Origin of the sequence: Streptomyces sp. NPDC020742 (genome assembly GCF_040641675.1) — a bacterium.
Taxonomy (GTDB): domain Bacteria; phylum Actinomycetota; class Actinomycetes; order Streptomycetales; family Streptomycetaceae; genus Streptomyces.
The window spans coordinates 81,856-137,471 of the sequence record NZ_JBFAEA010000017.1 but is presented as its reverse complement, the minus strand read 5'-3'; the positions used below and the strand labels follow the sequence as shown (position 1 = coordinate 137,471).

51 protein-coding genes (1 of these 51 running past the window's edge) are annotated in these 55,616 nt (G+C 72.4%); 27 read left to right on the top strand and 24 right to left on the bottom strand.

The genetic code is table 11. The features are described 5' to 3' along the window. On the bottom strand, positions 1 to 876 hold the 5' portion of the coding sequence (locus tag AB0G84_RS26005; protein WP_361325381.1) for an ATP-dependent 6-phosphofructokinase. It extends 150 nt beyond the left edge of the window; 876 of the gene's 1,026 nt are visible here — the first part of the coding sequence; it begins with the start codon at positions 874 to 876; the stop codon falls past the left edge of the window. A gap of 228 nt (positions 877 to 1,104) precedes the next feature. On the opposite strand from AB0G84_RS26005, the gene pta reads away from it, so the two are divergent. The 3 genes from pta to pyk all read left to right on the top strand — a co-directional run bounded on the left by pta (position 1,105) and on the right by pyk (position 6,020). Next, on the top strand, positions 1,105 to 3,198 hold the full coding sequence (gene pta, locus AB0G84_RS26000; protein WP_361325378.1) for a phosphate acetyltransferase: 2,094 nt from the start codon (positions 1,105 to 1,107) through the stop codon (positions 3,196 to 3,198). Between the two features lie 65 nt (positions 3,199 to 3,263). Then, positions 3,264 to 4,475, top strand: a complete 1,212-nt coding sequence (locus tag AB0G84_RS25995; RefSeq protein WP_361325375.1) for an acetate kinase — start codon at positions 3,264 to 3,266, stop codon at positions 4,473 to 4,475. 117 nt (positions 4,476 to 4,592) lie between these two features. Beyond that, positions 4,593 to 6,020 carry a pyruvate kinase gene (gene pyk / locus AB0G84_RS25990; protein ID WP_361325372.1) on the top strand — a complete coding sequence of 476 codons (1,428 nt, stop codon included), beginning with the start codon at positions 4,593 to 4,595 and terminating at the stop codon, positions 6,018 to 6,020. 105 nt (positions 6,021 to 6,125) lie between these two features. On the opposite strand, the gene AB0G84_RS25985 is transcribed toward pyk, so the two are convergent. The 4 genes from AB0G84_RS25985 to AB0G84_RS25970 form a co-directional block, all read right to left on the bottom strand. After that, positions 6,126 to 7,400, bottom strand: coding sequence for a hypothetical protein (locus tag AB0G84_RS25985; protein ID WP_361325369.1), 1,275 nt, complete (start codon positions 7,398 to 7,400; stop codon positions 6,126 to 6,128). Further along, entirely contained in the window at positions 7,390 to 7,953 is a 564-nt protein-coding gene (locus AB0G84_RS25980; protein WP_361325367.1) for a DUF6114 domain-containing protein, read from the bottom strand. Before AB0G84_RS25980 ends, AB0G84_RS25985 begins: the two co-directional genes overlap by 11 nt. A 141-nt stretch (positions 7,954 to 8,094) precedes the next feature. Then, on the bottom strand, positions 8,095 to 8,712 hold the full coding sequence (locus AB0G84_RS25975; protein ID WP_361325364.1) for a DUF6230 family protein: 618 nt from the start codon (positions 8,710 to 8,712) through the stop codon (positions 8,095 to 8,097). A 610-nt stretch (positions 8,713 to 9,322) separates the two neighbouring features. Next, positions 9,323 to 10,297, bottom strand: a complete 975-nt coding sequence (locus tag AB0G84_RS25970) for a tetratricopeptide repeat protein (protein WP_361325361.1) — start codon at positions 10,295 to 10,297, stop codon at positions 9,323 to 9,325. A 318-nt stretch (positions 10,298 to 10,615) separates the two neighbouring features. Here AB0G84_RS25970 and AB0G84_RS25965 point away from each other — a divergent pair, with 318 nt between their 5' ends. Beyond that, on the top strand, positions 10,616 to 11,266 hold the full coding sequence (locus AB0G84_RS25965; protein ID WP_361325358.1) for a TetR/AcrR family transcriptional regulator: 651 nt from the start codon (positions 10,616 to 10,618) through the stop codon (positions 11,264 to 11,266). 58 nt (positions 11,267 to 11,324) lie between these two features. Here AB0G84_RS25965 and AB0G84_RS25960 read toward each other — a convergent pair whose 3' ends face one another. Together AB0G84_RS25960 and AB0G84_RS25955 are read right to left on the bottom strand one after the other, a co-directional pair. Next, a complete protein-coding gene (locus AB0G84_RS25960) occupies positions 11,325 to 12,329 on the bottom strand; it encodes a GDP-mannose 4,6-dehydratase (RefSeq protein ID WP_361325356.1) in 1,005 nt (334 codons plus the stop codon). After that, entirely contained in the window at positions 12,326 to 13,492 is a 1,167-nt protein-coding gene (locus AB0G84_RS25955) for a UDP-N-acetylglucosamine--N-acetylmuramyl-(pentapeptide) pyrophosphoryl-undecaprenol N-acetylglucosamine transferase (protein ID WP_361325353.1), read from the bottom strand. The genes AB0G84_RS25960 and AB0G84_RS25955 overlap by 4 nt, the downstream gene beginning before the upstream one ends. 63 nt (positions 13,493 to 13,555) lie before the next feature. On the opposite strand from AB0G84_RS25955, the gene AB0G84_RS25950 reads away from it, so the two are divergent. The 3 genes from AB0G84_RS25950 to AB0G84_RS25940 all read left to right on the top strand — a co-directional run bounded on the left by AB0G84_RS25950 (position 13,556) and on the right by AB0G84_RS25940 (position 16,544). Next, positions 13,556 to 14,284 carry a response regulator transcription factor gene (locus AB0G84_RS25950; protein WP_361325350.1) on the top strand — a complete coding sequence of 243 codons (729 nt, stop codon included), beginning with the start codon at positions 13,556 to 13,558 and terminating at the stop codon, positions 14,282 to 14,284. Next, the gene (locus AB0G84_RS25945; protein WP_361325347.1) at positions 14,281 to 15,687 is read left to right on the top strand and encodes a HAMP domain-containing sensor histidine kinase; all 1,407 of its coding nucleotides are present in this window, start codon (positions 14,281 to 14,283) and stop codon (positions 15,685 to 15,687) included. Before AB0G84_RS25950 ends, AB0G84_RS25945 begins: the two co-directional genes overlap by 4 nt. A gap of 239 nt (positions 15,688 to 15,926) precedes the next feature. Continuing rightward, the gene (locus AB0G84_RS25940; protein WP_361325344.1) at positions 15,927 to 16,544 is read left to right on the top strand and encodes a hypothetical protein; all 618 of its coding nucleotides are present in this window, start codon (positions 15,927 to 15,929) and stop codon (positions 16,542 to 16,544) included. Between the two features lie 153 nt (positions 16,545 to 16,697). Here the strand turns inward: AB0G84_RS25940 and AB0G84_RS25935 are convergent, their stop codons facing one another. The 4 genes from AB0G84_RS25935 to AB0G84_RS25920 all read right to left on the bottom strand — a co-directional run bounded on the left by AB0G84_RS25935 (position 16,698) and on the right by AB0G84_RS25920 (position 20,858). Then, entirely contained in the window at positions 16,698 to 18,398 is a 1,701-nt protein-coding gene (locus tag AB0G84_RS25935; RefSeq protein ID WP_361325341.1) for a methylmalonyl-CoA mutase family protein, read from the bottom strand. A 161-nt stretch (positions 18,399 to 18,559) separates the two neighbouring features. Continuing rightward, entirely contained in the window at positions 18,560 to 18,892 is a 333-nt protein-coding gene (locus AB0G84_RS25930) for a DUF3817 domain-containing protein (RefSeq protein WP_361325338.1), read from the bottom strand. An 86-nt stretch (positions 18,893 to 18,978) separates the two neighbouring features. Then, entirely contained in the window at positions 18,979 to 19,488 is a 510-nt protein-coding gene (locus AB0G84_RS25925) for a MarR family transcriptional regulator (protein ID WP_361325336.1), read from the bottom strand. Between the two features lie 65 nt (positions 19,489 to 19,553). Next, positions 19,554 to 20,858 carry an MFS transporter gene (locus AB0G84_RS25920; protein WP_361325333.1) on the bottom strand — a complete coding sequence of 435 codons (1,305 nt, stop codon included), beginning with the start codon at positions 20,856 to 20,858 and terminating at the stop codon, positions 19,554 to 19,556. Positions 20,859 to 20,977: 119 nt separating this feature from the next. Here AB0G84_RS25920 and AB0G84_RS25915 point away from each other — a divergent pair, with 119 nt between their 5' ends. After that, positions 20,978 to 21,958, top strand: a complete 981-nt coding sequence (locus AB0G84_RS25915) for a DUF5937 family protein (RefSeq protein ID WP_361325330.1) — start codon at positions 20,978 to 20,980, stop codon at positions 21,956 to 21,958. An 88-nt stretch (positions 21,959 to 22,046) separates the two neighbouring features. Here the strand turns inward: AB0G84_RS25915 and AB0G84_RS25910 are convergent, their stop codons facing one another. Next, on the bottom strand, positions 22,047 to 22,352 hold the full coding sequence (locus AB0G84_RS25910; RefSeq protein WP_361325328.1) for an MTH1187 family thiamine-binding protein: 306 nt from the start codon (positions 22,350 to 22,352) through the stop codon (positions 22,047 to 22,049). Continuing rightward, complete coding sequence (locus AB0G84_RS25905) at positions 22,349 to 22,699, bottom strand: DUF3817 domain-containing protein (protein ID WP_361325324.1); 351 nt, start codon at positions 22,697 to 22,699, stop codon at positions 22,349 to 22,351. Before AB0G84_RS25905 ends, AB0G84_RS25910 begins: the two co-directional genes overlap by 4 nt. A 305-nt stretch (positions 22,700 to 23,004) precedes the next feature. Here AB0G84_RS25905 and AB0G84_RS25900 point away from each other — a divergent pair, with 305 nt between their 5' ends. From AB0G84_RS25900 to AB0G84_RS25885, 4 genes are all read left to right on the top strand, one after another. After that, positions 23,005 to 23,643 (top strand): AIM24 family protein, encoded by a 639-nt coding sequence (locus AB0G84_RS25900; protein ID WP_361325321.1) that lies wholly within the window; start codon positions 23,005 to 23,007, stop codon positions 23,641 to 23,643. Then, positions 23,643 to 24,293 carry an AIM24 family protein gene (locus tag AB0G84_RS25895; protein ID WP_361325318.1) on the top strand — a complete coding sequence of 217 codons (651 nt, stop codon included), beginning with the start codon at positions 23,643 to 23,645 and terminating at the stop codon, positions 24,291 to 24,293. The genes AB0G84_RS25900 and AB0G84_RS25895 overlap by 1 nt, the downstream gene beginning before the upstream one ends. Beyond that, positions 24,290 to 25,063, top strand: a complete 774-nt coding sequence (locus tag AB0G84_RS25890; protein WP_361325315.1) for an AIM24 family protein — start codon at positions 24,290 to 24,292, stop codon at positions 25,061 to 25,063. The genes AB0G84_RS25895 and AB0G84_RS25890 overlap by 4 nt, the downstream gene beginning before the upstream one ends. Before the next feature lie 120 nt (positions 25,064 to 25,183). Beyond that, on the top strand, positions 25,184 to 25,660 hold the full coding sequence (locus tag AB0G84_RS25885; RefSeq protein ID WP_361325312.1) for a MarR family transcriptional regulator: 477 nt from the start codon (positions 25,184 to 25,186) through the stop codon (positions 25,658 to 25,660). A 51-nt stretch (positions 25,661 to 25,711) separates the two neighbouring features. Here AB0G84_RS25885 and AB0G84_RS25880 read toward each other — a convergent pair whose 3' ends face one another. Together AB0G84_RS25880 and AB0G84_RS25875 are read right to left on the bottom strand one after the other, a co-directional pair. Further along, positions 25,712 to 27,148, bottom strand: a complete 1,437-nt coding sequence (locus AB0G84_RS25880; RefSeq protein ID WP_361325309.1) for a HAMP domain-containing sensor histidine kinase — start codon at positions 27,146 to 27,148, stop codon at positions 25,712 to 25,714. Further along, entirely contained in the window at positions 27,141 to 27,875 is a 735-nt protein-coding gene (locus tag AB0G84_RS25875; RefSeq protein WP_361325306.1) for a response regulator transcription factor, read from the bottom strand. The genes AB0G84_RS25880 and AB0G84_RS25875 overlap by 8 nt, the downstream gene beginning before the upstream one ends. A 129-nt stretch (positions 27,876 to 28,004) precedes the next feature. Between AB0G84_RS25875 and AB0G84_RS25870 the strand changes: the two genes are divergently transcribed. Then, positions 28,005 to 28,670 carry a PepSY domain-containing protein gene (locus AB0G84_RS25870; RefSeq protein WP_361325303.1) on the top strand — a complete coding sequence of 222 codons (666 nt, stop codon included), beginning with the start codon at positions 28,005 to 28,007 and terminating at the stop codon, positions 28,668 to 28,670. 36 nt (positions 28,671 to 28,706) lie between these two features. Here AB0G84_RS25870 and meaB read toward each other — a convergent pair whose 3' ends face one another. After that, complete coding sequence (meaB, locus tag AB0G84_RS25865) at positions 28,707 to 29,666, bottom strand: methylmalonyl Co-A mutase-associated GTPase MeaB (RefSeq protein ID WP_361325300.1); 960 nt, start codon at positions 29,664 to 29,666, stop codon at positions 28,707 to 28,709. A gap of 52 nt (positions 29,667 to 29,718) precedes the next feature. Continuing rightward, on the bottom strand, positions 29,719 to 30,930 hold the full coding sequence (locus tag AB0G84_RS25860; RefSeq protein ID WP_361325297.1) for an acetyl-CoA C-acetyltransferase: 1,212 nt from the start codon (positions 30,928 to 30,930) through the stop codon (positions 29,719 to 29,721). 137 nt (positions 30,931 to 31,067) lie between these two features. Between AB0G84_RS25860 and mce the strand changes: the two genes are divergently transcribed. The 7 genes from mce to AB0G84_RS25825 all read left to right on the top strand — a co-directional run bounded on the left by mce (position 31,068) and on the right by AB0G84_RS25825 (position 41,997). Continuing rightward, entirely contained in the window at positions 31,068 to 31,508 is a 441-nt protein-coding gene (gene mce, locus AB0G84_RS25855) for a methylmalonyl-CoA epimerase (protein ID WP_361325294.1), read from the top strand. A gap of 209 nt (positions 31,509 to 31,717) precedes the next feature. Then, on the top strand, positions 31,718 to 35,992 hold the full coding sequence (gene scy / locus AB0G84_RS25850; protein ID WP_361325291.1) for a polarized growth protein Scy: 4,275 nt from the start codon (positions 31,718 to 31,720) through the stop codon (positions 35,990 to 35,992). 113 nt (positions 35,993 to 36,105) lie between these two features. Then, positions 36,106 to 37,044 carry a cellulose-binding protein gene (locus AB0G84_RS25845; RefSeq protein WP_361325288.1) on the top strand — a complete coding sequence of 313 codons (939 nt, stop codon included), beginning with the start codon at positions 36,106 to 36,108 and terminating at the stop codon, positions 37,042 to 37,044. Positions 37,045 to 37,186: 142 nt separating this feature from the next. Continuing rightward, complete coding sequence (locus AB0G84_RS25840) at positions 37,187 to 38,200, top strand: ATP-binding cassette domain-containing protein (RefSeq protein WP_361325285.1); 1,014 nt, start codon at positions 37,187 to 37,189, stop codon at positions 38,198 to 38,200. Between the two features lie 3 nt (positions 38,201 to 38,203). Continuing rightward, positions 38,204 to 38,977: an ABC transporter permease gene (locus AB0G84_RS25835; protein ID WP_361325282.1), complete on the top strand. Its 774-nt coding sequence runs from the start codon at positions 38,204 to 38,206 to the stop codon at positions 38,975 to 38,977. A 222-nt stretch (positions 38,978 to 39,199) separates the two neighbouring features. Further along, complete coding sequence (locus tag AB0G84_RS25830; protein WP_361325279.1) at positions 39,200 to 40,507, top strand: ATP-binding cassette domain-containing protein; 1,308 nt, start codon at positions 39,200 to 39,202, stop codon at positions 40,505 to 40,507. A gap of 500 nt (positions 40,508 to 41,007) precedes the next feature. Beyond that, positions 41,008 to 41,997, top strand: a complete 990-nt coding sequence (locus AB0G84_RS25825) for an ABC transporter permease subunit (RefSeq protein WP_361325458.1) — start codon at positions 41,008 to 41,010, stop codon at positions 41,995 to 41,997. A gap of 29 nt (positions 41,998 to 42,026) precedes the next feature. Here AB0G84_RS25825 and AB0G84_RS25820 read toward each other — a convergent pair whose 3' ends face one another. After that, the gene (locus AB0G84_RS25820) at positions 42,027 to 42,344 is read right to left on the bottom strand and encodes an ATP/GTP-binding protein (RefSeq protein WP_361325276.1); all 318 of its coding nucleotides are present in this window, start codon (positions 42,342 to 42,344) and stop codon (positions 42,027 to 42,029) included. A 185-nt stretch (positions 42,345 to 42,529) separates the two neighbouring features. On the opposite strand from AB0G84_RS25820, the gene AB0G84_RS25815 reads away from it, so the two are divergent. Continuing rightward, the gene (locus AB0G84_RS25815) at positions 42,530 to 43,582 is read left to right on the top strand and encodes an LLM class flavin-dependent oxidoreductase (protein WP_361325273.1); all 1,053 of its coding nucleotides are present in this window, start codon (positions 42,530 to 42,532) and stop codon (positions 43,580 to 43,582) included. Between the two features lie 137 nt (positions 43,583 to 43,719). Here the strand turns inward: AB0G84_RS25815 and AB0G84_RS25810 are convergent, their stop codons facing one another. Beyond that, positions 43,720 to 44,112 (bottom strand): SCO5389 family protein, encoded by a 393-nt coding sequence (locus AB0G84_RS25810; RefSeq protein ID WP_046925967.1) that lies wholly within the window; start codon positions 44,110 to 44,112, stop codon positions 43,720 to 43,722. A gap of 249 nt (positions 44,113 to 44,361) precedes the next feature. Here AB0G84_RS25810 and nucS point away from each other — a divergent pair, with 249 nt between their 5' ends. Further along, entirely contained in the window at positions 44,362 to 45,021 is a 660-nt protein-coding gene (nucS, locus tag AB0G84_RS25805) for an endonuclease NucS (protein WP_361325269.1), read from the top strand. Between the two features lie 80 nt (positions 45,022 to 45,101). Here the strand turns inward: nucS and AB0G84_RS25800 are convergent, their stop codons facing one another. The 4 genes from AB0G84_RS25800 to AB0G84_RS25785 all read right to left on the bottom strand — a co-directional run bounded on the left by AB0G84_RS25800 (position 45,102) and on the right by AB0G84_RS25785 (position 50,155). Beyond that, positions 45,102 to 47,675, bottom strand: a complete 2,574-nt coding sequence (locus AB0G84_RS25800; RefSeq protein ID WP_361325266.1) for an ATP-binding protein — start codon at positions 47,673 to 47,675, stop codon at positions 45,102 to 45,104. Positions 47,676 to 48,042: 367 nt separating this feature from the next. After that, complete coding sequence (locus AB0G84_RS25795; RefSeq protein ID WP_361325263.1) at positions 48,043 to 48,366, bottom strand: STAS domain-containing protein; 324 nt, start codon at positions 48,364 to 48,366, stop codon at positions 48,043 to 48,045. A 145-nt stretch (positions 48,367 to 48,511) separates the two neighbouring features. Beyond that, positions 48,512 to 49,360, bottom strand: coding sequence for a 3-hydroxyacyl-CoA dehydrogenase family protein (locus AB0G84_RS25790; protein ID WP_361325260.1), 849 nt, complete (start codon positions 49,358 to 49,360; stop codon positions 48,512 to 48,514). A 153-nt stretch (positions 49,361 to 49,513) separates the two neighbouring features. Beyond that, on the bottom strand, positions 49,514 to 50,155 hold the full coding sequence (locus AB0G84_RS25785; protein WP_361325257.1) for a TetR/AcrR family transcriptional regulator: 642 nt from the start codon (positions 50,153 to 50,155) through the stop codon (positions 49,514 to 49,516). A gap of 80 nt (positions 50,156 to 50,235) precedes the next feature. On the opposite strand from AB0G84_RS25785, the gene AB0G84_RS25780 reads away from it, so the two are divergent. From AB0G84_RS25780 to AB0G84_RS25770, 3 genes are read left to right on the top strand one after another with little or no spacing between them, the layout of a single operon-like run. Continuing rightward, a complete protein-coding gene (locus AB0G84_RS25780) occupies positions 50,236 to 51,057 on the top strand; it encodes an ATP-binding cassette domain-containing protein (protein WP_361325254.1) in 822 nt (273 codons plus the stop codon). A gap of 7 nt (positions 51,058 to 51,064) precedes the next feature. Continuing rightward, complete coding sequence (locus tag AB0G84_RS25775) at positions 51,065 to 51,820, top strand: ABC transporter permease (protein WP_361325251.1); 756 nt, start codon at positions 51,065 to 51,067, stop codon at positions 51,818 to 51,820. Positions 51,821 to 51,830: 10 nt separating this feature from the next. Beyond that, on the top strand, positions 51,831 to 52,403 hold the full coding sequence (locus AB0G84_RS25770) for a cob(I)yrinic acid a,c-diamide adenosyltransferase (RefSeq protein ID WP_361325248.1): 573 nt from the start codon (positions 51,831 to 51,833) through the stop codon (positions 52,401 to 52,403). 9 nt (positions 52,404 to 52,412) lie between these two features. Here AB0G84_RS25770 and AB0G84_RS25765 read toward each other — a convergent pair whose 3' ends face one another. Beyond that, on the bottom strand, positions 52,413 to 53,003 hold the full coding sequence (locus tag AB0G84_RS25765) for a hypothetical protein (RefSeq protein WP_361325245.1): 591 nt from the start codon (positions 53,001 to 53,003) through the stop codon (positions 52,413 to 52,415). Positions 53,004 to 53,174: 171 nt separating this feature from the next. Here AB0G84_RS25765 and AB0G84_RS25760 point away from each other — a divergent pair, with 171 nt between their 5' ends. Both AB0G84_RS25760 and AB0G84_RS25755 read left to right on the top strand, forming a co-directional pair. Next, positions 53,175 to 54,410: a histidine kinase gene (locus AB0G84_RS25760; RefSeq protein WP_361325243.1), complete on the top strand. Its 1,236-nt coding sequence runs from the start codon at positions 53,175 to 53,177 to the stop codon at positions 54,408 to 54,410. Then, positions 54,407 to 55,096, top strand: a complete 690-nt coding sequence (locus AB0G84_RS25755; protein WP_361325240.1) for a response regulator transcription factor — start codon at positions 54,407 to 54,409, stop codon at positions 55,094 to 55,096. The genes AB0G84_RS25760 and AB0G84_RS25755 overlap by 4 nt, the downstream gene beginning before the upstream one ends. The last annotated feature ends 520 nt before the right edge of the window (positions 55,097 to 55,616 follow it).

The following is a 55,616-nucleotide window of genomic DNA, read 5'->3' as shown; positions in this document are numbered from 1 at the left end:
CCAGCCGAAGCGGGTGGCGAGCACCCGGTCGTAGGCGGTGGGGGTGCCGCCGCGCTGGACGTGGCCGAGGATGACCGGGCGGGCCTCCTTGCCGAGGCGGTTTTCGAGTTCGACGGCGAGCGCGGTGCCGATGCCGGAGAACCGCTCGTGGCCGTACTGGTCGATGGCGCCCTTCTTGTAGTCCATGGTGCCGGGGGCCGGGTGGGCCCCCTCGGCGACGCAGACCACGGCGAACTTCTTGCCCCGCGCGAACCGCTCCTCGACCATGGTGACCAGGTCGCCCACGTCGAACTCGCGCTCCGGCAGGCAGATGCCGTGGGCACCGCCGGCCATCCCGGACTCCAGGGCGATCCAGCCCGCGTGCCGGCCCATCACCTCGACGACCATCACGCGCTGGTGGGACTCCGCGGTGGTCTTGAGGCGGTCGATGGCCTCGGTCGCCACGCCGACCGCGGTGTCGAAGCCGAAGGTGCGGTCGGTGGAGGAGATGTCGTTGTCGATGGTCTTGGGGACGCCGACGACCGGCAGCCCGGCGTCCGACAGCATCCGCGCGGCGGTGAGGGTGCCCTCGCCGCCGATCGGGATCAGCACGTCGATGCCGTAGTCCTTGGAGTGGTCCTTGGCGTTCTCGCAGGCCTCCTGGAGCCGGGCGCGCTCCAGCCGGGAGGAGCCGAGGATGGTGCCGCCGCGGGCGAGGATGCCGCTGACGGCCTCCAGGTCGAGCTTGCGGAAACGGCCGTCGAGGAGCCCCTTGAAGCCGTCCTCGAAGCCGATGACCTCGTCGCCGTGGCCCGTGAGCGCGCGGTGGACCACGGACCGGATCACAGCATTCAGGCCGGGGCAGTCGCCGCCTGCGGTGAGGACTCCGATACGCATCGTGCTGTGTCTCCTGTGCTCGCTGTGGGTTCTGAGCCGGTCCGATTGTTTCACGGGCCGCCGGGCCCCGGCCTCGCCACGGACCCGCCCCCTACTGTCCTTGCCCAGACTGGGCAGGAGAAACTGGAAGAGCGACTTAGCCAGACGCGCAGGTATTGTCAAGAGGGGCGAGCTCACAATAATGGCTGATTTTGACCTTGCGACCAACGGACTGGATGGAGAACACGCGTGACCCGCAGCGTGTACGTGACCGGTATCGACCGCGGCGACGGCCGCCAGGTCGTCGAGCTGGGAGTCATGGAACTCCTGACCCGCCACGTCGACCGGGTGGGGGTCTTCCGCCCTCTTGTGCACGACGGGCCGGACCGGCTCTTCGAGCTGCTGCGGGCCCGCTACCGGCTGACCCAGTCCGCCGAGACCGTCTATGGCATGGCGTACGAGGAGGCCGCCGCCCTCCAGGCCGAGCGCGGCACCGACGAGCTGGCCTCCCGGCTGGTCGAGCGCTTCCACGCGGTGGCCAGGGACTACGAGTACGTCCTGGTCCTCGGCTCGGACTACGCCGACACCAGCCTCCCGGACGAGCTGAGCCTCAACGCCCGGCTCGCCAATGAATTCGGCGCCTCGCTGATCGCCGTCGTCGGCGGCCAGGGCCAAGAGGCCGAGTCGGTGCGCGCCGAGGCCCGCAACGCCCACCGGGCGTTCGAGTCGCTGGGCTGCGACGTCGTCGCCGTGGTCGTCAACCGGGTGGCCCCCGAGCTGCGCGAGGCGGTCGTGGAGCGGCTCGCCGCCCGCCTGCCGGTGCCCTGCTACGCGCTCCCCGAGGACGGGTCGCTCTCCGCGCCGACCGTCGCCCAGGTCGTGCACACGCTGGGCGCCGAGGTGCTGCTCGGCGATGACTCCGGGCTGGCCCGGGACGCGAGGGACTTCGTCTTCGGCGGCGCCATGCTGCCCACCTTCCTCAAGGCGCTCACCCCCGGCTGCCTGGTGGTGACCCCCGGGGACCGCGCCGACCTGGTCATCGGCTCGCTCGCCGCGCACAGCGCCGGCGCCCCGCCGATCGCCGGTGTGCTGCTCACCCTCGACGAGAAGCCCGGCCCGGACATCATGGCGCTGGCCGGCCGGCTCGCCCCCGGCACCCCGGTCATCTCCGTACCGGGCGGCTCCTTCCCGACCGCCGGCGAGCTGTTCGCGATCGAGGGCAAGCTGAACGCCGCCTCCCCGCGCAAGGCGGAGACCGCGCTCGGCCTCTTCGAGCGCCATGTGGACACCGTGGAGCTGACGAACCGGATCTCGGTCGGTCGCTCCGTCCGGGTCACCCCGATGATGTTCGAGCACGAGCTGATCGAGCGCTCCCGCGCCGGGCGCCGCCGGGTGGTCCTCCCCGAGGGCTCCGAGGAGCGGGTGCTGCGCGCCGCCGACGTCCTGCTGCGCCGGGACGTCTGCGACCTGACGCTGCTGGGCGAGGAGGAGGCGATCCGCAAGCGCGCCGCCGACCTGGCCATCGACCTGGCGGACGCGCAGATCATCGACCCGCAGACCTCCGAACTGCGCGAGCGGTTCGCCGAGCTGTACGCGCGGCTGCGCGCCCACAGGGGCGTCAGCTACGAACTCGCCCACGACGTGGTCGCCGACGTCTCCTACTTCGGCACCCTGATGGTCCAGGAGGGCCTGGCCGACGGCATGGTCTCCGGCGCGGTGCACTCCACGGCGGCCACCATCCGACCCGCCTTCGAGATCATCAAGACCAAGCCGGACGCCCAGATCGTCTCCTCGGTCTTCTTCATGTGCCTGGCCGACCGGGTGCTGGTCTACGGCGACTGCGCGGTCAACCCCGACCCCAACGCCGAGCAGCTGGCCGATATCGCCATCCAGTCGGCCGCCACCGCCGCCCAGTTCGGCGTGGAGCCGCGGATCGCGCTGCTGTCGTACTCCACCGGCACCTCCGGCTCCGGCGCGGACGTGGACAAGGTCCGCAAGGCCACCGAGATCGTCCGCGAGCTCCGCCCCGACCTGCTGGTCGAGGGGCCGATCCAGTACGACGCGGCGGTGGACGCGGCGGTCGCGCAGACCAAGCTCCCCGACTCCGACGTGGCCGGCCGGGCGACCGTGCTGATCTTCCCGGACCTCAACACCGGCAACAACACCTACAAGGCCGTGCAGCGGTCGGCCGGCGCGGTGGCCGTCGGCCCGGTCCTGCAGGGGCTGCGCAAGCCGGTCAACGACCTCTCGCGCGGCGCGCTGGTCCAGGACATCGTCACCACCGTGGCCATCACGGCCATCCAGGCACAGGGCGCCCAGCCCGGCTCCGGGCCCACCGCCTGACGGCCCGCCCCGTCCCCCCTCCTCCCTCCCCGTCCCCACCCTCAACCCTCACCGGAAAGCGCTCCATGACTGCCAACGCCACCCGCGTCCTCGTCCTCAACTCCGGCTCCTCATCGGTGAAGTACCAGTTGCTCGACATGGCCGACGGCTCGCGGCTCGCGGTCGGCCTGGTCGAGCGGATAGGTGAAGAGACCTCGCGCCTGGCGCACACCCCGTTGGCCACCGGCGGCGCGAAGCGGGAGACCGAGGGCGCGATAGCCGACCACGAGGCCGCGCTGAAGGCCGTCGCGGCGGAGCTGGCCGCCGACGACCTCGGGCTGGACTCCCCCGAGCTCGCCGCGATCGGGCACCGGGTGGTGCACGGCGGGCTGAAGTTCAGCGCGCCGACCGTGATCGACGACGCGGTGCTCAAGGAGATCGAGCGGCTGGTGCCGGTCGCCCCGCTGCACAACCCGGCGAACATCACCGGCATCCGCACCGCGCAGGCGCTCCGCCCCGACCTCCCGCAGGTCGCGGTCTTCGACACCGCCTTCCACACCACGATGCCGGAGCACGCGGCCCGGTACGCCATCGACGTGGAGACCGCCGACGCACACCGCATCCGCCGCTACGGCTTCCACGGCACCTCGCACGCCTACGTCTCCCGCAAGACCGCCGAGCTGCTGGGCAAGGACCCCTCCGAGGTCAATGTCATCGTGCTGCACCTGGGCAACGGCGCCTCGGCCTCGGCGGTGGCCGGCGGCCGCTGTGTGGACACCTCGATGGGCCTGACCCCGCTGGAGGGCCTGGTCATGGGCACCCGCTCCGGTGACATCGACCCGGCGGTGACCTTCCACCTCAAGCGGGTGGCGGGGATGTCGGAGGACGAGGTCGACGTCCTGCTCAACAAGAAGAGCGGGCTGATCGGGCTCTGCGGGGACAACGACATGCGGGAGATCCGACGCCGGATCGACGAGGGCGACCAGCGCGCCGCGCTCGCCTTCGACATCTACATCCACCGGCTGAAGAAGTACATCGGCGCGTACACCGCGGTGCTCGGCCGGGTGGATGCGGTGGCCTTCACCGCGGGCGTCGGCGAGAACGCCGCCCCGGTGCGCGAGGCCGCGATCGCCGGCCTGGAGGAGCTGGGCATGGCCGTGGACGCCTCGCTCAACGCCGTACGGTCCGACGAGCCCCGGCTGATCTCGCCCGACTACGCCCGGGTCGCGGTCGCCGTGGTGCCGACGGACGAGGAACTGGAGATCGCCCAGCAGACATACGCCCTGGTCAAGGAGTAGTCCCCACGGCTCCCGCCGGCTTCACCCACTGCGTTCGCCCCGGCTCGATGCGGCATGGGCCGTCGGATGCAGGGCTGGAATATTCCGCTCGTAAACAAAACCGATAGGATTCTGCCCATGCGCCGTTCCAAAATCGTCTGCACCCTGGGCCCCGCCGTCGACTCCTACGACCAGCTGAAGACGCTGATCGAGGCCGGCATGAACGTGGCCCGATTCAACATGAGCCACGGGACCCAGCCGGAGCACGAGGAGCGGTACCACCGCCTCCGCAAGGCCTCCGAGGAGACCGGCCGCGCCGTCGGTGTGCTGGCCGACCTCCAGGGCCCCAAGATCCGCCTGGAGACCTTCGCCGACGGCCCGGTGGAGCTGGTGCGCGGCGACGAGTTCGTCATCACCACCGAGGACGTGCCCGGCGACAAGCAGATCTGCGGGACGACCTACAAGGGCCTGCCCGGCGACGTCTCCAAGGGCGACCCGGTCCTGATCAACGACGGCAACGTCGCCCTCCAGGTCGTCGAGGTCGAGGGCTCCCGAGTGCGCACCATCGTCATCGAGGGCGGTGTGATCTCCGACCACAAGGGCATCAACCTGCCCGGTGCGGCGGTCAACGTCCCGGCGCTGTCCGAGAAGGACGTCGAGGACCTGAAGTTCGCCCTGCGGATGGGCTGCGACATGGTCGCGCTGTCCTTCGTCCGGGACGCCAAGGACGTCCAGGACGTGCACCGGGTGATGGACGAGGTGGGCCGGCGGGTCCCGGTGATCGCCAAGGTGGAGAAGCCGCAGGCGGTGGCCAACATGGAGGAGGTCGTGCTGGCCTTCGATGCCATCATGGTCGCCCGTGGTGACCTGGCGGTGGAGTACCCGCTGGAGAAGGTCCCGATGGTGCAGAAGCGGCTGATCGAGCTGTGCCGCCGGAACGCCAAGCCGGTGATCGTGGCGACCCAGATGATGGAGTCGATGATCACCAACTCCCGGCCGACCCGCGCCGAGGCCTCGGACGTCGCCAACGCGATCCTGGACGGCGCGGACGCGGTGATGCTCTCCGCGGAGTCCTCGGTCGGCCAGTACCCGATCGAGACCGTCAAGACGATGTCGAAGATCGTCGAGGCGGCCGAGGAGGAGCTGCTCGCCAAGGGCCTGCAGCCGCTGGTGCCCGGCAAGAAGCCGCGGACGCAGGGCGGCGCGGTGGCCCGGGCGGCCTGCGAGATGGCCGACTTCCTCGACGGCAAGGCGCTGGTGGCCTTCACCAAGTCCGGTGACACCGCCCGCCGGCTCTCCCGTTACCGCGCGGCCCAGCCGATCCTCGCCTTCACCACCGATACCTCCACCCGCAACCAGCTCACGCTGAGCTGGGGCGTGGACAGCTTCGTGGTGGAGCACGTCGACAACACCGACGCGATGGTCGACCTGGTGGACGCCGAGCTGCTCAAGCTCAAGCGCTACAGCAAGGGCGACACCATGCTGATCACGGCCGGTTCGCCCCCCGGCGTCCCCGGCACCACCAACATGGTCCGGGTGCACCACCTGGGCGGCGAGCGCGCCTGACGCCGCGTACGCACAACGAAACGGCGGTGGGCCGCCCCTCTCCGGAGGGGCGGCCCACCGCCGTTTCTGCGGCTCCCGAACGGGTCGGTGGCCCGGGGGCGTTCGTCAGTCGCTGATCGACTGGTGCAGCCCGGGGATGTGCAGGTTGCCGCCGAACTGGCCCGCCTGGTTGATCTTCACCTTGGTGAAGTAGGCGAACGGGACGTTCAGGGGCGGCGGGTGCTCGGGGTCGAAGACGATCGGGATCAACCCGAAGAGGTTGCCCTGCAGCCGCTCGGTGTACATGGTCACCTTGCCGCCGCGGATCGTGGACGTGGAGCCCGGGGCGCCCTGGACGTGGTACTTCTTCCCGGACGACGGGTCGTCGACGATCTGGTGCAGATCGCCGATGTCGACGCTGTCGGCGGTGAACTTCAGGGCCTGCTTGGTGTGGCCGCTCTGGGTGGTGACGTTGACGACGCCCTCGTAGTTCAGCCCGCGCAGGGTGAGCGCGCTGGACTCCAGGTGCCAGGGGTCGTCGGGCAGGGTGACGGGGGTCTGCTCGTCCTTGCCCTTCTGCTTGTTCTCGACGACGCAGGGGAACGCCTTCTTGCCGTCGGCGTCCTTGCCGTCCAGCCCGCCGCCGGGCAGTGCGTTATCCGCCGTGCCGACCGCGCCGTGGACGGTGTCGTTGACCGTCTTGGACCCGTCCTTGACGGTGTCACCGGCCTTGCCGGCGCCGTCGGTGACCTTGTCGACGGTGTCCTTGACCGGCTTGGTGACCTTGTCGACGGCGGATCCGGAGTCCGTGGACTGCGCACCCGCGTCCTTGGTGGCGGACTCCGACGGCGAGGGGCTCGGCGAGGCGGACGACTCCGATGAGCTGTCCTTGTCGCCGCCGAAGAGGCCGCCGAGCGCATCGCCGATGCCGCCCAGCAGGCCGCCGTCGTCCTTCTTGTCGTCGGAGGCCGAGGGCGACGGGGTCGCCGAGCCGGCGGGCTCCTCGGTCTTCTGCGACGCCGACGGCGACGGTTCGGGCTGCTTGGCGCCGTCCTTGCCCCCGGACGGCGAGGGCGAGGCGGAGGGCTTGGCGGACGACGAAGCGTCCGATGCGCCCTTCTTGTCCTTGGACTTGGCGTCCTTGCCGTCCACCTTGTCGGGGGCGGTGACGCAGGGGCCGTCCTTGAAGGGGCTCTTGGGCGGCGCCGGCTTGGCGATCGCCATCTGGGGCGTCAGCCCCATGCCCATCAGCACGGCGGACGGCATGGCGGCGATGGCTATCGCCTTGCCCGCGGGCACGTGCAGCCGAGTGAGCAGCGGCTTCTTGGGCGCCGCGTGTCTCGGCCCGGTTGTTCTCGCCCCGGCGGCTGCAGTCTCCTCGTGCAGCTCGTCACCCGGCACGGTGCCTCCCGTTCGTTCCGTTGGTCGGGCTCGTTCCTGACAGGTCGTCCAGTCCGCTGCCCAACCCGGGCCCAGCCGGCGCGGGGTTGGTCGCCACCACCGGCCCGGCGACGTTGCGGGCCGCCGGCCCTTCGGCGTCGCTCCCGCCCTCCGGAGCCCGGCCCGGCGCCCAGGACACCCCGAGCGCACCGCCGATCAGCCCCAGCAGGAAACCGATCAGGAAGGCGCCGAAGTTCGAGACGACCAGGGAGACCAGGGAGAGCAGGATCGCCGCCACACCGGCGAACACCCGCGAGGCCGGCTGGAACCACATGGTCAGGCCGAGCACGACCAGCAGTACGCCGATGATCAGCGAGCCGGCGCCGGCGGTGGTCGCCATGCGGACGGTCAGGGAACCGATCGTGAGGTTCGCGTAAGGGATGTACATGATCGGGATGCCGGCCAGCACGGTCAGCAAACCGCCCCAGAACGGGCGGTGTCCGCGCCACTCCCGGAACGAACTCCGCTTCCGGCCGATGGTCTCGATCAGCCGTGGTCGCGTATCGGCGCTCATGTCGTACAGCTCCTCGGGACTGGCAAATCGGTGGTTCTGAGCTGAGATGTGCTACCTGGCTACCCGGCGTACGGGCACGGGGAAACGGCATCGGCCGCCGCGCGGCTCCGCCCCGCGCCCGTACGCTCAGTACTCAGTGCGTCAGTAGCACTCGTTCTTGCCCTTGGCGACGCTCATCTTGAGGCCGCTGAGCTTGAACGTGCCGGCCGTGGTGGCCCATGCCGTCTGCTTGACGTGGGTGAGCGTGGCCGAGTCGGCCTGCTGGGCGAACGAGCCGGGGTCGGCCTTGTCGCCCTTGTGCATGCCCGGACCCTTGGTCGTCGAGCCCGCAGCAACACCGATGTCGATGTTGTTGAAGGTCGCGTCCGCGTCCAGCTGGTCGAGGTCGATGTAGAGGTTCTTCGCCTCGACGGGCGTGCCACCGCCACCGGCCGACAGCTTCATCGACACATCGCCGAAGACCGGGACCGGCACAACCACCGACTGGCACAGGTTCCGGATCTTGGCGTTCGAGAACCCCGAGACCGCCACCGGGACCTGCTTGCCGCCCTTCTGGGCGTCAATGGCTCCGTACTGAACAAATCCGGTGCCGTCCAGCCGGTCGGTAGCGACCTTGAACTGCTGGCCGGACACGCTGAACGATGCCGCGAGCGCACCCTGCGAGAGCGCGACGCCGATCGCGGCGGTCGCCGCGACGCTCGGCACCATGACGACGGCGAACCGCTTCCATCTGGTCCCGCCACGAGCCAGGGACTCCATGACTTTCCTCCTTCTCGGACGTACATCTCCGGTACCGGCGGCCCCCGTTGGGGAAGCGGTACCTGGGATGGGAGAAGTGCTACGTCCTCGGGAAGGAGAGCGCCCGTCCTCGGAGGCACATCGTGTTCCGAATACCGGCGATCACCCCCGAGCGACAACCACTGGCCACGCTCTCGCGCAACCTCCTGGACAGGCCCTGCCGGGTGGGGCAGAGACCCCCCTGTCCACGGCCGGCGACGCCTGCCGCCGACCACTCGGTGGGGACCCAATGACCGTCGCACCGACCGGATGTCGGGCTGCGGAATGGACCGAGCCTGGCCGATCGTGGTCCATTCACGCCCTGGACACAAGAGGCTCGTTACTTGCGGGTAACGGGCTGATAACCTCGCCGCGACGGTCCGGAACCGGGTGGACACGCATTGTCGTTGCTCACCACAGCAAGACATACGGCAATTGCGGACAGAGAACCGCAAGGGGGTCGCTCGGACTTACTCCAAGTAACAGCGGCCACGTTTACCAAGTTTTGGCAAAACGTGGCCGCTGCTCTGTTTGTTTGCTCAACTCGCGGTGGGCGTACAGGTCAGAAGCGGACGCCCGGCACTACAGCGGGTCAGAACAGCACCCTGGCAAGGGCGGTGCGGGCCGCCGTCACCCGCGGGTCGTCCGCGCCGATGACGTCGAACAGCTCCAGCAGCCGCACCCGCGCGGCCTCCCGGTCGTCCCCCGCGGTGCGCTTCACCGCGTCGACCAGCCGACCGAACGCGTCCTCGACATGACCGCCGACCAGGTCGAGGTCCGCGGCGCGGATCTGCGCCGGCACATCGGCCGGGTTGTCCGCGGCCTCCTTGCGCACCACCTGCGGGTCCAGGTCCTGCACCCGGCGGAGGAGTTCGGCCTGCGCGAGGCCGAGCTTGGCCTCCGGGTTGGTCGGGTCGTCGGCGAGCACGTTCCGGTACGCCTGGACGGCGCCGTCCAGATCGCCGGAGTCCAGCGCCTGGCTGGCGGCCTCCAGCAGGGCGTCGTACGGGCCGGCCGGCACCGGCGCCTCGTCGACCTCGGCCGGCTCACCCGCGGCGGCCGGGTCGACCGGCGCGCCCACGATGCCGAACTGCTGCTCGGCGGCCTGCACCAGTTGGTCGAGCACCTGGCGGATCTGCCCCTCGGGGGCCGCGCCCTGGAACAGCGGGATCGGCTGGCCGGCGACCACCGCGAACACCGCCGGGATGCCCTGCACCCCGAACTGCTGGAACAGCATCTGGTTGGCGTCGACGTCGATCTTGGCGAGCACGAACTTGCCGGCGTACTCCGCCGCGAGCCGCTCCAACAGCGGGCCCAACTGCTTGCACGGCTCGCACCACTCGGCCCAGAAGTCGATGACGACCGGGACCTCGGTCGAGCGCTGCAGGACGTCCTGCTGGAAACCCGCCTCGTCGACGTCGAACACCAGGCGGGCCCCGCCCGCCGGCGCCCGGCCGGTACGGGCGGCCTCGGCCCGCGCCTGCTCCGCCTTCTGCTTCGCTTCGCCGGCCGCCTTGACCGCTGCGAGGTCGACGACTCCACTCATGGACATATTGCGTGGCTGCATGGGTCCATCCTCCCCCCTGGGCGGTCCGTTCCGAAAAGCGATCCGGAAAGCGATGCGGCGGTGGTGCGATCGGCACTGCGGTCGTCGCGGTGAGCGGTCCTGCGAGCGGCCCGCACGGGGCCGTACTGCATGGCCACATGGGCCCGTACTACATGGCCATGGGTCCCCACCCACGGCCGGTGGCTGTCACTCTTACGCTACGGGTCGTAGCGTAACTCGCCGTCGCCCCAGCGCAACAACCGGTTCCGGCCCCGTAGTGAGTGATCTCGCTCACGGGCCGCGCCTCCGGGGCGCCTACCGGCCGGTATGGTCGCCCGCATGCACCACTCAGCCAGCCCCCGGAAGGGCCGCACGGGACGTCCGCGCAGCGCCGAGACCGACCATGCGATCCTCTGCGCCACCCGCGCCGCGCTCGTCGACCTGGGCTGGGGACGGCTGACCATGAGCGAGGTGGCGGCCCGGGCCGGGGTCGCCAAGACCACGCTCTACCGCCGCTGGGCCAACAAGAACGAGCTCGTGGTGGACGCCGTGGCGGTCCTCTTCGACGAGCTGGAACTCCCCGACCGGGGCTCGTTGCGAGCCGACATCGAGGGCGTGGTGCTGCAGTTCGGCGCGCTGCTCGCCCGGCCGGAGACCAAGACCGCGCTAATGGCCGTGGTCGCCGAGTCCACCACCGACGCGGCGTTGCGCGAGCGGATCCGCTCGGCGATCGTCGACCGCCAGAAGCGGCTGGTGCTGCTGGGCCGTTCGCGGGCGCAGGACCGGGGCGAGCTGCCCGCGGACACCCCCGGTGAGGACGGTGACCGGGCGGCCACCCGCAACATGGACCTGATCTTCGATGTGATCGCCGGGGCGATCGTGCACCGGACGCTGGTCAGCGGCGAGCCGGTGGACGCCGAGTGGGGGCAGGACTTCACCGCGCTCTTCCTCACCGGTCTGGCCGGACTGGGAGACCGCGAGCAGGCCTGAGAGGACCGCGAGCGGGCCTGCGGGCCCGGACGCCGTACGCGCCCGGGCCCCGGGACGGTCAGACCTGGTAGCGGTCGGCCGCGAACAGGTGGAGGTGCTCCGCGACCCAGGCCGAGGTCCGCCGCAGGCCCTCCTCCAGGGAGACCTCCGGATGCCAGGAAGCCCACTCGCGGGCCCGGGAGTTGTCCGAGAGCAGCCGCTCGACCTCGCTGCCCGAGGGCCGCAGCCGCGCCGGGTCGACGACGACCTCGGCGTCCCGGCCGGAGGCGGTGATCAGCGCCTCGGCGAGCGCCCCGATGGCGATCTCCCGCCCGGTGCCGAGGTTGATGACGTGGCCCAGCGCCCGGTCGCAGTCGGCCACCGCCAGGAACCCGGCCGCGGTGTCGGTGACATAGGTGAAGTCACGGGTCGGGGTGAGCGAGCCGAGCCTGATCTGCCGGGCGCCGGCGTGCAGTTGGGCCAGGATCGTGGGGATCACCGCACGGGCGGACTGCCGGGGGCCGTAGGTGTTGAACGGGCGCACCACCGTCACCGGCAGCTCGAAGGCGTGCCAGTGCGAGAGCGCCGTCATGTCCGCGCCGATCTTCGAGGCGGAGTACGGCGACTGCGGCTGCAGCGGGTGGTCCTCGCCGATCGGCGCGGTCCGGGCGGTCCCGTAGACCTCGCTGGTGGAGGTGTGCACCAACCGCCGCACGGCGTGCCGGCGGCAGGCCTCCGCGACGTTCTCGGTGCCCACCACATTGGTCTGCACATAGGCGCCGGGCGCGTCGTAGCTGTACGGGATCCCGATCAGCGCGGCCAGGTGGAAGACGGTGTCGCAGCCGGCGACCGCGTCCGACACCCGGCCCGCGTCCCGGACGTCGCCCGCGATCATCTCCACCGGGCTGCCCGGCCCCACATAGTGCGCCAGATTTCCCTTTTCCGCGTACGGCTTGTAATGGACGAAGGCGCGTACCTCGGCGCCGGCCTCGACCAGAAGGTCGACCAGGGCCGAGCCGATGAAGCCCTCGGCCCCGGTGACCAGGACCCGGCGGCCGGACCACTGGGTGGTGCTGCTGTTCATGCTGACTCCTTCAGGTGGGTTCCCAGGGGGGTGGCAAGGGGGTGGCCGGCCAGTGCCAGTGCCTTGGCGGCCAGCAGGTCGGCGGCCCGGGCGTGGGTGCCCGGGTCGGCGGCCTGGCCCATGGCGGCGAGCCGGCCGGGGTCGGCGAGGAGCGGGGTGACCAGCTCGTCCAGCCGCTCGGCCGAGGCCTCCGCGTCGGGCAGCAGCAGCGCCGCGCCGGCGTCGGAGAGCACCCGCGCGTTGTGCGTCTGGTGGTCACCGGGCGCGTGCGGATACGGGACGAGGACGGCCGGCATGCCGATGGTGGCCAGCTCGGCGACGGTCGCCGAGCCGGCCCGGCACACCACGAGGTCGGCGGCGGCGTACGCCAGGTCCATCCGGTGCAGGTAGGAAACCGCCTCGGCGACGGCCGACCCGCCATGGGCGGCCAGCAGGGCTCTGGTCTCCTCCAGGGCCGCCGGACCGGTCTTGATCAGCAGCCGCAGGTCGGTCCGCGACCGGTACCGGCCGGCCAGCCCCACCGCCGCCGCGGTCAGCCGGGCCGCGCCCAGGCTGCCGCCGTTGACCAGCAGCAGCCGCGCGGTGTCCGGGACGCCCAGCGCCCGCCGGGCGGCCGGCCGCAGTGCGTCGCGGTCCAGCTGGGCCAACGGCCCGACCAGCGGCATCCCCACCGTCTCGGCGCGCTCCCCGCCGGCCAGGTGGGCGGCGCTGCGGTCGAAGGCCAGGGCGAGGTGCGGGGTGAGCCGGGCGGCGAATCTGTTGGCCCGCCCGGGCACCGCGTTGGACTCGTGGATCAGGCTCGGCAGCCCGGCCAGCCGCGCCCCGACGATCACCGGGGCGCTGGGGTAACCGCCCATCCCGACCGCGACCTGGGCGCCCTGCTCCTTGAGGATCGTCCGGCACTGGGCGCCCGAGCGCAGCAGCGCGGCCGGCAGCAGATAGCGTCGGGCGCCGAGCGAGGGGTCGAAGGGGATCATGTCGACGGTGTGCAGCCGGTATCCGGCCTGGGGTATCAGCCGTGTCTCCAGTCCGCGTTCGGTCCCCACGAAGGAGATCACCGCGTCCGGCACGGCCCTGCGGAGTGCGTCGGCGAGGGCGAGTCCGGGGTAGATGTGGCCGCCGGTACCGCCCGCACCGATCACGACCGAGAGTGGTGTGCTCATGGCCGCCACGCTCGCGATACGCCCTAAGAACGTTCTAAGAGAGGTGTTTGGCAGCCTATGTCCATGCCATCGTCCCTGCCGCAGCCGCCGCACAGCCCCCCGGCCGCCAAGATCCTGGTCGTCGACGACGAACCGGAGGTTCGCGCCGCCGTCGAGGACGGCCTGGCCGTGGAGGGGTATGCGGTGCGGGGCGCGGCCGACGGGCTGGCCGCCCTCTCCGAGGTCGCCGCCTGGCAGCCGGACGTCCTGGTGCTGGACGTGATGATGCCCGTCCTGGACGGGCTGGCCGTCTGCCGCCGGCTGCGCGCGCTGGACGACCGCACCCCCATCCTCGTCCTGACCGCGCTCGACTCGGTCAGCGAACGGGTCGACGGCCTGGACGCCGGCGCCGACGACTACCTGGTCAAGCCGTTCGCGCTGGACGAGCTGGTGGCCCGCGTCCGGGCCCTGCTGCGCCGCGCCTTCGCCGCCACCGCCGAGGACAGCCGGCTGTCCTTCGGCGACCTGGTGGTGGACCCGTTGACCCGCAGCGGCCACCGGGCGGGCCGTCCGCTGGAGTTCAGCCGCACCGAGTGGGCGCTGCTGGAGCTGCTGCTGCAGCACCCGGGGCAGGTGCTGCCGCGCGAGACGATCCTGGAGCGGGTCTGGGGCCGGGACTTCGGACCCGACTCCAACTCCCTGGCGGTCTACATCGGTTACCTCCGCCGGAAGCTGGAGGCGGGCGGCGAGCCCCGGCTCGTCCATACCGTGCACGGCATCGGCTACCGCCTGGGCCACCCGGAGGACCGGTGACCGGCACCCGCGGCCTGGGCGCGCGCTGGCGGCGCCGGCGTCCGCTGCGCACCCGGCTGGCGCTCGCCACCTCCGTCGCGGTGGCCGTGGTGGCCCTCGGGGTCTGCGCCGCCGCCTTCGTCATCATCCGGCACCAGATGACCCGCCAGCTCGACCTGTCGCTGGCTCAGACGGCCACCCAGACCGCCCAGCGCACCCACAACTGGGGGCCGACCGCGGGCGACGCCTCGTGCCAGTTCCCGGCCACCCCCTGCATCCAGATCGTCCCCGCCGACCCCGCGAAGGACCCCCGCGGCGGCTACCGCACCCTGCCGGTCGACGCCGGCACCCGCGCGGTCGCCGACGGCCGGTCCCCCGCGTACTACCGAGAACTCACCATCGCCGGCCGGCCGGTGCGGATGTACACCTCCCGGCTTCCGCACCGCGACGAGGCGCTCCAGGTGGCGCTGCGTTCCGACACCGTCGAGCGCGGGGTGGGGCAGGCCGCACGGGCGCTGTCCGCGGTCGGCGCGGCCGGCGTCCTGGTGGCCGCCGGGCTCGGCTACTGGGTCTCCCGTACGGGCCTGGCGCCGGTCGCCCGGCTCACCGCCACCGCGGAGCGGATCGCCGCCACCCGCGACGCCCGGCACCGCATCGAGCTGCCGCCCGGGCCGCCGGCCCGCGAGGACGAGATCACCCGCCTCGCCGCCAGTTTCAACACCATGCTCGGCGAGCTGGAGCAGTCCGTCTCCGCCCAGCGCCGGCTGGTCGCCGACGCCTCCCACGAGCTGCGCACCCCGCTGACCGCACTGCGCACCAACGCCGAACTCCTCGCCCGCGGGGACCGCCTGACCGAGGCCCAGCGCGACCGCGCGTCCGCCGCGCTGGGCCGCCAGCTGCGCGAGGTGACCACCCTCGTCAACGACCTGATCGAACTCGCCCGCGACGAGGAGCCGCAGCCGCTGGTGGAACAGGTGCGCCCGGCCGCGCTGTTGGCGCACGTGGTGACCACCGCCCGCGAGCACTGGCCGGAGATCGCCTTCACCGTCTCCGTCGCCCCGGGCGCCGCCGAGGTCACCCGCCCCGGTGTCCCCGCCCGCCTGAGCCGGCTGCTGTCCAACCTCCTCGACAACGCCGCGAAGTTCTCGCCGCCCGGCGGCCCCGTGGAGGCCGCCCTGGACGCCGGCCCGGACGCTCTCGACCTGACCGTCCGCGACCACGGCCCCGGCATCGCCCCCGGGGACCTCCCCCATGTCTTCGACCGCTTCTACCGCGCCAAGGCCGCCCGCGCCCTCCCCGGCTCGGGCCTCGGCCTGGCCATGGCCCGCCAGATCGCCCACGCCCACGGCGCGGAGCTGACCGCGGAACAGGCGCCGGGCGGCGGGGCGCTGTTCCGACTGCGGATGCCTACGAGGCGGCCGTGACCGGAGTGTGCACACGGCACACCGCGGTCCCCCACCACGAGCGCTGAGCGCCTCGCCCGCGCTCGGCACCGGCCGAAACCCCTCCCCTGCTCGTGCAGTACCGTGACCGGCGGCCGCGGGCCGCACACCGGGAGGTGGTGAGGATCCGCTCGCCCCGTCGGCACCACCCGCTACGGCCTGACGCACCGCCGACGAAGAGCCGAAGGCCCCTCCACCACCACGAACAGGACCACTCCTCCATGCCCACCGCCCAGCGCAGCCCCGGAAAGAGCTCATCCCGGAGGCGGTGGATCGGCTGGAGCGTCCTGGTGGTCGCCCTCCTGGGGAGCGCCTGGTTCGCCACGGAAGGGCTGACCGCGGCGGGCCTCACCGGCATCCATGGAACGTTCACGGTCAAGGAGTGCACCGAGGAGGCCGGCACCCGCAAGAACCCGCACACCAACGAGTTCGACTGCGAGGGCACCTTCCGTCCGGACGACGGGTCGACCGTGGACGACGGGGTGTCCCTCTACGCCTTCTCCACGGACTACGACGCGGGTACCAAACTCCCGGCCCAGCACGTCGACGGCGGCATGGTCGGGGCCATGACGTCGGGATACCTCCTCGCCAACGAGGACGGAATCAGCGGGAGCTTCCTGAAGGCCTTCCTGTGCCTCCTGTGCATCCCGGTGCTGCTCTTCTGCCGCCTCACCGGATTCGGCACGGACGGCGTCAGCATCCAACTGTTCCGGGAGAGTTGGCGTGCCACCAAGGGAACCAGGACCCGCACGATCGTGGTCACGGCCCTGGCGGTAGTCCTGTTCTGCGCGATAGAGGGCAGCAACATCCTGGCGATGGTCCTGCCCGGCCTGGTCTGATCAGGGTTCGGTCCAGGCCGGGCGCCGCCCGGCCCACCGGCCCGTGGACGGGGCCGCCCCAGCGTCCCACCCGCGCACCCCGGCGCCGGGAGCCGGCACCGGGGATCCCCCCGTTCACCGGCCTTCTCCGCACCGGCGACGAGGGAACGCCGCTCAGAACCCGGCCGGTTCCGTGTACACGCCCCACTCGTCCCGCAGTGCCCCGCAGATCTCGCCCAGCGTCGCCTCGGCGCGGACCGCCTCCAGCATCGGCTCGATCATGTTGCTGCCGTCGCGGGCCGCGGCCAGCATCTGCTTGAGGGAGGCGGCCACCTTGGCGTCGTCGCGGGCGGCCTTGCGGTCGGCCAGGACGCGGACCTGTTCGCGCTCGACCTCGTGGCTGACCCGGAGGATCTCCAGGTCGCCGGTGACCGAGCCCTCGTGGCAGTTGACGCCGACGACCCGCTTGTCGCCCTTCTCCAGTGCCTGCTGGTACTGGAAGGCGGACTCGGCGATCTCGCCGGTGAACCAGCCGTCCTCGATACCGCGGAGGATGCCCGAGGTGATCGGGCCGATCGGGTGCTGCCCGTTCGGCACGGCCCGGGCGCCGCGCTCCTTGATCTGGTCGAAGATCTTCTCGGCGTCCGCCTCGATCCGGTCCGTCAGCTGCTCGACGAACCAGGAACCGCCCAGCGGGTCGGCGACGTTGGCGACGCCGGTCTCCTCCATCAGCACCTGCTGGGTGCGCAGCGCGATCTCCGCGGCCTGCTCGCTGGGCAGCGCGAGGGTCTCGTCCAGGGCGTTGGTGTGCAGGGAGTTGGTGCCGCCCAGCACCGCCGCGAGGGCCTCCACCGCGGTGCGTACGACGTTGTTGTACGGCTGCTGGGCGGTCAGCGAGACACCGGCGGTCTGGGTGTGGAAGCGCAGCCACTGCGCCTTCTCACTGGTCGCGCCGTAGACGTCGCGCATCCAGCGGGCCCAGATCCGGCGCGCCGCCCGGAACTTGGCGATCTCCTCGAAGAAGTCGACATGGGCGTCGAAGAAGAACGACAGGCCGGGGGCGAAGGTGTTGACGTCCAGGCCGCGGCTGAGGCCGAGCTCCACATAGCCGAAGCCGTCGGCCAGGGTGTAGGCCAGCTCCTGCGCGGCGGTGGCCCCCGCCTCCCGGATGTGGTAGCCGGACACCGACAGCGGCTTGTACGCGGGGATGCCGTGTGCACAGTGCTCCATCAGGTCGCCGATCAGGCGCAGATGGGGCTCGGGCTGGAAGAGCCACTCCTTCTGGGCGATGTACTCCTTGAAGATGTCCGTCTGGAGCGTGCCGTTGAGGACGGACGGGTCGACGCCCTGGCGCTCGGCGGCGACCAGGTACATGCAGAAGACCGGGACGGCCGGGCCGGAGATCGTCATGGAGGTCGTGACGTCGCCCAGCGGGATGTCCTTGAAGAGGACCTCCATGTCGGCCGCGGAGTCGATGGCGACACCGCAGTGCCCGACCTCGCCCAGCGAGCGCGGGTCGTCGGAGTCGCGGCCCATCAGCGTCGGCATGTCGAAGGCGACGGAGAGACCGCCGCCGCCCGCCTTCAGGATCATCTTGTAGCGCTCGTTGGTCTGCTCGGCGTTGCCGAACCCGGCGAACTGGCGGATCGTCCAGGTCCGCCCCCGGTAGCCGGTCGGGTACAGGCCCCGGGTGAACGGGTACTCCCCCGGCCAGCCGATCCGCTCGAACCCCTCATAGGTGTCGCCGGGGCGCGGCCCGTACGCCGGCTCGACCGGATCGCCCGAGAGCGTGCTGAAGTCCGCGTCCCGCTTCCGGGCAGCGTCGTACCGAGCCTGCCAGCGACGGCGGCCTTCATCGATCGCGTCAGCGTCCATACCTCGAATTTACTAGGACGTCCTAGTAGTTGTCGACGGGAGACCGCCGGGTGTCACGGTGGGTGAGGGGCGGGGAGCCTCCGCGGGGGCGCCCCGGCGACAGCACAACGCGCCCGCCCCCAGGTGGGGACGGGCGCGCACAAGGCGGTGGGGCGGCTGCGTCAGGCCCGGACCGGCTCCGGAGCGTCACCGGCGAGCAGCGGCTCGACCTCCCGGACGACCTTGCGCTCGACGAAGAACGCCGCGGTCGGGATGGTGCCCGAGACCAGCACCCACAGCAGCTTGCCGAACGGCCACTTGGCCTTGGAACCCAGGTCGAAGGCGAAGACCAGGTAGATGATGTAGAGCACGCCGTGGATCTGGGAGACGACCAGGGTGAGGTCCTTGCCCATCCCGAAGCCGTACTTGAAGATCATGCACGTGCAGAGCACCAGCAGCATCACGGCGGTGATGTAGGCCATCGCCCGGTAACGGGTCAGGACGCTTCGCTTCATGCCCCGAGCGTAACCACCCGTTCCGGGGCGATCTTCACCGCCCCCTCCGGACGGCGCGCCGCCCCGGGCCGGTGCCGGACCGCCCCCTACTCGTCGGTGAAGTCCTCCGCGGCCAGCCGCAGCGGCCGCAGCATCGCGAAGATCTCGCCGCACTCCTCGGCGTCGTACGCCCCCAGCCCGAAGTCCATCGCCATCAGGTCCCGGGTCGCGGCGTCGCACACCTCGCGCCCCTTGTCGGTGATCGAGGCGAGGGTGCCCCGGCCGTCGTTGGGGTTGGGCCGCTTGGCGACCAGCCCGGACTTCACCAGCCGGTCGACGGTGTTGGTGACCGAGGTGGGGTGCACCATCAGCCGCTCGCCGATCTTCGACATCGGCAGCTCACCGGCCTTGGAGAAGGTGAGCAGCACCAGCGCCTCGTAGCGCGCGAAGGTCAGCCCGTACGGCTTGACCACCGCGTCCACCTCGGACAGCAGGATCTGGTGGGCGCGCATGATCGAGGTGATCGCGGCCATCGACGGCACGGCACCCCACCGCTGCCGCCACAGTTCGTCGGCGCGGGCGATGGGATCGAAAGCAAGGCTGAGCGGCTTCGACACGCCTCCGACCCTATCGGGCGGCCATATGGTGGTCAGCCGTGTCTCAGTTTTCGGTCGCCGGGCGGTCACGTCGTGACCGCCGGAGCGCCCGCGGTGCGTCGTACCGCCCCGACCGCCGCCAGCACGCAGACCACCCCGGCCACGCCCGCCGCGGGCATCACCACCCGCAGCGGCGCCAGCTCCGCCGCGGCCCCGGCCGCGCCCATCGCCAGGCCCATCGCCGTCATCCGGCCGGCCTGGGCCAGCGTCATCGCCCGGCCCAGCAGCTCATCGGGGACGGCGGCCACGTACCAGCGGTCGACACCGAAGTTGTACGAGATCCCGGTGCCGGTCAGCACCAGCAGCAGCACCGCCCAGCCGAGGGACGGCTCGGCCGCGAAGCCGAGCGAGGGAAGCACGGCAAAGACGCCCATGGGGAAGGTCAGCCGGGTGCGGGCCGCGGGCCCCAGGAAGGCGCCGACCAGGCTCTCGGCGACCACCGCGCCCACCGGCGCGCTGCACAGCAGCAGCCCGCCGCCCGCAGGGCCGGCGCCGAGCCGGTCGGCGTAGGGGATCAGCAGTGCCTCCGGGATCACCACGAAGGCGGGCGGCAACCAGGTCAGCAGCAGCAGCGCCCGCACCCGGCGGTCGGCCAGCAGGAGCCGTACGCCGCCCAGCGAGGCGCCCAGCAGCGGCGCGCCGCCCGCACCCCGGGCGGCCGTGACCCGTGCCGGCCGGGCCCGCGTGCCCAGCCGCAGCAGCAGCGCCGAGGCGAGGAACGTCCCGCCGGTGAGCGCGAGCACCGCCTCCGGCGGCACCGCGGCCAGCAGCAGGCCGCCGGCCCCGAACCCCGCCAGCTGTGCGCCCTGGTTGACCAGGCGGATCGCCGAGCGCCCCAGCACGAACACTTCGCCCTCGCCCAGGATCTCCGTCAGCGTCGCGGCCCGGGTACCGGCGAAGACCGGGGCGATGGCCGCGGTGACACAGCGCAGCACCAGCAGCACCGCAACCGGCGTGCCCGGCACGACCATGCCCGCGGCGGCCAGCGCGCACAGCACATCGCAGCAGACCAGTACCGGACGGGCCGGGTAGCGGTCGGCGACGGCCGACAGCAGGGTGCCGCCCAGGACGTACGGCAGCAGGCCCAGCGCGAGGGTCAGCGCGCTCAGCAGGGTGGAGCCGGTGCGGTGCAGGACCAGGACGGACAGCGCGAGCTCGCAGACGACCACGCCGAGGGAGGACAGCAGGTGCGCGGCGAAGACCCAGCGGAACTCGGGGACGGCGAAGACCGCCCGGTAGCCGGGCCGGCGGGATACCCCGGGAGCGGGGGCCGCCGCGTCGGGGCAGGCGGGAGTGCGGCCCGGCGGTACGGGCCCGGTGGACGCGGACATGGCGGCAGCCTGCCGGGGCCCGGCCGCCCGCCCGTAGTCTTTCGGACGGGGCCGAATCCAGCGGACCGGCCAGCGGCCCCGGGGGCGGGGAAGGGCGACGGGGGAAGGGGACGCCGGCCATGCCGCTACACATGCACTTCGGCTCCGAGGACCTGCTGCGGATCCGCTTCGCGGTCTCCCCGCTGTGCGAGACCCACGAGGCGGTGCGGACCCTGCGGCGCGCCGACCGGCACGGCTACCACACGCCCTGGCTGCGGCGGGTGCGCGCGACGCTGGCGGGGCTGGACCTGACGCCGCTGTGGCTGTTCATGCCGTCGCCCGGGTACACCCCGGACTTCCTGGGCCGCCCGCCGGACTCCCCGCTGGCCGGCTTCGACGAGGAGTTGGCGCGCCTGCGGGCCACCGACCCGGAGCTGGCCCGCGCCGAGATGGCCAAGTCGCTGGCGTGCACGCCGGGTGCGCTGGAATCGGAGCGGGGCCGGGCGGCGCTGGACGATCCGGCGGGCGCGATCCGCGAGCTGGCCGAGGTCACCGAGCGGGCCTGGCGGGCGCTGCTCGCCCCGGACTGGCCACGGTTGCGGGCCCTGCTGGAGGCCGAGATCGCCTACCGGTCCCGGCAGCTGGCGGGCGGCGGGCTGCAGCGGCTCTTCGCCGATCTGCATCCGCTGGTGTCCTGGGCGGAGGGCACCCTGACGGTCCGTCCCCGGATCGACTTCGTCCAGGTGCAGCAGTTGGACGGCCGCGGGGTGCTGCTGCTGCCGAGCGTCTTCGTGTGGCCGGACGTAGTGAGCGCCTTCGACCCGCCGTGGCAGCCGACCGTCATCTACCCGGCCCGCGGCATCGGCGGGCTGTGGAGCCGTCCGGAGGCCGGGCCGGCGCTGACCCGGCTGCTGGGCGCGAACCGTGCGACGGTGCTGGCCGCCCTGGACGCGCCGTCGACGACGACGGCCCTGGCCCACCGCCTGGGGCTAGCGCCGTCGTCGGTCTCGGCGCACCTGTCCGTGCTGCGTGACGCCGGTCTGCTGAGCGCGCGCCGGCAGGGGCATCACGTGCTGTACGAGCGCACCCCGCTGGGCATCGCCCTGGCGGCGGGCGACTGAGCCCCGGGCAGGAGCCTTCAGGTACGGACGCGGCCCCCGGACGGATTCTGTCCGGGGGGCCGCGCTGTCCGTGGTGCATCCAGGGCCGCTATGCGGCGCCGCCCTCGGCGAGGTGGCGCTCGACGGTCGCCACCTTCGAGGTCAGGCCGTCCGTGACGCCGGGTCGGATGTCGGCCTTGAGGACCAGTGAGACCCGTCCCGAGCGCGCCTCGACGGCCGCGACCGCGCGCTTGACGACGTCCATCACCTCGTCCCACTCGCCCTCGATGGAGGTGAACATCGCGTCCGTGCGGTTGGGCAGGCCGGACTCGCGCACGACCCGGACCGCGTCGGCGACGTACTCGCCGACGTCCTCGCCGACGCCCAGCGGGCTCACCGAGAAGGCGACGATCATGCGTTCACCACTCCTTCCTTGCGGGCCCGGGCGGCGATCACGCCGGCCTCCTCCTCGCGCTTGAGGACCCGGTCCCCGTAGAGGCCGCCGAACGGCACGATCGCCAGCACGAAGAAGAACGCGACGCGCTTGAAGGGCCACTTGGTGCGGTTCCACACGTCCAGCAGCAGCACCACGTAGGTGATGAACAGCAGACCGTGGATCATGCCGAGCGGCATCACCAGGGCGTCGTAGTCGAGGGCGATCCGGAAGCCGGTGCCGAAGATCAGCAGTGCCGGGAAGGAGAGCGCCTCCGGGATGGATGCCAGGCGCAGGCGGTGCAGGGCGGCGGCGGTCTTGATGTCCACGGGGAACCTCGTTCGGGTGACAGATGGGCGATCGGCGTGCAACGCCGTCTTCTGGGGTGGAGGTCGGGCGACGGGCGGGCGGTTCGGCGTGCAACGCCGTCTTCTGGGGGTGGAGGTCGGGCGACGGGCGGGCGCATGCTTGTGCAAGAGTTCACAAGCGCGTCCCATTGTTACAGCCACGGAGGGCCGCACCCCGCCGGGGGGAGGTGAGCGTGGTCACCCCGGCCGGGACCGGGGAGATATCGGGGCGAAGTCAGGGACAAAGGACCTGCCCCGCGCGGCCCGGGCCGACTACCGTCTGCCCCGTGGCTCAGTTTCGGCTCCAGGGGAGCAAGGTGCTCGCCGTCGATATGACGGGCGACGCCGTCAAGGCGAAGAACGGGGCGATGGTCGCGTACGACGGCCAGATGTCCTTCAAGAAGATGACCGGCGGCGGCGAGGGCCTGCGCGGCATGGTCACCCGGCGGCTGACGGGCGAGCAGATGGCCGTGATGGAGGTGAAGGGCCACGGCACCTGCTTCTTCGCCGACCGCGCCAGCGAGATCAACCTGGTGCAGCTGCACGGCGAGAAGCTCTACGTGGAGGCCAGCAACCTGCTGTGCACCGAGGCGTCGCTGCGCACCGGCACCACCTTCACCGGCCTGCGCGGCGCCTCCCAGGGCAACGGCCTGTTCACCACGACCGTCGAGGGCAGCGGCCAGGCGGCGATCACCTCGGACGGGCCGGCGGTGGTGCTGCGGGTCACCAAGCAGTACCCGCTCCAGGTCGACCCGGGCGCGTACGTCGCGCACACCGGCGACCTCCACCAGCACTTCCAGTCCGGGGTGAACTTCCGCACGTTCCTGGGGGAGGGCTCGGGCGAGGCCTTCCAGATCCGCTTCGAGGGCGAGGGCCTGGTCTACGTCCAGCCCAGCGAGCGCAACACCGTGGGCGGTGAGGTCTGATGCCGTTCACCACACTCAACTCCCGCATGGTGGAGGCCCGGATCGGGCCGGGGCAGCGGCTGTTCAGCCAGCGCGGGGCGATGCTCGCCTACCGCGGGGAGGTCAGCTTCACCCCGAACGTCCAGGGCGGCCAGGGCGGTATCGGCTCGATGATCGGCCGCCGGATCGCCGGTGAGGCCACGCCCCTGATGACGGTGGAGGGCACCGGGTCGGTCATGTTCGGCCACGGCGGCCACCACGTCCAGGTCGTCGACCTGACCGGCGAGACGCTCTACGTCGAGGCCGACCGGCTGCTGGCCTTCGACGGCTCGCTCCAGCAGGGCACGATGTTCCTGGGCTCGCAGGGCGGGGTGATGGGCATGGTCCGCGGCCAGGTCACCGGCCAGGGCCTGTTCACCACGACCCTCAAGGGCGTCGGTTCGGTCGCGGTGATGGCGCACGGCGGCGTCATCGAGCTGCCGATCACCCCCCAGCGCCCGGTCCATGTCGACCCGCAGGCCTACGTCGCCCACCGGGGCGAGGTCCGCAACAAACTGTCCACGGCGCTCGGCTGGCGCGACATGGTCGGCCGCGGCTCGGGCGAGGCCTTCCAGCTGGAGCTGTCGGGCCAGGGCACCGTCTACGTCCAGGCGTCGGAGGAGAAACTGTGACCGGTCCCGTCGTCCACGACCCCCACTCGCTCCCCGCCGACGACAACGTCAACCCCTATGCCTTCAGCGTCGACCTGAACGGCCAGTGGTTCCTGCAGAAGGGGAAGATGATCGCCTACTACGGGCAGATCGACTTCCACGGCATCGGGCACGGCCGGCTGGACCGGCTGATCGCCGGGAGTTTCCATTCGCCACTGCACGCCGCGGACTGGGTCGTTGCCGAGGGCCACGGAAAGATGCTGCTGGCGGACCGCGCGTTCGATGTGAACTCCTACGACCTCGACGAGGGCAACCTCACGATTCGCTCAGGCAACTTGCTCGCCTTTCAGCCATCTCTGTCGCTGAAGCAGTCGATCATCCCCGGCTTCCTCACCCTCATCGGGACCGGGAAGTTCGTGGCCGCGTCCAACGGGCCGGTGGTCTTCATGGAGCCGCCGATCCGGGTGGACCCGCAGGCGCTGGTCGGCTGGGCGGACTGCCCCTCCCCCTGCCACCACTACGACCACCAGTACCTGCGGGGATTCCTCGGCGGGCTGCGGGCGCACACCGGCATCGGCGGGGCCTCGGGCGAGGAGCACCAGTTCGAGTTCGTCGGGGCCGGCACGGTCCTGCTGCAGTCGACGGAGCAGTTGATGCCGGAGCTGGAGACCGGCGTGGTGCCGACCGAGGCAGGCGTTCCGGGCGCGGGGGGACACGTTCCGCAAAGTGGCTCACAACTGCCCCAGCTGCCCGGCAACCTGGGGAGCCTCCAGCGCCGCTTCGGGCTGTGAGCGGTAGTCTGCGGACGGTGACCTCGAACGTCTGACCAACGCCGGCCCGGGCCGGGGGCCACCGTGCCGGCACCCCTCCCAATTAATTCAGTATTCAACTTTTACGGGTAGAGTTCCTCCATGACGACCGACAGCGACACCCCCTGGCTGACCGACCAGGAGCAGCGTGCCTGGCGCACCCATCTGGACGTCAGCAGACTGCTGATGCACCAACTGGAGCGCGATCTGCAGCCGTTCGGCCTGACCAACAACGACTACGAGATCCTGGTCAACCTCTCCGAGGCCGAGGACCACCGGCTCCGGATGAGCGACCTGGCCACCAGCACGCTGCAGTCCAAGAGCCGCCTCTCGCACCAGATCACCCGGATGGAGAACGCCGGACTGGTGCGCCGCGAGAGCTGCGAGTCGGACCGTCGTGGCCTGTACGCCGTGCTGACCGAGGAGGGCTGGGACACCATGCGCCGGGTGGCCCCGCACCACGTCGCCTCGGTCCGCAAGCACTTCATCGACCTCTTCACGCCCGGGGACCTCGAAACGCTGCGCACCTCGCTCACCCCCGTCGCCGCACACCTCCGCTCGCGCCGCGGCGGCCTGTGACCCCTGGGCCCGCGGCCCCCGGACGGGGCCGCGGACCCCGCCGGCACCGACTCAGCCGGCCAGCAGCGGCAGCCGCAGCTCGAAGACCGCCCCCTCGCGCACGCTCAGCGTGCCGCCGTGCCGCACCGCGACGTCCCGCGCGATGGCCAGCCCCAGCCCGGCCCCGCCGTCGTCCCGCGCCCGCGCCTCGTCGAGCCGTACGAACCGCTCGAAGATCCGCTCCCGCTCCCCCTCCGGCACCCCGGGCCCGTCGTCCTCGACCCGCAGCACCGCCCAGGCGCCCGCCCGCACCACGGCCACCTCCACGCCCCCGGCCGCATGCCGCTGCGCATTGTCCAGCAGATTGCCCAGCACCCGCCCCAACTGGCCGCGCGAACCGGCCACTTCCAGGCCCGCCAGCTCGCCCAGGCGCACCGGGACCCGGTCACCGACCCGCTGGGCGCACTCCTCGCGCACCAGCGCCGCCAGGTCGACCGGCGCCGCCGCCGGCGCCTCCCCCGCGTCCAGCCGGGCCAGCAGCAGCAGGTCCGCGGCCAGCCGCTGCAGCCGGACGGTGTCCGCCACCGCGCCCGGCACGTCCAGCAGCTCCGGGTGCTGCTCCCCCACCTCCAGCTGGGTGCGCAGGCTCGCGATCGGGCTGCGCAGTTCGTGCGAGGCGTCCGCCACGAACCGCCGCTGCCGCTCCACGCTCGACTCCAGTGCGGCCAGCGTCTCGTTCGTGGTGCGCGCCAGCCGGGCGATCTCGTCGCGCGCCGCCGGCTCCGGCACCCGGCGCGACAGGTCCGTGCTGGCCGTGATCGCCGCCATCTCCGAGCGGATCCCCTCCACCGGCCGCAGCGCCCGGCGGGTCACCAGCCAGGTCACCCCGGCCACCACCACGAGCAGCGGCGGCAGCCCGATCAGCATCGCGTCGCGCACCGACCCCACGGCCGCGCGCTCCGGCGCCAGCGCCGAACCCGCCCGGACCACGGCCTTCTCCCCCCGGCCGTCCTTGGCCTCGACCAGCGCGAACCGGTAGTCGGCAACCGTGCCGTCGACATCGGCGGTGCCGTCCCGGTGCCGCACCTCGCCGTCGACCTCACCGGGCCGCGGCCCGGTCGCGTCGTCCTCGTCGCCGCCGTCACCGTCGTCGTCGCCGGGCGGGAGCGGTGCGCCGTGGTCACGGCCGGCGCCCACCGCCTTCCGGTCGACGGCGCGGACGTCCTCCCCCGCCGCCAGCACCCGGCCGTCCTCATCGGTCACCACCACCGGGTGGTCCTCGCCGTCCGGCAGGTCCAGCCGGTCGTACGCCGTGCCGGTGGCGATCTGCGCGGCCACCTCCCGCGCGGCGACCTCGGCCTGTAGCCCGGCCTGCCCCTGGAGGTTGCCGCGCAGCACCAGCAGCACCGCGGTGCCGGCCGCGACCAGCGCCAGCGCCACCACCGCGGTCGCCCCGGCCGCCGCCCGGGCCCGTACCGAACCCGGCAGCCCGGAGCGCACCCTAGTCATCGGCCACCAGCCGGTACCCCGCGCCCCGCACCGTCACGATGTGACCGGCGCCGAGCTTGCGCCGCAGCGCACTCACATAGACCTCGATGATGTTGACGTCTCCCTCGTACGCGAAGTCCCACACGTGCTCCAGGATCTCCGCCTTGGAGACCACCTCGCCCGGCCGCACCGCCAGCTGCTCCAGCACCGCGAACTCCTTGGCGGTCAGCGCCACTTCGGCGCCGTCCCGCTCGACCCGCCGGGCGCCCTGGTCGAGGGCCAGCGCGCCCACCCGCAGCACCGGCGGGTGACTGCGCGCCCGCCGCCGCAGCAGCGCCTTCACCCGCGCCACCAGCACCACGTACGAGAACGGCTTGGTCAGGTAGTCGTCGGCGCCGGTGTCCAGCCCCTCGGCCTCGTCGTACTCGCCGTCCTTGGCGGTCAGCATCAGCACCGGTACGTCGTTCCCGGCCGCGCGCAACGCCCCGCAGACGCGGTAGCCGTTCATGCCGGGCAGCATGATGTCCAGCACGACGAGGTCGTACTCGCCCGCGCCGGCGCGGTGCAGCCCCTCCAGGCCGTCGTGCACCACGTCGACCGCATACCCCTCGGCCGCAAGGCCCTTGGCCAGGGAGCGGGCCAGCCGCTGCTCGTCCTCGACGATCAGCAGGCGGAAGGGACGGCGGGCGGGCTCCGCGGCGGGGTGATGGTGCGGGGACGGGAACTGGTGCGGGGCGGGCGGGCGCATACCCCCACCTTGCCAGGCCTGACCTGAAGCGCCCTTCAGCTCGCTTCAGCTCCCCTTCAGCTTCGTTCGGCCAGTGTGACGGCACAGCGTTCAACCAGCGCTGGCACAGCCGACCACAGGGGAGACACCATGAAGCGCCACCTCGTCATCGCCACCGCCGCAGCGGCCGCCCTGCTCGCCGGGGGGACGGTCACCGCCTTCGCGGTCAGCGGGGACGGCACCCAGGGCGCACCGACCGGCGCCCCGGCACAGCGGACCGACGACCGCGCCGGAGGTGACCGCGCCACCGTCGTCCACGCGGCCGACGCCGAGGACCGCCGCGAGGCCGGGGCCGCCCGGGTCACCGCCCCCGAGGCCGCGGCCGCCGCCCAGAAGGCCGTTCCCGGCACCGTCACCGGTCTCGACCTGGACCGGGACCGGCCCGGACTGGTCTGGGAAGCGGACGTCCTGGGCACGGACGGCCGGTGGCACGAGCTCACCCTCGACGCGGGCACCGGACGGGTACTGAACCAGCACCTCGACCGCGGGGACGACGACGACCACGCCCGCGAGCAGGCCGCGCTCAAGGGCGCCCGCACCGATGCCGCGGGCGCCGCCCGCACGGCCGCGGCCGGGCACGGCACGGTGACCTCCGTCGAGCTGGACGCGGACCACCGCACCCGGGCCGTCTGGGAGGTCGAGACCGTCACCAAGGACGGCCGGGAGCACACGCTGCTGGTCGACCCGGGGACCGGCCGGGCGAGCACCGCCCCGGCGGACGACGCGGACGACGACAACGACGGCGCGGACGACTGAGGCCGACGGAGGCCGGGGCTGAGGGGCACAGGACCCTCAGCCCCCGTTCGTCACCCCGTCCACCAGCTCGTCGGCCGCCCGGTAGGGGTCGGTCTCGCCGGCGACGATCCGCTCGGCCAGCGCCTCCAGCCGGCGGTCCCCGCGGAGGTCGCCGATCCGCTCGCGCAGCGCGGTGACCGCGATCGTCTCGACCTCGTGGGCTGCGCGGGCCCGGCGCCGCTCGGCCAGCACCCCGCGCTCCTCCATCCAGGCCCGGTGCTTCTCCAGGGCCTCGACGACCTCCTCGACGCCCTCGCCGCGCGCCGCGACCGTCTTGACGATCGGCGGCCGCCAGTCCCCCGCCGCCCGGGACTCGCCCAGCCCCAGCATGTGGTTGAGCTCCCGGGCGGTGGCGTCGGCGCCGTCCCGGTCGGCCTTGTTGACCACGTAGACGTCACCGATCTCCAGGATTCCGGCCTTCGCCGCCTGGATCCCGTCGCCCATGCCGGGCGCGAGCAGCACCACGCTGGTGTCGGCCTGCGAGGCGATCTCCACCTCGGACTGGCCGACGCCGACCGTCTCCACCAGGACCACGTCGCAGCCGGCCGCGTCCAGGACACGGATCGCCTGCGGCGCGGCCCAGGCCAGACCACCCAGATGGCCGCGGGTGGCCATGGAGCGGATGTAGACGCCGGGGTCGGAGGCGTGCTCGCTCATCCGGACCCGGTCGCCGAGCAGCGCTCCGCCGGAGAACGGCGAGGACGGGTCGACAGCGAGCACACCGACCCGTTTGCCGGCCTTGCGGTAGGCGGTGACCAGCGCGGAGGTGGTGGTGGACTTCCCCACGCCGGGCGAGCCGGTCAGGCCGACCACATAGGCGTTGCCGGTGAGCGGCGCCAGCGCCGCCATCACCTCGCGGAGTTCCGGCGCCGCCCCCTCCACCAGGGAGATCAGCCGCGCCACCGCCCTCGGCCGGCCCTGCCGTGCCTGCTCCACCAGCTGGGGGACGTCCACCATCGCTGCCCGCTCCTTCGGCTCGCTCGTCCGCTTCCGGCCCGCCCGTACGCGCTTACTTACCCGGTACGCGGAGGATCAGCGCGTCGCCCTGACCACCGCCACCACACAGTGCGGCGGCACCCGTGCCACCGCCCCGCCGGCGCAGCTCCAGCGCCAGGTGCAGCACGATCCGGGCGCCGGACATCCCGATCGGGTGACCCAGCGCGATGGCGCCGCCGTTGACATTCACCTTTTCCGGCGACACCCCGAGGTCCTTCATCGACTGCACGGCAACCGCCGCGAACGCCTCGTTGATCTCGATCAGGTCAAGATCCTCGACGGTCAGGCCCTCCTTGCCCAGCGCGTGGTTGATGGCGTTGGACGGCTGGGACTGCAGCGAGTTGTCCGGGCCCGCGACATTGCCGTGCGCGCCGATCTCCGCGATCCACTCCAGGCCCAGCTCCTCGGCCTTGGCCTTGCTCATCACGACCACCGCGGCGGCGCCGTCGGAGATCTGCGAGGAGGTGCCGGCGGTGATCGTGCCGTCCTTGGCGAAGGCCGGGCGCAGCTTGCCCAGCGACTCCGCCGTGGTCTCGGCGCGGATGCCCTCGTCCTTGCTGAACAGGACCGGGTCGCCCTTGCGCTGAGGGATCTCCACGGGGGTGATCTCGGCCTCGAAGAGCCCGTTCTTCTGGGCGTCGGCGGCCCGCTGGTGGGAGCGTGCGGCGATCTCGTCCTGCTCCGGACGGGCGATGCCCAGACGGGTGTTGTGCTTCTCGGTCGACTCGCCCATGGCGATGCCCTCGAAGGAGTCGGTCAGGCCGTCGTGCGCCATCGCGTCGAGCATCTCGACGGCGCCGTACTTGTAGCCCTCCCGCGACTTGGGCAGCAGGTGCGGGGCGTTGGACATGGATTCCTGGCCGCCGGCGACCACGACGTCGAACTCACCGGCGCGGATCAGCTGGTCGGCCAGCGCGATGGCGTCCAGGCCGGAGAGGCAGACCTTGTTGACGGTCAGCGCGGGGACGTTCATCGGGATGCCGGCCTTGACCGCGGCCTGGCGCGCCGGGATCTGCCCCGCCCCGGCCTGCAGCACCTGGCCCATGATCACGTACTGGACCTGGTCGCCGCCGATGCCCGCCCGGTCCAGTGCCGCCTTGATGGCGAAGCCGCCCAGATCCGCGCCGGAGAAGGTCCGCAGCGATCCCAGGAGCCGCCCCATCGGGGTGCGTGCTCCGGCCACGATGACCGAGGTGGTGCCGTTCGTGCCGTTGGTTCCAGTCATGCGATGCGGCCTTCCTTTGCAGGGAAGTTAACGAGGGTTCCCGTCAATGTACTGAGCGGTACGCGCCGGGTCACCGGCAAGCAGGTGTGATCGCGCGCACGTTGCGTAACCGGCCGTGCGGGCGGTGCACTGGAGCCATGCTGACGCGAATCGACCACATCGGGATCGCCTGTTTCGACCTCGACAAGACTGTCGAGTTCTACCGTGCCACGTACGGCTTCGAGGTGTTCCACTCCGAGGTCAACGAGGAGCAGGGCGTCCGGGAAGCCATGCTCAAGATCAATGAGACGTCCGACGGCGGCGCCTCGTACCTCCAGCTGCTGGAGCCGACCCGCGAGGACTCCGCGGTGGGCAAGTGGCTGGCCAAGAACGGCGAGGGCGTGCACCACATCGCCTTCGGCACCGCGGACGTCGACGCCGACTCCGAGGCCATCCGCGGCAAGGGCGTACGGGTCCTGTACGACGAGCCCCGGCGGGGTTCGATGGACTCCCGGATCACCTTCCTGCACCCCAAGGACTGCCACGGTGTACTGACCGAACTCGTCACCGCCGCGCCCCCCACCGGGACGGAGCACTGACCTTCACCTTCCCCGGCCGGTAGAGTGCAGCTTCGGCCGGGGTACGGGAGTGGGGCTCGGACCATACTCTGCCGATGATCTGACACCATTTCTTCGGAAGGGTCAGCTCCAACGGGTGTGAGTCCGGTACGACGAGACGTGTACGGGACGACCGCTGCAAGGACCGGAGTCGGCCGCCACCATGACCAGGGGACGGATGGGACCGCGCAGTGCGGGGCAACGAACGCCAGGAGCGTAAGTGGGCTGAGGCCGACCACCTCTCTCAGTTCGAAGCCGAGATGGAGCGGCTGAAGACCGAGCGGGACAAGGCCGTCCAGCACGCCGACGACCTCGGCTACCAGGTCGAGGTGCTGCGCGCCAAGCTGCATGAGGCGCGCCGCAGCCTCGCGACGCGTCCTGCCTACGACAACCTCAGCCACCAGGCCGAGCAGTTGCTGCGCAATGCGCAGATCCAGGCCGACCAGCTGCGTTCGGATGCCGAGCGGGAGCTGCGCGAGGCACGGGCGCAGACCCAGCGGCTGCTGCAGGAGCAGGCCGAGCAGCAGGCCCGTCTGGAGGCCGAGCTGCACGCCGAGGCGGTCAGCCGCCGCCAGCGGCTGGACGAGGAGCTCAACGAGCGCCGGCAGACCGTCGAGTCGCACGTCAACGAGAACGTCGCCTGGGCCGAACAGCTGCGGGCCCGTACCGAGGCGCAGGCCCGGCGCCTGATGGAGGAGTCCCGGGCGGAGGCCGAGCAGGCGCTGGCGTCCGCGCGGGCCGAGGCGCAGCGGCTGACCGAACGCGCCCGCGAGCGGCTCGGCTCGGAGGCCGAACAGGCCCGCGCCGAGGCGGAGTCCGTCCTGCGCCGGGCGCGCGCGGACGCCGAGCGACTGCTGAACGTCGCCTCCAGCCAGGCCCAGGAGGCCACCGAACAGGCCGAGCAGCTGCGCACCGCGGCCGGCACCGAGTCGGAGGAGGCACGCCGGCAGGCCGCCGAGCTGTCCCGTACCGCCGAGGCCCGGATCCAGGAGGCGGACGCGGCGCTGCGCGAGGCCCGCGCCGAGGCCGAGAAGCTCGTCGAGGAGGCCCAGCAGAGCGCCGCCAAGCGGCTGTCCGCGGCCGAGTCGGAGAACGAACAGCGCACCCGTACGGCCAAGGGCGAGGTGGCCCGGCTGGTCGCCGAGGCCACCAAGGAGGCCGAGGCGCTCAAGGCCGAGGCCGAGCAGCTGCGCGCCGACGCCCGTACCGAGACCGAGCGGCTGCTGGCCGAGGCGCAGGAGTCCGCGCGGTCGAAGGCGGCGGAGGACTCCGCGGCCCAGCTGGCGAAGGCCGCACGGACCGCCGAGGAGGTGCTGACCAAGGCGTCGGAGGACGCCAAGGCCACCACCAAGGCCGCCGCTGAGGAGGCCGAGCGGCTGCGCCGGGAGGCCGAGTCCGAGGCGGACCGGCTGCGCGAGGAGGCACACGACACCGCGGCGCAGCTCAAGGGCGCCGCGAAGGACGACACCAAGGAGTACCGCGCCAAGACCGTCGAACTCCAGGAGGAGGCGCGGCGGCTGCGCGGCGAGGCCGAGCAGCTGCGGGCGGACGCGGTCGCCGAGGGCGAGCGGATCCGCAGCGAGGCCCGGCGGGAGGCGGTCCAGCAGATCGAGGAGGCGGCCGGTACCGCCGAGGAGCTGCTGGCCAAGGCCAAGTCCGACGCCGAGGAGACCCGTTCGGGGGCCGTCTCGGAGAGCGAGCGGGTGCGGACCGAGGCCATCGAGCGCGCCACCGCGCTGCGCCGGCAGGCCGAGGACGCGCTGGAGCGGGCCCGCAAGGAGTCCGAACAGCTGCTGACCGAGGGCGCCGAGGCCGCCGAGCTGGTGGGCGCCGAGGCTGAGAAGGCCGCGGCACAGCTGCGCGCGGAGGCCGAGGAGGCCGCCCAGGAGCGACGGGCTGAGGCGCAGGCGGAGCTGGACCGGCTGCGTACCGAGGCCGAGGAGAAGGTCACCGCCGCCGAGGAGGCGCTGCGCGAGGCCCGCGCGGAGGCCGAGCGGCTGCGCCGGGAGACCCAGGAGGAGGCGGCCCGGCTCAAGGCGGAGGCCGCGGAGCGGCGCCGGGCGCTGCAGCAGGAGGCCGAGGAGGAGGCCGAACGGCTGCGCACCGAGGCCGCCGCGGACGTCTCGGCCGCGCGCTCCGAGGCCGAGGCGGTGGCGGTGCGGCTGCGCACCGAGGCGTCGGCCGAGGCGGAGCGCCTGAAGGAGGAGGCACAGGAGTCCGCCGACCGGGTGCGCGCGGAGGCGGCGACCGCCGCGGAGCGTACGGGCACCGAGGCGGCGCAGGCGCTGGCCGAGGCCCAGGAGGAGGCCGCGCGGCGGCGCCGGGAGGCCGAGCAGCTGCTGGGCGAGGCCCGCGAGGAGGCCCACCAGGAACGCACCACCGCCCGCGAGCAGAGCGACGAGCTGCTGTCGTCGGCCCGTACCCGGGTCAGCGAGGCCCAGGAGGAGGCCGGGCGGCTGGTCGAGGAGGCCGAGGGGCGCTCGGCCGAGCTGGTGGCGGCGGCCGAGCAGACCGCACAGCAGGTGCGGGATTCGGTCGCGGGGCTGCACGAGCAGGCCGGCGAGGAGATCGCCGGGCTGCGGTCGGCGGCCGAACACGCGGCGGAGCGGACGAAGTCCGAGGCGCAGGAGGAGGCCGACCGGGTCCGCAAGGACGCCTACGAGGAGCGGGAGCGCGCCTCGGAGGACGCGGCGCGCGCCCGGCACGAGGCGCAGGAGGCGTCCGAGGCCGCGAAGTCGCTGGCAGAGCGGGCGGTTTCGGAGGCCATCGAGGAGGCCGACCGGCTGCGTGCCGAGGCCGCCGGGCTGCTGGACGAGGCGCACCGGGACGCCGGAACCGCGCGTTCCGAGGCCGCCGAGGAGGCCGAGCGGCTGGTCGCGGAGGCGACCGCCCGGGCCGAGAAGCTGGTCACGGACGCCTCGGCGAAGGCGCAGCAACTGCGTACCGAAGCCTCCGACGCGCTGACGGCCGGCGAGCAGGACGCGTCGCGGGCCCGGGCGGAGGCGCGGGAGGACGCCAACCGCATGCGCACGGACGCCGCGGAGCAGGCCGACCGGCTGATCAGCGAGGCCCGTGCCGAGGCCGAACGGATCGTCACCGAAGCCACCGAGCTGACCTCTTCGGCGCAGGACGACGCGGACCGTACGGTCGCCGAGGCGCAGGAGGCCGCCGAGCGGCTCCGGACCGACGGCGAGCAGCAGGCGCGGGCGCTGGTGGCGGAGGCGACCGAGGCCGCCGAGCGGCTGCGCACCGAGGCCGCCGAGGTGCTGGAGAACGCCCGCAAGGACGCCGAGCAGACCGGCGACGAGGCCCGCAAGGCGGCCAACAAGACGCGTTCGGACGCCGCGACGCAGGCCGACGAGCTGATGGCGGAGGCCGCGACCGAGGCGGAGCGACTGCGCACCGAGGCGGCCGAGACCACCGCGGACGCCGAGCGGGACGCCGACCGCACCCGGGCCGACGCCCGGGAACAGGCCGACCGCATGCTCGCGACGGCCACCGCGGAGGCGGACCGGCTGCGCACCGAGGCGGCCGAGACGGTCACCTCCGCGCAGGAGCACGCCACCCGTACCCGCAGCGAGTCCGCGAAGGTCAAGGAGGACGCCGAGGCGGCCGCCGAGCGGACCCGCACCGAGGCCCAGCAGGAGGTCGACCGGCTGCTCGACGAGGCCCGCAAGGACGCCGCGAAGCGCCGCGCGGACGCCGCCGAGCAGGCCGACCAGCTCGTCGCCAAGGCCCAGGAGGAGGCGCTGAAGGCGGCCACCGCCGCCGAGGAGCAGGCCGACACCATGGTCGGCGCGGCTCGCAAGGAGGCCGACCGGATCCTCTCCGAGGCGACCACCGAAGGCAATGCCCGGGTGGAGAAGGCCCGTACGGACGCCAACGCGCTGCTGGAGGGGGCCCGCGGGGACGCCACCGGCATCCGGGAGCGCGCCGAGGAGCTGCGTCAGCGGATCGAGTCCGAGGTCGAGGAGCTGCACGAGCGGGCCCGCCGGGAATCGGCGGAGACCATGAAGAACGCGGGCGAACGGGTCGACAAGCTCATCGCCCAGGCCACCGCCCAGCAGGTCGCGGCCGAGGAGAAGGCCGACCAGCTGATGTCGGACGCCAACAGCGAGGCGAGCAAGGTCCGGATCGCGGCGGTGAAGAAGGCCGAGGGCCTGATCAAGGAGGCCGAGAACAAGAAGGCCGCGGCGGTGCGCGACGCGGAGCGGATGCGCAGCGAGGCCGAGGCCGAGGCCAAGCGGATCGTGGAGGAGGGCAAGCGGGAGCTGGAGGTCCTGGTGCGCCGGCGGGAGGACATCAACACCGAAATCTCCCGCGTTCAGGACGTTCTGGAAGCCCTGGAGTCGTTCGAGACGCCCGGCGGAGGCGGGGGTGGTGGTAGTGAGGGCAAGGGCGGCGGCGTCAAGGCCGCGGCCGGCGCAGGGGCAACTCGTTCGAGTGGCAAGCAGTCTGAAGGGTAGCCACTCAAATGAGGGGTCATTCTCCGGATCAAACCCGCAATGACTCGATGACACGCCGTTGTGACCCCTAGGATTCTCCTTATCACCTCACCGGTCTCTTCGACAGGAACCCCATGAGCGACACTTCCTCCCCCTTTGGCTTCGAGCTCGTGCGGCGTGGGTACGACCGCGGTCAGGTGGATGACCGCATCACGAAGCTCGTCGCCGACCGCGACAGCGCGCTGGCCCGCATCACGTCGTTGGAAAAGCGGATCGAGGAGCTGCACCTCGAGACGCAAAACGCCCAGGCGCAGGTCAATGACGCCGAACCGTCCTACGCGGGCCTCGGTGCGCGCGTGGAGAAGATCCTCCGTCTCGCCGAGGAGGAGGCCAAGGACCTGCGCGAGGAGGCCCGCCGGGCCGCCGAGCAGCACCGCGAGCTGGCCGAGTCGGCCGCCCAGCAGGTCCGCAACGACGCGGAGGCGTTCGCCGCCGAGCGGAAGGCGAAGGCGGAGGACGAGGGCGCCCGGATCGTCGAAAAGGCCAAGGGCGAGGCGTCCTCGCTGCGGGCCGAGGCGCAGAAGGACGCGCAGTCCAAGCGCGAGGAGGCGGACTCCCTCTTCGAGGAGACCCGGGCGAAGGCCGCACAGGCCGCCGCCGACTTCGAGACCAACCTTGCCAAGCGCCGGGAGCAGTCCGAGCGCGACCTGGCCTCGCGTCAGGCCAAGGCCGAGAAGCGGCTCGCGGAGATCGAGCACCGCGCCGAGCAGCTCCGCCTGGAGGCCGAGAAGCTGCGTACGGACGCCGAGCGCCGGGCCCGCCAGACGGTGGAGACCGCGCAGCGCCAGGCCGAGGACATCGTGGCGGACGCCAACGCCAAGGCGGATCGTATCCGCAGCGAATCCGAGCGCGAGCTGGCGGCGCTGACCAACCGCCGCGACTCGATCAACGCGCAGCTGACCAACGTCCGCGAGATGCTCGCGACGCTGACCGGCGCGGCGGTGGCCGCGGCCGGCGCCCCCGGCGACGAGGAGACCGCCACCCGCGGTGTCCCGGCCCAGCAGAGCCGCTGACCCGCCCACCGGCTCCACCCCGTACGACCGCGCCCCCGTTCCCGTCCGCTGCGACGGCAACGGGGGCGTGGTCGTCCCTGGGGTCAGTCGGGCGGCCCCGCCCCGGTAGCCGGGGCACCGGGGCGCGCCTAGCGTTCTCTACATGATCGAGCTCGACGGGCTGACCAAGCACTACGGCGACACGGTCGCCGTGGACCACCTCACCTTCACGGTGCGGCCCGGCATCGTCACCGGCTTCCTCGGCCCCAACGGTGCGGGCAAGTCCACGACCATGCGGATGATGCTCGACCTGGACAACCCGACCTCGGGAACCGTCCGGATCGACGGCAAGCACTACCGGCAGCTGCAGGATCCGCTGACGTACATCGGTGCGCTGCTGGAGGCGAAGGCGGTGCACGGCGGCCGCAGCGCCGCCAACCACCTGCTGTGCCTGGCGCAGAGCAACGGCATCCCGCGCGGCCGGGTCGCCGAGGTGCTCGACACGGTCGGGCTGTCCTCGGTCGCCAAGAAGCGCGCCAAGGGCTTCTCGCTCGGCATGAGCCAGCGGCTGGGCATCGCGGCCGCGCTGCTCGGCGACCCGCAGGTGCTGCTCTTCGACGAGCCGGTCAACGGCCTCGACCCCGAGGGCATCCACTGGATCCGCAACCTGATGAAGAACCTCGCCGCCCAGGGCCGTACGGTCTTCGTCTCCTCCCACCTGATGAGCGAGATGGCGCTCACCGCCGACCACCTGGTGGTGATCGGGCAGGGCCGGCTGATGGCCGATATGTCGATGAAGGACTTCATCCACCAGAACTCACGGTCCTACGTCCGGATGCGCTCCCCGGAGCAGGAGCGGCTGCTCGATGTGCTGAGTGCCGAGGGGATCCATGGTGTGGCGGCCGGCGGCGGTGGCGCGCTGGAGGTCGACGGGGTGCCCGCCGACCGGCTGGGCGAACTCGCCGCGGCCCACCAGCTGACCCTGCACGAACTGAGCCCGCAGCACGCCTCGCTGGAGGAGGCGTTCATGCGGCTGACGGCGGGCTCGGTGGAGTACCACGCACACGACGGCGAACCGGTGCCGGCGCAGGCCGCACTCCCTCCGGACGCCGCGCCCCCCGCGGGGCAACCCCAGCCGGCCGGCTGGGGCACGGACTGGCAGAAGAAGAGGAGCTGACGGATGGCGGCGGTCGGGCAGGTCCTCCGGTCGGAGTGGACCAAGATCAGGTCGGTACGGTCGACGGTGTGGACGCTGGGCACCGCACTGGTGGTGACGGTCGTTCTGGGCGTGCTGATCTGCACGCTGGCCAGCAATGACTTCGGCTCGATGCCGGCCCGGGACCGGCTGTCGTTCGACGCCACCAACATCAGCTTCGCCGGGATGGGCCTGGGCCAGCTCGCGATGATCGTCTTCGGGGTGCTGGTGGTCTCGAACGAGTACAGCACCGGCATGATCCGCGCCTCGCTGGCGGCCGTCCCGCAGCGCGGCACCTTCCTCTTCTGCAAGGTGGCGGTGGCCACCGCCCTGGTCTTCCTGGTCGGCCTGGCCACCAGCTTCCTGGCGTTCTTCGCCGGCCAGGCGGCGCTGGGCGACCTCCGGGTCCACCTCAGCGACCCTGGCGTGCTGCGCGCGGTGATCGGCGGCGGCCTCTACATGACCCTGATCGCGCTGTTCTCGATGGCGGTCGCCACGATGCTGCGCAGCCCGATGCTCTCGCTGGGCATCCTGATGCCGTTCTTCTTCCTGATCTCCAACATCCTGGGCAATGTCTCGGCCACCCGGAAGATCGGGCGCTACCTACCGGACCAGGCGGGCTCGAAGATCATGCAGGTGGTCCCCCGGGTCAACGACGAGGTGCCGTACGGCCCGTGGGGCGGGCTGGGCATCATGATCGCCTGGACCGTGGCGGCGCTGATCGGCGGGTACGTCCTCCTCAAGAGGCGCGACGCCTGAGGCGGGCGTCCGGGCTCCGCGCGCCCACGAAAGGGCACACGATGCGGCGCGGGGCGCGTACGGCGGGCCCCGCCGGCTCTGGTGCCGCGTCCCGGCGCCTCGTCACCTCGTGGCCCGGTACCGGGAACAATTGGAGGGAACCGTCAACCCCCCGATAGCCTCCTAACCCTCACGGGGGCACGAGGGCGCCTCTGCCCCGAACCATCTCGCGAGGGGCGGAGAATGATCGAGGCAGTCGGCCTGACGAAGCGCTACGGCGCCAAGACGGCCGTGTACAACCTGTCGTTCCAAGTACGGCCGGGCGTGGTGACCGGCTTCCTTGGGCCCAACGGCTCCGGCAAATCGACGACCATGCGGATGATCCTGGGGCTGGACACACCGACCTCGGGCCACGCCACGATCGCCGGCCGCCCCTTCCGCAACCTCCCCAACGCGCCCCGTCAGGTGGGTGCGCTGCTCGACGCCAAGGCAGTGCACGGCGGGCGCAGTGCGCGCAGTCACCTGCTCTCGCTCGCGCAGCTCTCCGGGATCCCGGCCGGCCGGGTCGACGAGGTGCTCGGTGTGGTCGGCCTCCAGGAGGTCGCGGGCCGGCGCTCCAAGGGCTTCTCGCTCGGCATGGGCCAGCGGCTGGGCATCGCGGCGGCGCTGCTCGGCGACCCGCAGGTGCTGCTCTTCGATGAGCCGGTCAACGGTCTCGACCCCGAGGGCATCCTCTGGGTCAGGAACCTGATGAAGTCGCTCGCCGCCGAGGGCCGTACGGTCTTCGTCTCCTCCCACCTGATGAGCGAAATGGCGCTCACCGCCGACCACTTGATCGTGATCGGCCGCGGGCAGCTGATGGCGGACATGTCGGTCAAGGAGTTCATCTCTGCCAACTCCGCCGACTTCGCCCGGGTACGCACCCCCGACACCGAGCCGGAGCAGCGCGAGAAGCTGACCGCCGCCCTCGGTGAAGCGGGCGGGCAGGTGACGCCCGAGCCGGACGGTGCGCTGCGGGTGGCCGGGCTGCCGCTCCCCCGGATCAGCGACCTCGCCCACGGTGCCGACGTACGGCTGTGGGAGCTCTCGCCGCACCAGGCGTCCCTGGAAGAGGCGTACATGCGGTTGACGCAGGGCGTCGTCGACTACCGCTCGACGACCGATCGGCGGTCCGCTCTGCAGCAGGCGCCCGCCGGGTACGCCCCGCAGGGGGCGCTCCCGGGGGCACCGCAGGGGTACGCCGGCGGACCGGGCCACCCGGGCGGCGGTCCCGGTGTGCCCGGCCAGATGCCGACCGCCGGGGAGGTGCCGGGGCAGCCGAACCCGTACGCCCCGCAGAACCCGTACGGCGCTCCGGCGCCCGCAGGCGCGCCGGGCGCCGGCTATCCGCCGCCCGCGCAGCCCCAGGGTCACCCGTACGGGGCACCCCACCCCTACGGGCAGCAGCCCGCTGCTCCCATGCCGCCCGCCGCCCCGGCCGCGCAGCCCGCCCCCGCCGCGCCGATGCCGCCCGCCGACATGCCCACGCCGCAGAACGAGGACGCCCGATGACCAGCCCTCAGCAGCCGCAGCCCGAACCCGGACCGCACGGCGCCGACGCAGCGCCGCAGCCGACGCCGGCCGCGCCCCCGATGCCGCCCGCCACGGCGCCCGCACAGCCGGAGCAGCAGGCGCAGCAGCCGGCGCCCCCGGAGCAGCAGTCCGCTCCGGAGCAGCCGGCACCGGCCGCACCGGCCGCACCGGCTCAGCCCACCCCGGGCGGTACGCCCGGCACGATGATGCTCCAGGCCCAGCCGATGCCGGAGCCGCCCGCGCCCGCGCCCGCCAAGGAAGCGGGCACGATGATGCTCCAGGCGCAGCCCCCGGCGGCGCAGGACCCCCGGTCCGCACCGCCCGCACAGCCCGCGCCCGCACAGCCCGCCCCGGCTCAGCCCGCGCCCGCACAGCCCGCCCCGGGCGGTACGCCCGGCACGATGATGCTGCAGGCCCAGTCGATGCCCGAGCCGCGGCCGCTCGCCGCGCACGGACCGGGCAAGGACGCCGGCACGATGATGCTCCAGGCACCGGTCCAGGCCCCGGTCCCGGGACAGACGCCCCAGGCGCAGCCGCAACAGCCCCAACAGCCCCAACAGCCGCAGCAACCCCAGCCCCAGCAGCAGCCCCAGCCCCAGCAGCAGGCCCCGGCACAGCCGCACCAACCGCACCAGCCGGCCCAGCCGGTCCCCGGCGGCGCGGGCGCCGGCTACGTCTCGCCGATCCCGGTGCGCCCCACCCACCTCGGCCATGCGCTGCTCTCGGAGTGGACGAAGATCCGCTCGGTGCGCTCGACGGTCTGGACGCTGGGCGTGATGGCCGTCCTCGCCCTCGGCGTGGGCGCGCTGGTGGCTGCCGGGGTGTCGGACAACGAGAGCATCGGGCAGGTCTCGCCGCTCTTCTTCGGGTTCTTCGGGATGCTGCTGGGCGTCCTGTGCGTCCTCCCGCTGGGCGTGCTGGTGACCTCCTCCGAGTACGGCACCGGCATGATCCGCACGACCCTGACCGCCTCGCCCGCCCGCGGCCGGGTGCTGGCGGCCAAGGCGATCGTCTTCTTCGCGCTGACCTTCGTGGTCACCACCGTCGTCACCGCCCTGGTCGCCTTCATGGACACCGCCGTGCTCGGTGACCTCAGCGACGCCGAGGTCACCGCCGGCCAGTGGCTGAAGTCGACCGTGGGCATCGGCCTCTACGTGGCGTTCCTGGGGCTGCTGGCGCTCGCCGTCGGCTCGCTGATCCGGCACTCCGCCGGCGCGATCACGATCATGATCGGCCTCGTCCTGCTGCCGTTCGTGCTGTCGATGTTCATGCTCACCGAGAGCCTGAAGGACGTGCGCAACTTCCTGCTGGGCTACTCGATCCCCAACGAGCTCACGGTGATGTACGGCAGCAAGTTCCCGTTCGTGGACGGCGGACCCGAAGGCTGGGAGCCGCTGTGGATCGTGATGGGTCTCGCCGCCGTCGCCCTCGGCGGCGCCTACGCCGCCATGCGGCAGCGCGACGTGTAACACCGCACCGCACCACCGGCCCCGGGCTTTCAGTACTTGGGGCCGTTCCGGGACCGCTGGAGCCGCGCGCTCCGGCGGTCCCGTGCGTTCCAGCAGGCTGTGTGCCAGTGCCGGCGGTCGTCGACACCGCCGTACTGCGGCCAGGCGACGACGTGCGGGAAGCCGGGCGGGATCTCCTGGTCGCAGCCGGGGCAGCGGTAGTGCTTGGCGGCGCCGCCGCCCCCGACGTGCCGCACCACCCAGTCCTCACCGCGCCACTCCTCGGTCCGCTCCAGGCCGTAGCGGTCGCCGCCCACGCGCTCGACGGGCTTCGGACCGCCGTGCTGGCGGTTTCGACGCGGGGACACAGAACACCTCGGGATGCGTACGGGGTCACGGGTTGTCACCAGCGTACGCGGCGCGCGCCCGGCGTCCGCCACCGCGCGGATCCTGCGATCATCGGGAAATTTCGCGCCAGGCCGTGCCCTTGGTACGTGTCGGCCGTTGTTGCCTGTAGGGGAGAGTCGCGTCGGCTGCGAGGAGGCAGAGAGCGATGCGCGTGGGCGCTTTCATCCTGGCCGGTCAATTCCCCGGCCAGGGACAGGGGGAGGCACTGCACCGCGCGGTGCGCTCCGCGGAGGTCGCGGAGCAGTCCGGACTCCATGACGTCTGGCTGGCGGAACACCACTTCGTGCCCTACGGCGTCTGCCCGAACGCCGCGACGCTGGCCGCCCTGCTGCTGGGGCGCACCCGCCGGATCGGCGTCGGCACGGCGGTCAGCGTGCTGCCGACCCAACATCCGGTGGCGCTCGGCGAGCAGGCAGCGCTGCTGCACCTCACCTCGGGCGGCCGGTTCACGCTGGGCGTCGGGCGCGGTGGCCCCTGGGTGGACCTGGAGGTCTTCGGCACCGGACTCGCCGCGTACGACCACGGCTTCGCCGAGTCGCTGGACCTGCTGCTGCGCTGGCTGCGCGAACCGCGGGTCGGCGCGCAGGGCGAGCGGTACGCCTTCCGTGAGGTGGCGGTGGTGCCGCGGCCGGACCAGGCGCTGGGCGATCCGGACGACGCCTGCGCAGCGCCGCCACCGGGTCCGCCCGTCGTGGTGGCCTGCACCTCCCCCTCGACGGTGCGGATGGCCGCCGAGCGCGGGCTGCCGATGCTGCTGGGGATGCACTGCGGCGACGAGGAGAAGGCGGAGATGGTGGCGCTGTGGCGGAGGGCCGCCCGGGAGGCCGGCCGGGACGGCGACGAGATCGCCACCGCTGGGCATGTCTCGGCCGGAGTGGTGCAGACCGCCGACACCCGCGCGGTCGCGACGGAGACCCTGACGAAGGCCATGCCCGGCTGGCTGCGGCAGGGGCTGGGCGCCCATGTGACGGTCGACGGGCGCTATCGCGCGATGCGCGATCCGGAGGCCTATACGGAGCTGCTGTGCGGGCTGCATCCGGTCGGCCCGCCGCGGCTGTGCGCGGACCGGCTGGCGGCGACCTCGGAACGGACCGGCATCACCCGCTTCGCGCTGCTGGTCGAGGGCTCCGGCGATCTCGCGGCGACGGAGGAGAACGTCCGCCGGTTGGGTACGGAGGTCCTGGCACAGCTGGGGTGAGGCCGCCCGGCGGCACCCGGGTGCGCCGGCGCGGGGCCGGGAGGGGGCCATCGGCCGGTCGTACGGTGTGCTGCCGCTGGCGCACCGTGTGCCACGGGGCGCGCCCAGCCCCGCGTACGCAGCGGCAGCAACTCCGGTCAGCAGTCGCGGAGTTCCGGCGACTGGTTCAGCAGCTGGCCCCGGATCGAGGTGAATTTGGCCAGGCGGTCGTCCACCGCCGGGTCGAGCGGGAAGACCGCGACCCGGTGGCAATTCTGGAAGGCCAGCCGCACACCGAAGTGGCGCTCCAGCGAACCACGGATGGCGTCACTCGCCAGCGCGCGCAGCAGCTGGCCGCGCGCCTGCTCGTCCGGCGGGGGCGTCTGGTTGTCGGCGAACTGCCCGCCGTCCACCTTCAGCTGTGCCACCAGAGAGCTGATCATCCCCCATGCATAGGGCAGGGAGTTCCGGACGCAGTCGACAAATGCGGCTTCGTCGACCTCGCCTCGCTCGGCCTGTTCGAGGAGGGCCGGTGAGACGTCGAGCGACATGAGGTTCTCCTCTCGCGGCCCCGTCGGGACGGACGGGGCCTAGGGACGGGACTAGGGGTTCCGCGACGGAGCGTGTTCGCCTCACAACCCCCCGCTGCAACGGTATGCCGCGCAAGGGGCCCGCACCAGGAGATTGCACATACAACCGGCCATTGGCGAGCGCCGGGGGTGCGGGGATTTCCCCCGTAAAGGCACCCCGGTCCAGGGCGAATCGCGTCGGAGGGGCATGGTCGAGTAGCGTGACGCCCCATGCGTCTCGTCATCGCCCGCTGCTCCGTGGACTACGCGGGCCGGCTCACGGCCCACCTCCCCTCCGCCCCCCGCCTCATCCTGGTGAAGGCGGACGGCTCCGTCTCCATTCACGCGGACGACCGGGCCTACAAACCCCTCAACTGGATGTCCCCGCCCTGCACTCTCAAGGAGGGCGACGGTGTGTGGACGGTGGAGAACAAGGGCGGCGAGAAGCTCATCATCACCCTGGAGGAGGTCCTGCACGACTCCTCGCACGAACTCGGCGTCGACCCCGGGCTCATCAAGGACGGTGTGGAGGCCCACCTCCAGGAGCTGCTCGCCGACCGGATCGAAACCCTCGGCGAGGGGTATTCCTTGATTCGGCGTGAATACCCCACTGCCATCGGACCGGTGGATATCTTGTGCCGGGACGCTGATAACCAGACCGTCGCCGTCGAGATCAAGCGACGCGGTGAGATCGACGGGGTCGAGCAGCTCACCCGCTATCTCGAACTCCTCAACCGCGACCCGCACCTTGCTCCGGTGAAGGGCATCTTCGCGGCCCAGGAGATCAAGCCGCAGGCACGGGTACTGGCCACCGACCGCGGTATCGGCTGTGTCGTCCTGGACTACGACGCGCTGCGCGGCATCGAGGACGACAAGCTCCGGCTGTTCTGATCCGGCCGTCCCCCTCGCCGTACGCGCAACGGCCCGGTCCCCCTACGGGACCGGGCCGTTGCGCGTGGTGCACCGGGGCGTCAGCCGCTCTGGGCGACCTGCGTACCGGACGGGGTGCCGGTGCCGCCCGAGGACGCACCGCTGCTGGAGGAACCGCCCGAGGGGCTGCCCGAGAACGAGGCGCCGGAACTCTGCGACGGGCTCTGGCTCGTGGGGTCTCCGGTCGGGCCGCTCGGCGACGGGTCCGTCGGCTCGTCCGAGGGTCCGCTGGGTGTCGGGTCCGTCGGCTCGTCGGTCGGCGGATGGGTGGGACGGGTCGGCCGTCCGGTGGGGCTGGTGGGCCGTCCGGTCGGCTCGCTGGGGCTGGTGGCGGGATCCGACGGCCCGGTGGCGGTGCCGGTGGGCGTGCCGCCGGTGGCGGGGTCACTGGGCGACGGGGAGGGGGCGCCGGTGCGGCCGGGGCCGGCCGGCCGGTGGGTTCCGGGGCCGACGGTCGGGCTGTCCGGGGCAGTCCCGGGCTGCTCGGCGGGCAGGTCCGGGGTGCCCTCCTCGGTGGTCTGCTCGGTGCTGACCTTGTCGTCCTGGGTGTCGTCACTGCCGGACGTCGTGCCGAGGGTGACGACGGTGCCGAGGACGGCCACCAGCAGCGCACCGGCGCCCGCGGCGACGAGGTTGCGGCGGGCACCGCCGAGCAGCCGCCGCGCGCCGCCGCCGGTGCCGTCGGCGGCGGCAGCGGCCGTCACGGCCTTGGTCTCGGTGGTCCGAGCGGCACCCCGGGAGACGACGGTGGTCCCCTCGGTCTCGTCGCCCGGCAGCCGCAACCGGGTGGTCGCCACCGCGCCGGGCGGGGTGGCGGCCGGGTCGCCGGTGCCCTCCGGCTGCCGGTCACCGGGCGCGGCGATCCGCGCAACGGCCGTGGTGGGCGCCGAGGCGGCCCGCGCGCGGTCGGTGACCAGGGCCAGCGCCCGCCGGCCGGCCACCGCGCCGACGCGGTCGGAGAGCACCCCGCGCAGCCCGATGGAGGCCTCCAGCTCGGCCCGTGCCCGGTCGACGTTGCCGGTGCACAGCGCCAGCACGCCCAACTCGTGGTGGAAGTAGGCCTCCTCGGCGACCTCACCGGCCAGCCGGGCGGCCTCCTGGCCGTGCCGCAGGCTGCGCTCCCAGGCGCTCCAGTGCAGCCCCGCGGCGAACGCCGGCGCGGCGGTACGGGCGAGCAGCACGGCCGCGCTGGCGTGCCCGCTCTCCCGGCTGCCGGTCAGCACGCCCATCGCAGCGAGCGCCACATCGGCCTCGGCGGCGGCCCGTTCGGGGGTGACCGACGGGTGACCGGCCCACCAGGCGTAGTGCTGGGCGACGGTGTGCGCCCGGCCGGCGGCGCCCTCGGCGTAGCCGGCCCCGGTCAGCTGGTCGTGGACGGTGGCGGCGAGCCGGTAGTGGCTGCCGACGGGGGTGATCAGGCCGCAGGCCAGCAGCTCGCCGAGCGCGGCGTCGGCGTGGGTGTCCTCGGTGAGGGCCGGCAGATGAGCCTGGTGCGGCAGCTCACCGCCGAGCGCGACGGCCAGCCGCAGCGTCTCCTGGGCGGCCTCGCCCAGGCGCGAGGCGAGCAGCGGGGCGGGCGCGGCGGCCTCGCCGAGCGACGGCAGCGGCGCCTCGGTCCGGTCATCGGCCTCGTCCGCGGCCGATGACCCGTCGGTGCCGTCGGCCGGCTCCGCGGGGAACAGCCCGTATCCGTCGTCGAGGGCACCGGAGCGGCCGTTCGTCCGGTCGTGCTGCCGCAGCAGGGCGGCGGCCTGCACGAACCGCAGCGGCAGCCCCTCGGACTCGAACCACAGGTCGGCGGCCCAGGCCTGCTCGTCGTCGGTGAGCGGGCGGTCCAGGGCCCGCTGAAGCAGCCGTACGCAGCCGTCCCGGCCGATGCCGCCGAGGAAGACCTCTTCGAGGTGCGAGCCGGCGCTGGGGGCCGCGACGTCCGGGGTGGCGGCGATCAGGAAGGCGCACTCGGGGGTGGCGTCGAGCAGTTCGTCGAGCGCGGCCCCGCCGAACTCCAGGTCGTCCAGGACAACAATGGCGCCGATCTCGGCGACCATGCGCAGCAGTTCGGGGCGGTCCGGGCGGTGCTGCGGCGCCTGGTAGACCGCGGCGAACAGTGCGTACAGCAGGTCGGTGGCGGTGCGGTGGTAGCCGGAGAGCCGGATCACGCCGTCGGGGGCGAGGTCGGCGCAGGAGGCGGCGACGGCGTCCAGCAGCCGGGTGCGGCCCGAGCCGGAGGGGCCGGTGACGCGGACCGAGCGGCCTCGGGAGAGCAGCCGAACCAGCCGTTCGACGTCCTCGGTGCGCTCCTCCAGCTCGGCGTCCTGCCCGGAGTGCCCGGGCGGGCCCGGCGGCACCGGGGGCGCGGCGGCCCGGGCGGCCGCGGCGCGCTCCTCGGGGTCGAGCTTGCCGGGGGCGGCGGGCCGCTCCCCGGGCGGGCAGGGTTCTATCTCACTGCCGTCGACGGGGTTGACGGTGACGAGGTACGGGCCCGAGACCAGCCGGACCATGCGGGACGGCCCCCCGGAGCCGCCCGGTGCGCCGCCGAACGCGGGGGCCGGCGGATCGGCAGGCCCGCCCTGCTCGCCGTACTCCTCAGGTCCCCGGTGGGGGTTCGGGTCCATGCTGAAAGCTCCCAGATGCTTCGTTCCACTCCGCCTGCGCCGGGCGGCCCCGCCCGGCGGCGGAGTGCCGGGCCGGACGCGCGCCGGCCGTCCGCCCTGCGACGGCTCCGGCACGCCGCCCTCGGCCGTCGCTTCCGGTCCGGTGCCCGCCGCGGATGATGGCATACGGGCGGGAACCGAACCTTAGACCTGGCAAGTGCACTGATGCACCGCCGGGGGCGGCTCCTGACCGGAACCTCCAGAAATGGCCACTGTTATGCGGTTCACGACACTTCTACGGTCAGCTCTGTCGTGCTTTGTGCGGTCTTCCTCCGGCCGGCCCGTCCGGGTGGCAGGAGCCCCGTCCCCGGTACGGCACGATCCCGCCTCAGACGCGAGGAAGCGATTCCGCCTCGATGCCGCCCTCGATGGCGAGGATGCGGTGGAGCCGGGTGGCGACCAACAGGCGCTGCATCTGGGGCGGCACCCCGCGCAGCACGAGCCTGCGGCCCACCCGGCCGGCCCGGCGATGCGCGCCCATGATCACGCCGAGGCCGGTGGCGTCCCAGGAATCCAGCTCGGTCAGGTCCAGCACCAGATCACCGTGACCGGAGTCGACGGCGGTGTGCAGGGCCGTACGGGCGTCCGCCGCGCTGCGGACGTCGAGGCGGCCCTCGACGACCAGCTCGGCGTGGTCGCCCCTGATGTGCATATGCGCTCCCCTGTGTCATGGGTAGGTGCATGGACGTCTACAGATCTGACTGCCTCTCATGCGGCGAAGTTGCCGCCTGTAAGCGAACCGATACCGAATTCACCCCACCGGGTGACCGCATCGGGCCCAGCGCCCTGACGCGGTATCAGTGCTCGTAGAAGCCCTGTCCGCTCTTGCGGCCGATGTCGCCCGCGTCGACCATCCGCCGCATGATCTCCGGCGGGGCGAACTTCTCGTCCTGGGACTCGGTGTAGATGTTGTCGGTGGCGTGCAGCAGGATGTCGATGCCCGTCAGATCGGCGGTGGCCAGCGGCCCCATCGCATGGCCGAAGCCCAACTTGCAGGCGGTGTCGATGTCCTCGGCGCTGGCCACGCCCGATTCGTAGAGCTTGGCGGCCTCGACGACCAGCGCCGAGATCAGCCGGGTGGTGACGAAGCCGGCCACGTCGCGGTTGACGACGACGCAGGTCTTGCCGACCGACTCGGCGAACGCCCGGGCCGTGGCGAGGGTTTCGTCGCTGGTCTTGTAGCCGCGGACCAGTTCGCAGAGCTGCATCATCGGCACCGGCGAGAAGAAGTGGGTGCCCACGACCCGCTCGGGGCGGGTGGTCGCCGCGGCGATCTTGGTGATCGGGATGGCGGAGGTGTTGGAGGCCAGCACCGTCTCGTCCTTGACGACCTTGTCCAGCGTCTGGAAGATCTCCCGCTTGATCTCGATCCGCTCGAAGACCGCCTCGACGACGATGTCGGCGTCGGCCACGGCCTCCAGGTCGGTGGTGGTGGTGATGCGGCCCAGCGCCTGCTCGGCGTCGGCCGCGGCCAGCTTCCCCTTGGAGACGAACTTCTCGTACGAGGCCTCGATGCCGCCCTTGCCCCGGGCCAGCGCCTCGTCCGTCACATCGCGGAGGACGACGTCCCAGCCCGCCTGGGCGGAGACCTGCGCGATACCGGAACCCATCAGTCCGGCGCCGATGACGGCGAGCTTCTTTGCCACTGCTGTCCCCTCACACCCTGTGCACTTGAAAGCCTGTCGGTCTCCGGGTGACGTTAGCGGTCGTTGGCGATCCTTTGGTGAGTAAGAGATGCGCGTCACGTCTCACATGACGGACATCACACCGGAGGGATGCACGGGTGGGCGCCGCCGCGCTCAGTCGGCCGCCCGTACGGCGTAGTTGAGGACCCTTTCGCTCAGCAGTTCCTCCATCTCGTCCAGGAGGACCAGGGCTTCACGGGAGACCACCTCGGGCTTGCGGCCGGCGACCATCTCCTGCGCGATGGAGGCCATCAAGGTCTGGTGGACCCAGTTGATCTGGCCGGCGATCAGGCCGGGCATGGGGTCGTCGCCCTCGGCACCGGCCTCCCGGCGCAGCGCGGCCTCCAGCTCCTCGTACTGCTCGCGCTGCATGTACCACAGCCGCGCCTGGAGGGCGGCCGAGCCGTGCACGACCTTCATGAAGCGCTCATAGCCCTCGATGAGCCCGACCTTGGGCGAGACGCTCTCCACCTCTTCACGCAGCTCGCGCAGGACGGCGGCGGCGGCCGACTCCCCCACCCGGCGGGCCCGGACGAACCGCGCGAGCCGGTCGATCAGCCCCTTGCTGCGGTCGAAGAAGAGGTCCTCCTTGGCCGGGAAGTAGTTGTAGACGGTGTTGACGGAGACATCGGCGGCCCGGGCGATCTCCGCGAGGGTCACCTCGTCGAAGCCGCGCTCCATGAACAGCCCGGTGGCCACATCCGAGATGTACTGCCGGGTCTGCCGCTTCTTCCGCTCCCTGAGCCCCTCTGCCATGCCCTCACCCTACCCCTCGCTGGGCTCTCTTAAATTTTGGAGGCATTGCAATTTTTCATGCTCTCTGTTTTTCTATGGCCATGCCCGTCCTCAGCGCGTCCGGACTCGCCCGGACCTTCACCACCAAACGCGGCCCCGTCGAAGCCGTACGCGGAATCGACCTCACCGCCGAGCGCGGCGAGATCCTCGGATTCCTCGGCCCCAACGGCGCCGGCAAGACCACCACCCTGCGGATGCTCACCACCCTGCTGAAGCCCACCGGCGGCACCGCGACCGTCGCCGGCTGCGACCTGGCCCGCGATCCCGCGGGGGTGCGCCGGGCCTCCGGGTACGTCGCCCAGTCCGGCGGCGTCGACCCCCATGTCCCGGTACGCGAGGAGCTGTTCACCCAGGCCCGGCTCTACCGCCTGGGCAAGGCCGAGGCCCGCTCCCGCACCGAGGAACTCGCCGCCGACCTGGGCCTGACCGACCTGCTCGACCGCCGGACCGCGGCGCTGTCCGGCGGCCAGCGGCGCCGCCTGGACCTCGCCCTGGGCCTGGTCCACCGCCCGAAGGTGCTCTTCCTGGACGAGCCGACCACCGGGCTCGACCCGGGTAGCCGCGCCGACCTGTGGGAGCTGGTCCGCCGCGTCCGCGCCGACCACGGCACCACCGTCTTCCTGACCACCCACTACCTCGACGAGGCCGATGCGCTCGCCGACCGGCTGGTGATCGTCGACAAGGGCGTGGTGGTCGCCGAGGGCACGCCCGAGGCCCTCAAGCGCGCCCACGCCGGATCCCCCGACGCCTCCCTCCAGGACGCCTTCCTGGCCATCACCGGGCGCTCCCCCAAGCTCTCAGCTCCGTTCGAGCAGGGAGGTACCCCCCTCGCACCCCAGGACCCGTCCCCCCTCGCCCTCTAGGAGTCCGATGTCCGCTCTGCTCTCCGACACCGCGCTGATCTTCGGCCGTTACGCCCGGCAGACCCTGCGCTCCCGGCTCCAAATGCTCTTCGGCATGCTGATGCCGCTGCTGTACCTGCTCTTCTTCGGCCCGCTGCTGACCGGCCTGCCGCTGTCCTCGTCCGCCAGCTCCTGGCAGGTGCTGGTGCCCGGCCTGCTGCTCCAACTCGCCCTGTTCGGTGCCTCGTTCTGCGGATTTGGCATCATCGTCGAGAAGCAGAGCGGGGTGGTGGAACGGATGCGGGTGACCCCGGTGAGCCGACTGGCCCTGCTGTTGGGGCGGGTGCTGCGGGACGCCGCGCTCTTTGTCTTCCAGGCCGCGCTGCTGCTGGTGGCGGCCTTCATCATGGGGCTGCGCGCGCCGCTGCTCGGTCTGCTGATCGGCTTCGCCTTCGTCGCCGTACTGACCGTCGCCCTGGCCTCGCTGTCGTACGCACTGGCGATGAAGGTCACCATGCCGCAGGAGTTCGGGCCGGTCATCAACACCGTCACCATGCCCTCGATGCTGCTGTCCGGGCTGATGCTGCCGATGACGCTGGCCCCCGCCTGGCTGGACGCCCTCTCGCACCTGATGCCGCTGCGGTACCTCGTGGACGCGGTACGGGCCGCCTTCGTCGGCGACTACTCCTCCCCCGACCTGCTCATCGGCGTCCTGGTGGCGGCCGGATTCACCGCGGTGTCGGTGGTCCTGGGGAGCCGGGCCTTCCGGAGGGCCGCGGCGTAGGCTCGGCCCCATGGTGAATCTGACGCGCATCTACACCCGCACGGGCGACAAGGGCACCACCGCCCTGGGCGATATGAGCCGTACCGCCAAGACGGACTCGCGGATCGCGGCGTACGCGGACGCCAACGAGGCCAACGCCGCGATCGGCGTCGCGCTGGCCCTCGGCGCGCTGCCCGAGGACGTCGCCGCGGTGCTGCTGCGGGTGCAGAACGACCTCTTCGACGTCGGCGCGGACCTGTCGACGCCCGTGGTGGAGAACCCGGAGTTCCCGCCGCTGCGCGTCGAACAGGCCTATATCGACAAGTTGGAGGCCGACTGCGACCGCTTCCTGGCGGACCTGGAGAAGCTGCGCAGCTTCATCCTCCCCGGCGGCACCCCCGGCGCGGCCCTCCTCCACCAGGCCTGCACCGTGGTGCGCCGCGCCGAACGCTCCACCTGGGCCGCCTTCGACGAACACGGCGACACCATGAACCCGCTGACCGCCACCTACCTCAACCGCCTCTCCGACCTGCTGTTCATCCTGGCCAGGGCGGCGAACAAGGAGGTCGGAGACGTGCTGTGGGTGCCCGGCGGCGAACGCTGACACCGGCCCTCAGCGCAGGACCTTCCGGCCGGGGCCGGCCTCCTCCTCTGCGGGAGCCCGGCCCCGGTTCGGGTCCTTCTTCTGCCAGATGAGGTACGACAGCGCGATCACCCCGTGGATGATCAGGATCCGCAGCGAGGTGCCCTGCCAGTCGTGCAGGGAGGTGGTGTCGCCGTCCTCGCCCACGTACCAGATCGCGATCTGCAACAGCGCACAGGACAGCGCCACCCACAGCGCGGTGCGCAGCCAGAGCATCCCCTCGTGCCGGGCCCGGGCCAGGCCGTAGCGCGGCGGCTTCACCGGCCGGGGGCCGCCCGCGAACCGGTACGAGAAGTGCCCGTCGACCCACTTGATCGTGTAGTGGCCGTAGGCGACGGTGTAGCCGATGTAGAGGGCGGCCAACCCGTGCTTCCAGTCGGCGGTGGCACCGTTCTTCAGGTCGATCGCGGTGACGATCAGCAGCACCAGCTCCAGCACCGGCTCCATCAGGAGCACCGCCGCCCCGGTCCGCGGCATCCGCGCCAGGTAGCGCAACGCCAACCCGGCCGCCAGCAGTACCCAGAAGCCGACCTCGCAAGCGATGATCAGCGTGACGACCACGTTGTCTCCTTTCAGGGCCCTCCATCGAACACTTCAAGGCTCCCAGCGCCACCCACCCGCAACGTCGTCGCACATGACGATCCGCCACTGCATCTTTTGATGTAGCCCGCGAAGTGAGGGGATGACCCGGACGTGGAGGCAGCGCGCCCCGGCTCCGTGTTTGATGGAGGGGTGACCGCCAGACCCCTCGCCGCCGTCGGCCGGCCGCACCGACTCGATGTGCTCATCGCGGGCGGCGGGCTGCTCGGCGGACTGCTGCTGTGGGCGCTGGATCTGCACGGCGGCCCGGCACGGCTCGGGCTGCCGCCCTCCCTCACCCTCGCCGCGCTCGGCGCGATGTCGGCGGCCGAACTGCTGCGCCGTACCGCCCCGATGGCCGCGCTGGCGGTCGCGATCCCGGCGCTGGCGCTGGACATCTGCACCGGGACGCTGACGGCCACCCTCCTGATGTTCACCGACGTGGTCTACGCGGCCGTACTCTACGGACCGCCGCGCGTGGCCCGCCGGATCCCGCTGCACTCGGTCCTGGTGACGGTGGTGGCGGCCGTCGCGCTCACCGCGCTCTGGCGGAACCCACAGGTGGTGATCGCGGTGATCGGCATCGCGCTGGTCACCATCGCCCCGGCCTGGACCGGCCTGATCATCCGCAACCACCGCGACGCCGCCGAGTCCGCCCATCTGCGGGCCGAGCAGATCGCACTGCTGGCCGAGCGGGACCGCACCCGGGCGGTGGCCTGCGAACGCGCCCGGATGGCCCGGGAGCTGCACGACATGGTCGCCAACCACCTGTCCGCCATCGCGATCCACGCCACCGCGGCCCAGTCCATCGACGACCCGTCGGCGACCCGCGAGGCGCTCGGGGTGATCCGCGAGAACAGCGTGCAAGGTCTGGCCGAAATGCGCCGGCTCATTGGCTTGTTGCGCGCCCCGGAGCAGACCGGGAACTCCGTGGAGCCGGCTGCGACCCCCGCCCTCGACGGCCTAGACGCCCTGCTCGACCAGGCCCGGGTGCACGGCGCGAGCAGCGGGCTGACCTTCGTCCTGGACGACGCCCGGTCCCCCGAGGGGGCGCAGGACGGGCCGGACCCGACGGCGCCGGCCGACCGCGCCGCGTACCGCATCGTCCAGGAGTCCCTGACCAATGCGCTCAAGCACGCCGCGCCCGGTGAGGTGCGGGTGCGGGTCGCCCATGAGCGCGGCGGGGCGCTCACCGTCACCGTCCGCAGCCCGTACGCCAAACGGCCCGGCCCCCGGGCACCGGGTTCCGGCACCGGCCTGACCGGGATGCGGGAGCGGACCGCCCTGCTGGGCGGAGCATTCGAGGCCGGCCCGGAGAGCGGGCCGGCCGGCACAGTCTGGCTGGTGCGGGCGGCGTTGCCCGCGGCCGAGGAGGAAGAGCAACGATGACAGGCGCCGACGCGCAACCGATCCGGGTTCTCGTCGCCGAGGACCAGTCCGCCGTACGGGCCGGCCTGGTCCTCATCCTGCGATCCGCCCCCGACATCGAGGTCGTCGGGGAGGCCGAGGACGGCGCGGAGGCGGTACGGCTCGCCCGGGAGCTGCGCCCCGACCTGGTCCTGATGGACATCCAGATGCCCCGCCTGGACGGGGTCTCCGCCACCCGGCAGGTGGTCTCCGAGAGGCTCGCGGACGTCCTGGTACTGACCACCTTCGACCTGGACGAGTACGTCTTCGGGGCGCTGCGGGCCGGCGCCGCCGGATTCCTGCTCAAGGACAGCGACGCCGCCGCGCTGCTGACCGCGGTCCGCACGGTGGCGTCCGGCGAGGGCCTGATCGCGCCGGCGGTGACCCGTCGGCTGATCGCGGAGTTCGCCAGCCCCCGGAGGGCGACCCGGCCCGCGCGCGACGGCGGCGCGGCGGATCCGGCGGTGCTGGACGCGCTGACGCCGCGCGAGCGGGAGGTGCTGGGGTGCCTGGGGCGGGGGCTGTCCAACGCGGACATCGCCGCCCGGCTCGCGATGGCCGAGGCCACCGTGAAGACCCATGTGAGCCGACTGCTGGCGAAGCTGGACCTGCGCAGCCGGGTGCAAGCGGCCGTATTGGCACAGGAGTTGGGGGTGGACGGGCCGTAGGGACGGGCCCGTGGGGAGGGGCCGTGGGGGGGCGGAGAGGCGGCGGCGTAGGGGGAGGCGGCGGGGGCCGTAGGGGGCCGTAGGGGGTGGCCGAACGGATCCCGTAGGGGGTGCGACGGCCCCCTACGGGGCCACAACGGGCCGGGGGCGGGGAACATTCCCGCGTGCGGGGCCGGCGGACCTTCCGAGGTCCAGGACGGAGTTCCCCGAGCAGCAAGGCGCCCGAGGCAGGAAGGTACCCAAGGGGAAAGGTGCCAAGGGAGCGAAGGCGCCCAAGGGGCAAAGGTGCCCGGGGAGCGAAGGAGTCCGAGGCAGGTAGGTGCCCGGGGAGCCGGGACGGTCAGGCCACGTTAGCCCTCCCCCAGACTTCGTCCGGGGGCACCCCCAACCAACGAGAACCCTCTACTCACGCCACGTTGACTCTCCCCCAGACTTCGTCCGGGGGCACCCCCAACCAACGAGAACCCTCTACTTACGCCACATTGACTCTCCCCCAGACTTCGCCCGGGGGCACCCCCTA

Excerpts from the sequence above, each read along its gene's own strand:
- AB0G84_RS25800 (WP_361325266.1), bottom strand. The coding sequence starts at position 47,675 with ATGGACCCGAACCCCCACCGGGGACCTGAGGAGTACGGCGAGCAGGGC.
- meaB (WP_361325300.1), bottom strand. The coding sequence starts at position 29,666 with ATGGTGGACGTCCCCCAGCTGGTGGAGCAGGCACGGCAGGGCCGGCCG.
- AB0G84_RS25770 (WP_361325248.1), top strand. The coding sequence starts at position 51,831 with ATGGTGAATCTGACGCGCATCTACACCCGCACGGGCGACAAGGGCACC.
- AB0G84_RS25880 (WP_361325309.1), bottom strand. The coding sequence starts at position 27,148 with ATGACTAGGGTGCGCTCCGGGCTGCCGGGTTCGGTACGGGCCCGGGCG.
- AB0G84_RS25780 (WP_361325254.1), top strand. The coding sequence starts at position 50,236 with ATGCCCGTCCTCAGCGCGTCCGGACTCGCCCGGACCTTCACCACCAAA.
- AB0G84_RS25955 (WP_361325353.1), bottom strand. The coding sequence starts at position 13,492 with ATGAGCACACCACTCTCGGTCGTGATCGGTGCGGGCGGTACCGGCGGC.
- pyk (WP_361325372.1), top strand. The coding sequence starts at position 4,593 with ATGCGCCGTTCCAAAATCGTCTGCACCCTGGGCCCCGCCGTCGACTCC.
- AB0G84_RS25785 (WP_361325257.1), bottom strand. The coding sequence starts at position 50,155 with ATGGCAGAGGGGCTCAGGGAGCGGAAGAAGCGGCAGACCCGGCAGTAC.
- AB0G84_RS25940 (WP_361325344.1), top strand. The coding sequence starts at position 15,927 with ATGCCCACCGCCCAGCGCAGCCCCGGAAAGAGCTCATCCCGGAGGCGG.
- AB0G84_RS25980 (WP_361325367.1), bottom strand. The coding sequence starts at position 7,953 with ATGAGCGCCGATACGCGACCACGGCTGATCGAGACCATCGGCCGGAAG.
- AB0G84_RS25920 (WP_361325333.1), bottom strand. The coding sequence starts at position 20,858 with ATGTCCGCGTCCACCGGGCCCGTACCGCCGGGCCGCACTCCCGCCTGC.
- AB0G84_RS25935 (WP_361325341.1), bottom strand. The coding sequence starts at position 18,398 with ATGGACGCTGACGCGATCGATGAAGGCCGCCGTCGCTGGCAGGCTCGG.
- AB0G84_RS25910 (WP_361325328.1), bottom strand. The coding sequence starts at position 22,352 with ATGATCGTCGCCTTCTCGGTGAGCCCGCTGGGCGTCGGCGAGGACGTC.
- AB0G84_RS25885 (WP_361325312.1), top strand. The coding sequence starts at position 25,184 with ATGACGACCGACAGCGACACCCCCTGGCTGACCGACCAGGAGCAGCGT.
- AB0G84_RS25835 (WP_361325282.1), top strand. The coding sequence starts at position 38,204 with ATGGCGGCGGTCGGGCAGGTCCTCCGGTCGGAGTGGACCAAGATCAGG.
- AB0G84_RS25815 (WP_361325273.1), top strand. The coding sequence starts at position 42,530 with ATGCGCGTGGGCGCTTTCATCCTGGCCGGTCAATTCCCCGGCCAGGGA.
- AB0G84_RS25995 (WP_361325375.1), top strand. The coding sequence starts at position 3,264 with ATGACTGCCAACGCCACCCGCGTCCTCGTCCTCAACTCCGGCTCCTCA.
- AB0G84_RS25825 (WP_361325458.1), top strand. The coding sequence starts at position 41,008 with ATGCTCCAGGCACCGGTCCAGGCCCCGGTCCCGGGACAGACGCCCCAG.
- AB0G84_RS25960 (WP_361325356.1), bottom strand. The coding sequence starts at position 12,329 with ATGAACAGCAGCACCACCCAGTGGTCCGGCCGCCGGGTCCTGGTCACC.
- AB0G84_RS25840 (WP_361325285.1), top strand. The coding sequence starts at position 37,187 with ATGATCGAGCTCGACGGGCTGACCAAGCACTACGGCGACACGGTCGCC.
- AB0G84_RS25915 (WP_361325330.1), top strand. The coding sequence starts at position 20,978 with ATGCCGCTACACATGCACTTCGGCTCCGAGGACCTGCTGCGGATCCGC.
- AB0G84_RS25755 (WP_361325240.1), top strand. The coding sequence starts at position 54,407 with ATGACAGGCGCCGACGCGCAACCGATCCGGGTTCTCGTCGCCGAGGAC.
- AB0G84_RS25950 (WP_361325350.1), top strand. The coding sequence starts at position 13,556 with ATGCCATCGTCCCTGCCGCAGCCGCCGCACAGCCCCCCGGCCGCCAAG.
- AB0G84_RS25870 (WP_361325303.1), top strand. The coding sequence starts at position 28,005 with ATGAAGCGCCACCTCGTCATCGCCACCGCCGCAGCGGCCGCCCTGCTC.
- AB0G84_RS25775 (WP_361325251.1), top strand. The coding sequence starts at position 51,065 with ATGTCCGCTCTGCTCTCCGACACCGCGCTGATCTTCGGCCGTTACGCC.
- mce (WP_361325294.1), top strand. The coding sequence starts at position 31,068 with ATGCTGACGCGAATCGACCACATCGGGATCGCCTGTTTCGACCTCGAC.
- AB0G84_RS25830 (WP_361325279.1), top strand. The coding sequence starts at position 39,200 with ATGATCGAGGCAGTCGGCCTGACGAAGCGCTACGGCGCCAAGACGGCC.
- nucS (WP_361325269.1), top strand. The coding sequence starts at position 44,362 with ATGCGTCTCGTCATCGCCCGCTGCTCCGTGGACTACGCGGGCCGGCTC.
- AB0G84_RS25860 (WP_361325297.1), bottom strand. The coding sequence starts at position 30,930 with ATGACTGGAACCAACGGCACGAACGGCACCACCTCGGTCATCGTGGCC.
- AB0G84_RS25795 (WP_361325263.1), bottom strand. The coding sequence starts at position 48,366 with ATGCACATCAGGGGCGACCACGCCGAGCTGGTCGTCGAGGGCCGCCTC.
- AB0G84_RS25930 (WP_361325338.1), bottom strand. The coding sequence starts at position 18,892 with ATGAAGCGAAGCGTCCTGACCCGTTACCGGGCGATGGCCTACATCACC.
- AB0G84_RS25875 (WP_361325306.1), bottom strand. The coding sequence starts at position 27,875 with ATGCGCCCGCCCGCCCCGCACCAGTTCCCGTCCCCGCACCATCACCCC.
- AB0G84_RS25975 (WP_361325364.1), bottom strand. The coding sequence starts at position 8,712 with ATGGAGTCCCTGGCTCGTGGCGGGACCAGATGGAAGCGGTTCGCCGTC.
- AB0G84_RS25970 (WP_361325361.1), bottom strand. The coding sequence starts at position 10,297 with ATGCAGCCACGCAATATGTCCATGAGTGGAGTCGTCGACCTCGCAGCG.
- AB0G84_RS25895 (WP_361325318.1), top strand. The coding sequence starts at position 23,643 with ATGCCGTTCACCACACTCAACTCCCGCATGGTGGAGGCCCGGATCGGG.
- AB0G84_RS25965 (WP_361325358.1), top strand. The coding sequence starts at position 10,616 with ATGCACCACTCAGCCAGCCCCCGGAAGGGCCGCACGGGACGTCCGCGC.
- AB0G84_RS25810 (WP_046925967.1), bottom strand. The coding sequence starts at position 44,112 with ATGTCGCTCGACGTCTCACCGGCCCTCCTCGAACAGGCCGAGCGAGGC.
- AB0G84_RS25845 (WP_361325288.1), top strand. The coding sequence starts at position 36,106 with ATGAGCGACACTTCCTCCCCCTTTGGCTTCGAGCTCGTGCGGCGTGGG.